Below are 47,694 nucleotides of genomic sequence, written 5' to 3'. Positions count from 1 at the left end.
TGCTTGACGACGTCGCCGTCGGCGTCCTGCCGGAACGCCGCGTCCTTGTACTGCCAGTCGGCGAGGCTGCGCTCGATGGTCCAGACTCCAGCGGAGTTCGCCTCCGTGGTCAGGTTGTGGCGGGCGTTGCTGGGGTCGAAGCCGGCCGGGTTGAAGGTCACGGTCGCGCCGGGGGTCGCCGTGCCGGTGAAGCGCTGCGGCCCTGGTGTGAACGTGCCCGCCTGGTGGGAGGTGAGCGTGAGGTCACGCGAAGCAGTGTCCTCGTCGGCGGTGAACGCGATGTTCCGCATCACCGACGTGCGGCCGTCGGCGGTGGTCTGGGTGAACGTCAGGTCGTACCCGGCCGTGCTGGTCAGGTCGGCGGAGGCCTTCCACGTCCCCACGCCGGAGCGCGCACCGGCGACCGGCGTCTTGAAGAGTTCACGGCCGCGCTGGTCGGTGGCGGTGATCGTCGCGCCGGCCTCGGCCGTGCCCTCGAACGCGCGAGCGCCGGGCGTGTACGTGTTCTCGTCCTTGACGCCGTCGACCTGCAGGAGACGGGGGAGGGCCACGCGCTCCGACAAGGAGGAGAACCCCTGCCCGTCGAACCCGACGTTGGCGATCTCGAGCTGCTTGCCGGTCTCCTGAGCACGGATGACGTAGCTCCAGATCTCCTTGCGCGGAATGCCGGCGATGACGCGGTCGCCGTCGAGGATCCAGAGCGCCGCGGCGCCGTCCGGTTCGCCGACGACCTGGACGCGGCCATCGGTGTGGACGTACACGGAGCTCAGCGTCGGCTTCGGCACCGAGGCGTCGGTGGGGAGCTGCGCCAGCGGGGCTGCGGTGCGGCTCGAGGGCGTGCCGTCGGCGGCCTTCGCGACGACGTAGACCGTCGATCCGAGGCGGTCCTGGGGGATCCGGGCGACGTAGCCGGTCTCCTCGAGCGTCGCGTCGGCGATCGTCGCGCCGGCCGTGTCCTGGACGGCGACCGAGGCGACCGAGTCGTCGTACTTGCCGGTCAGCACGAAGGAGCCGTCGAGCCGCCGTTCGGTCGTCTGCAGCGTGGGTGCAGTCGGCGCGTCCGATGCCGCCGGGGAGAACCGCACGTCGCGGAGCTCGTTCGTCCGGCCGTCGGTCGTCGTCTGCGTGAGGGTGATCACGTGGTCGGAGTCGGAGAGGTCGGCATCGGCGTTCCAGGTGCCGGTCCCGTTGCGTGCCCCGCTGACCTCGGTCGTGAACAGGGTGGCGCCCGACGTGGAGTCCTTCGCGACGACGGTGGCGCCGGCGGTTGCACTGCCGGAGAAGTGGGTGGTGCCTGGCGTGAACGTGTTCTGCTCCTGCAGCCCGTCGACACGGATCATCAGGGGCATGGCGATGCGCTCGGTGCGGGTCCGCGAGCCGTCCGCGGCGGTGTGGACACGGATGACCTCGAGCCCGAGGTCCTTGTGGCGGTCCTGCACGTTCAGGAAGAACGCGCCGCCCGCGGGTGAGTGGTCGAGGACCTCGTCGCCGGCGAGCAGCCAGACCGCGTCACGCCCGGCGTCACCGGCGACGATCCGTGCGCCGTGGAGCGTGCTCCAGTCCTGGAGGAAACGGGGCGCGCTCAGCCCCGGGTCCACCGTGATCGCGTCGAGGTCGTGGGCCGCGGCGGTCGAGGCATGCGTCGCGAGGGTGGACGGCGCAGCGGTCGCGGCGGCGGGCGTCAGCAAGCCGAAGCCGAGGGAGGCGGTGAGGACGCTGCAGACGACGGCAGCGCGACGGAACGGGGAGGGTGCCATGTGAGGACTCCTTTGACAGGGATTGACAGTCTATTGACATGTAACATTCCGCATCTGGCCACATATCGGGTGCGATCCTCACCGCGTCACGTCAGCCGCCGGGTACGCTGACGCGGTGCCAGACTTCGCCGACCTCTTCCGCCGACGCGACGACGACGCGCCCGACCTCATCGCGATCGACGGCACCGACCGCTTCCTCCTCGATGAAGCACCGCACGTGCACGGCGACGCGCTCCGCCAGCCCGGCGAGGTCGCTGTGGTCGACGATCGGTACGGGGTGCTGACGCTCGGTCTCATCACGCAGTACGGCGCGAGCGACATCCGGGTCGTGCAGGACTCCTTGGTGGGCGAGCGGGCGCTCGAGGCCAACGCCGGCACGTTCGGGCTGCGGGGGTTCCACCACCCTGACTCGTTCGAGGACGCCTTCCGCGACGTCCGGCTGGTGGTGCTCCGTTTGTCGAAGTCGCACGACCGACTGGACGAGATCGCCCGCGCCGTCGCCCGGTTCGCGGCGCCCGACGTGGTGCTGCTCTGCGGTGGCAACGTGAAGTTCATGCACGTGACGCAGAACGACGTGCTGCGGCGGTCGTTCGGCGAGGTCACGGCATCGCGTGGTCGGGGCAAGTCGCGCCTGCTCATCGCGCAGGACCCACTGCAGGCACAGGCCAACCGTGCCGCGACGACGAATCCCTGGCCCCGGTCGGTGCACGTCGACGACCTCGGCATGACCCTGGTCGCCCACGGCGGCGTGTTCGCCGGGACGTCGCTCGACCACGGCACCCGGGTGCTGCTCGAGGCGATGGACGCTGCGGTGCCGTCGGCGCGCACCGTGGTGGACCTCGGCTCCGGCAACGGGGTCATCGCGGCAGCGATCGCGCTGCGCCGCCCGAACGTCCGCGTGATCGCCACCGACGTCTCGCGCATCGCGGTCGAGTCGACGGGCGCCACCGCCGAGGCCAACGGTGTCGCCGACCGGGTGACGGCGGTCCGGACCGACGCCGGCGACGAGCTCGCGGCGGGGTCCGCACAACTGGTGCTGTGCAACCCGCCGTTCCACGCGGACACCACGGTGACCACGGACGCCGCCGAGGCAATGTTCCGGAACGCGGCCACGATCCTCCAGTCCGGCGGTGAACTGTGGTGCGTCTGGAACTCGCACCTGCGGTACCGGCCGTCCTTGGAGCGCGCGGTGGGACCGACGCGTCAGGTCCTCCGGACGGACCGGTTCACCGTGACTGCCTCGCGCCGCACGTAGCGGGCGGGGCTGCCCGGTCGGCGCTCACCCCACAATGCGCGTCGCGACCCCGTCGACCGTGCCCGCGACGACGTAGCCGAGCCCACTGGACCCGGCCGGAGCCCCGGGGCCGACCCGGACGAGCGGTGACCAACGGATCAGGGTGCCGGACGGCAGGTCGATCGCGACCGGATCCAGCGTGGCGGTGAGCACGGTGCCCGAGTCGTTCGTGGAGAGCCCTCCGAGGTCCAAGCGGGTCTCGGGCGTCCAGGAACCGTTCGGACGACGGATCTCGGCGATCAGGGTGGTCTGGCCGGGAGCGAAGGTCGTCGCGGACGGAGCGTTCAGGGTCACCGAAGCGCTGAGCTGTTCGATCGACCGCGTGGTCGCGAGTCGCGCTTCGACACGCGTGTCCACGCGGCGGGACAGCGCCACCGAGGCAGCCGCGCTCGGGACGATCGGATCAGCGGCCATCGGCTCGAAGCGACCGTCCGTGATCCGGTAGCGCTGCACCGTGGCGGCGTCCGCCGGCTGGAGCGCGCTGTCGGCCCACCGATCGAGGCGTGAGCGTGCTTCAGCGTGGCGCACCTCGAGTACCTGACCGTCCTCGTACGCCTGCGCGAAGCCGGACGCCAGGGCGTGGGCCGTCTCGTTGCCGCGGACCGACCACGTGCCGATCTGCTCCCGGCGGTCCGCGCTGCGGAGTGTGAAGCCGACGTACTCGTTGCCGCCCCACGAGGCGTGCGCGTTGTACGTCGTCCCGGCGAAGAGCCGCAGGACGCGCTCCCTCGGGTCCGTGACCAGACGCATGACGTTCCGCTCGGCGAGCCCGTCGAAGGAGAACATGTTCCCGGGGGTCACGGTGACCGGGCGGGTCAGGACCTCGCGGATGCCCAGGCTGTTCCGGAGCGCCACGAGCAGCGTTCCGGTCCCCGTCGCGGTTGCCGAGACGAGTTGCCCGGCGTACTCGGGCACGCCGTGGCCGTCCGTGTTCTGCAGGTCGGTGACCTCGGGTGTCTGGTCGAGGCGCTGTTGTCCCACCACGACCGACGGCTGGTCTCCGGTGATGCGGCCGACCGGGACGGCGTACGGGGCGAGGTCGTGGTCGAGGCGGTCCGTCGCCGACGTCCGGTTCTCCCAGATGTGGGTGGTGAGCGGCGGGAGCTCGGCGAGTGCGGCCGAGGTCTCCGCGGAGAGCGGGAATCCCCACTCGGCGAAGAACGGGCGGAGGTCGCGGTCGGCGATCGTCGCGGCCGTCCGCGCGAACAGCTGGTGCTTCGAGTCGCCGTTGTCCGGCGTGCTGACCTCGCCGAGCGCGAGGCCGGTCCGGAGGGCCTGGTTCAGCCGGGGGTAGAAGTGCTCGCCGAAGCTCCGACGGAGCTGGTCGAACGTGAGGATCTTCACCCAGCCGTCCTGGGAGTGGTAGGCCCGCTCGTCGAGCGGCTTCGCGAAGTACGCGGCGACCGCGGACGCGCTCTGGCGGTCGAGTCGGTTCTCGCCGCTGATCGCGTGCTGGACGTCGAGCACGGAGGTGTTGACGACGACCTCTCCCATGCCCGCCCAGTTGTACGCGGGCGTCTGGTACGTGTGGCCGACCTCGTGCCAGAAGCCCCACATGTCACCCGGTGCCGCTGCGAGCAACTCCGATGCGGCGCCGCTGCTCCGCGGCATCGTGATCCGGTCGTGCCCGGCGCTCGCGTAGGCACCACCGGTGTCGGGCATCGTGATGTGCAGGCGCTGCGGGGACTTGCGTGCGAGCCCGACGGCGTCGTCGAGGAGGCCGAAGTGCGCGTTGGTGAGTCCGACGACACGGTCCCAGAGCTCGACCCGGCCGGAGAGGTCTCGCGGAATCCGTGAGAACGCGCCGTTCGGTGGCTCCGAGAACGTCCGCGCACCGATGATCGTGACGAAGGCCGCGTCGTCGTTCTCGCCCATGTCGCTCGCGAACTCGTCGTCAGAGGTCGTGCCGAGGATGAAGGTGGGCAGCGCCGCTCCGCCCCGGACCGTCACCTCGTGCGAGCCGGACGGGGACCGGTCGATCAGGTACACGAGCCCGTCCACGGGGGCGGTCACCGTGGTGGTCCCCGCGGTGACCGGGAAGGTCTTGATGCCGACCGCCGAGCCCCCGTTGTGCGCGGCGTAGTTGCCGTACAGGCCGATGCCGACGTGCATCGCCGGCGCACCGGCAGGCAGGGTCACCTCGACCTCGGTGCCCTTCGGTGCGAAGCGGGAAGCGGGCTGCAGGTCGCTGTGCCGGTAGCTGCGGCCCTCGCGCCGGCGCTCCGTCTCGGCGTCGCCCTGGCCCCGGACCAGCACGGTCGTCGCGAGGTCGTCGTCCGTGTGCACGATCGAGGCCCTGCCTGCCGGGGCCGTCGAGGACGAGGAGGGTGTCGGAGCCGATGCTGCCCCGACGGCGGTGATCCCACCGCCGACGATCGTGCCCGCGACGACGAGGACAGTGGTGAGGACGCGTGAGGACAGGATCGAATAGCGCATGAAATAAGAATATCAAATACGGGCCGGCCGAAGCGCGAAAGAGGGCGGCCGCGCGCTGCGCGACCGCCCTCCGACGAACTCCTGACTACGCCGGCACGTAGTCGAACGTGTCGGGGTCCGGGCCGGTGCGGTGGCCCTTGTCGAGTGCGGTGATGTCCGTCATGTCCTCGTCGGAGAGCTCGAAGTCGAAGATCGCGAAGTTCTCCTCGACCCGGGCGCGGGTGACGGACTTCGGGAACACGATGTCGCCGCGCTGGATGTGCCAGCGGAGGACGACCTGCGCCGGAGACTTGCCGACCGACGCGGCGATGCGGGTGATGGTCTCGTCGTCGAGGACGAGGCCCTGCGCGATCGGGGACCACGCCTCGGTCGCGATGCCGAGCTCGCGGTTCACGGCGCGGAGGTCGTCCTGCACGAGGTACGGGTGCACCTCGATCTGGTTGACGGACGGCGGGACGTCGGTCTCGGCCCGCAGGCGGTGCAGGTGGTGTGCCTGGAAGTTCGAGACACCGATCGAGCGGGCGGTGCCGGCGTGGTACAGCTCCTCGAGGGCCTTCCACGTCGGGACGAAGTCCGACACGGTGGGCAGCGGCCAGTGGATGAGGAACAGGTCGGTGTAGCCGCCGAGCAGGTCGGCCGACTTCTTGCCGTTCTCCAGCGCAGCCTCGGGGTCGTGGAAGCCGTTGTTGAGCTTCGAGGTGACGAAGATCTCCTCGCGCGGGATGCCGGACGAAGCGATGGCCTCACCGACCTCCTTCTCGTTGCCGTACATCTCGGCGGTGTCGATGTGGCGGTAGCCGACCTCGAGCGCAGCCAGCGTGGCGGCCTTCGTCTCGGAGGGGTCGATCTGGAAGACACCGAAGCCGAGCTGCGGGATGGTCTTGCCGTCGTTCAGGGTGATGTTCGGAACGGTCATGGTGTCATGCAACCAAACGCCCCTCAGCGCCCATTCCGCCAACGCCCAGGAACGGCGACCCCGGGCGCGCCGTTCACGCGAGCGCTGCCGTGATGTACGCCTGCAGGGCCTGCCCGTACGCGATCGCCGGCACCTCGGACGCGAAGCTGCGGTCGGCCCCGCCGATCGTCGCCGTCACCGTGAAGACCACGCGGCCGCCGACCTGCACCCGCGTCAGGCCGATGAACGAGGGCCCGAGCAGTTCGCGCAGTTGGTCCTCGCGGGGCAGCCAGAGCGACTCGGTGGCGGTGACCGAGTCGAGCGCCCACTCGGTGGTCCCGTTGAAGCCGAGGATCGTGCCGGTGGGGGAGTCGTGCCGCTCGACGGTCATCTCGGACACCGTGTAGACGTCGTCGTCGATGCCCGGCTTGTCGATCACGAACCGGTCCCCGGTCTCGGGGTGCCAGCGGAGGCCGGCGTCGCGGAGGGACCGGGCGAGTTCGACGGTGATCACGTTCCCACCTTGCCCGCGTGACCCGCCCCTGTCACCACCTAGGTTGCCGAAAGCATCCCGTACTAGCATCGCCGAGCACCCCTCGCGCGAGCGCAACCCGTTCGCGCGCGCGACGTGACGACGCCCGGGCAACCGGCACCGCGCCTCCGGACCGTCAAGACCGGTCGTGGGGCGGGCCGCCGGCCGGCGTCCCGACCGAGGCTGACGGACACCCTGCCGCCGAAGAGAAGGACCCGCATGACCCTCGACCGCGAGGAACTCCGCGACGACTGGACCGTGACCATGGCCGGAGGGACCGGTGCACCGGACGGTGTCGCCGGCCGCACCATCCCGGCGACGGTGCCGGGCCAGGTGCACACCGACCTGGAGCGGGAGGGCCTGTTGCCGGACCCGACGTTCGACCGGAACGAGCAGGCCGCGAAGTGGGTCGGCCGTGCCGACTGGGCCTACCGGCGCACGGTCGACGTCGACCCGCGCGGCCACGAGCGCGTCGACCTGGTGTGCGACGGCCTGGACACCGTCGCGGAGCTCAGCCTGGACGGCGTCGTCGTGGGCACGACCCGCAACATGCACCGCCGGTACCGGTTCGACGCACGGGTACAGACCGGCTCGGGCGGCGCCACGAAGGACCTCGAGATCCTGTTCGAGTCGCCGTACCGCGAGGCCGGCCGGGTCGCCGCGAAGGCCGGCAGCATGCCCGGTCCGTACGACGAGCCGTTCCCGTACATCCGCAAGATGGCCTCGAACTTCGGGTGGGACTGGGGCCTCACGGCGGTCACGAGCGGTCCCTGGCGGCCGGTCGCGATCGAGCGCTGGTCGACCGCGCGCCTGCGCGAGGTCCGCCCGCTCGTCGACGTCGAGGCCGGCGAGGGCGTGCTCGACACGCACATCACCGTCGAGCGCTCGGGCATGAACGACCTGGACCAGGACGGCGAGGACGACGACCTCGTGCTCGTCGTCACCGTCAGCGGCGAGACCGAGGACGGCGGCACCACACGCCAGCGGTCCCGCGCGCAGCTGACCCCGAAGGACGACGAGACGGTCGTGACCGTGCGTGTCCCCGAAGCGCGGCGCTGGTGGCCGCGCGGGTACGGCGCGCAGGCGCAGTACGACGTCGTGGTCGAACTGCAGACCGTCGACGGCGAGGTGCTCGACCGCGACACGTTCCGTACCGGTTTCCGGTCCACGCGCATCGACACCCAGGTCGACGGCATCGGCCGTCCCTTCGCCGTCCACGTCAACGGCACCCTCGTCGACGTCCGCGGCGTCAACTGGATCCCGGACGACGTCATCGTCTCGCGCGTCGACCGTGCCCGGCTCGAGTCCCGGCTGGGCGCCGCTGCATCGCTGGGCACGAACCTCGTGCGTGTCTGGGGCGGCGGGGTGTACGAATCGCGCGACTTCTACGAGGTCTGCGACGAGCTCGGACTGCTCGTCTGGCAGGACTTCCCGTTCGCGTGCTCGGCCTACCCGGAGGTCGAGCCGATCCGCAGCGAGGTCATCGCCGAGGCGCGGGACAACGTCGCCCGGCTCGCCCGCCACCCTTCGCTGGTGGTGTGGAACGGCAACAACGAGAACATCTGGCTGCACGACGCCGACGGCTGGGGTGCGGAGCTGGGTGACCGGGGCTGGGGCCTCGACTACTACCTCGACCTGCTGCCGACCATCGTCGACGCGGTCGACCCGTCGCGCTTCTACACGGTGGCCTCGCCGTGGTCCGGCTCCGAGTCGCTCCCCGCGAACGAGGTCGACCACGAGACGCACCACTCGTGGGACGCCTGGAACCGGTTGCCCGACACCGCCTACCGCGAGTCGGTGCCGCGGTTCGTGTCCGAGTTCGGCTGGCAGGCGCCGCCCGCCTGGCGGACGCTGCGCGAGGCGGTCACGGACGCGCCCCTGCGGGTCGACTCGCCCGGTGTGGTCCACCACCAGAAGGCGGCCGACGGGATGGCCAAGCTGGCCCGCGGGCTGGAGCCGCGCTTCGGCACGGTCGACCCGGCCGCCTTCGACGCGTGGCACTACCTGACCCAGCTGCAGCAGGCGCGGGCGATCGCGACCGGCATCGAGCACTGGCGCACGCACTGGCCGCGCAACACCGGCGTCGTCGTGTGGCAGCTGAACGACCTGTGGCCGGTGGCGTCGTGGTCGGCGATCGACTCGGCGGGGCGGCTGAAGCCGCTCGCGCACGAGCTGCGCCGGCTGTACGACGACGTGCTGCTGACGATCCGTCCGGTGTCGTCGGTCTCGGTGACGCCGGGTGCGGCCGGTACCGCGGGTGCGTCGGGTGCGGAGCGGACTGGAGGCCCGGATCACCCGGGTGGGTCGGCTGCGGTCGGTGAGACGGCCGACCTGGGCGAGCTCGCGGACACGCTCTCGCTGGGTGTCTCGCCCGGCGCGTTCGGGTCCTCGCCCGTCGAGGTCGCCGTGCGGTCGACGCGCGGTGGGCACGACAGTGTCGTGCGGGTGCGCCGGATCACCACGGCCGGCACGATCCTGGCCGAGGTGTCGCTGCCGGTCCGGCTGTCGGCCGCCGGCGTCGCCGTGGTGGCCCTGCCCGAGTCGGTCGGTGTCGTCGACGACCCGACGAACGAGCTCATCGTCGCGGACATGGACTGGCGCCGCGCGGTCTGGACTCCTGGCCCTGACGCTGCGATCCGCTGGGAGCCCGCCCGCTACCGGACCTCGTTCGCGGTGGTCGACGGTGGCCTGGACCTGACGGTCGAAGCCGATTCGCTCGTGCGCGACCTGCTGGTGCAGCCGGACCGGGTCGCCGACGGCGGCACGGTCGATCGCGGGTTCATGACGCTGCTGCCCGGCGAGCGTGTGGTGTTCCGGCTCGGTGGCGTGACCGAAGCGGACATCCCGGCACTGCGAGCGGAGCCGGTCCTCTGGAGTCTGGACCGTGCCCTCGCCTGTTGATATGCAAAATAGTGAAGTGATATATTCGGTCTCGCGCCGCTCGTTGTCGTGACCTGAGCGACTCCGGCGTCCGATCGGCCTCCTCGTCGACCGGTCGACAGGAGGTCTCACATGTCGCTGGCCATGCGCCCACCCACCGGAGCGGTCCCGACCGTGCTGCACCCGACCGTTCTGCACCCGACCGCGCTCGTGTCTTCGCAGGCCGGGGCCACCGGGGCCACCGCGTCGCACCGGACGGTCGCTCCCGCGGGGGCGAGTCGAGGGTTCGTCCCCGCGGTCACGTTGCTCGACCTCCTGCTGCTGCTCGCCGCGTTCGTCATCGCCCACGTCGTGCGGTTCCCCTGGGAACTCGCATCCGTCCGACCGCGGTCGGGCTGGTTCGAGTTCGTCGTGGCCCCCGCCATCGTCGTGGTCTGGATGCTCCTGCTCTCGGTGTTCCGCACCCGCGACCCCCGGATCGCCGGCATCGGCGGCGACGAGTACCGCCGTCTGGTCACCGCGAGCCTCGTCGCGGTCGCAGGAGTCGCCGTCGTGGCCTACGCAGCCCAGCTTGACCTGGCTCGCGGGTACGTCGCGATCGCGTTCCCGTTGGGGCTCGCGTTCCTGGCGCTCGGCCGCAAGGGTGTCCGGACGGTACTCGCCCGGAGCCGTGCCAGAGGTGAGCACCTGCAGGACGTCCTGATCGTCGGTGACGCCGAGGACGTCCGGTACGTGGGCACACGGATCGCCTCGGCGCCGAGCGCCGGGTACCGAGTGCGGGCCGTCGTGACGGACTGTGCCCCGGTCGGGGCCGAGGTCGACCTGGGGGTGGCCACGGCTCCGGTCGTCGGCGGCATCGAGGACGTGCTCGCGCACGCTCGGATCGAGGGCGTTTCGGCCGTCGTCGTCGCGGGTGCCGTCCGCGGTGGGCACGCGCGCCTCCGTCGACTCGGGTGGCAGCTCGAGGAGCACGGCGTCGAGCTCGTGGTGTCCTCGCCCCTGGCCGACATCGCCGCCGGGCGGGTGCACGAGCGTCCCGTGGACGGGTTGCCGCTCATGCACGTCGAGACGCCCGACTACCGCCGCCGCGCGGGCAAGCGGACGCTCGACGTCGTCGGCGCCGCGCTCGGCCTGACGCTGCTCTCCCCCGTCCTCGCCGTGGTCGCGCTGGCGATCCGCGCCGACGACGGCGGGCCGGTCTTCTTCCGGCAGGTCCGCGTCGGTCGCGGTGGAGCGGAGTTCCCGATCCTGAAGTTCCGGACGATGTGTGTCGACGCCGAGGCGCGCATGGCTGCCCTGCAGTCCGAGAACGAGGGCGCCGGTCCGCTGTTCAAGATGAAGGACGACCCGCGGGTGACCCGGGTCGGAGCGTTCCTGCGACGCACCTCGCTCGACGAACTGCCGCAGCTGTGGAACGTGCTCACCGGTTCGATGAGCCTGGTCGGCCCACGGCCCGCCCTGCCGCGTGAGGTCGCGCTGTACGAGGACTTCGCGGACCGTCGACTCCTCGTCACCCCGGGGATCACCGGCCTGTGGCAGGTCAGCGGCCGTTCGGACCTCGACTGGGCCGAAGGGGTGCGCCTCGACCTGCACTACGTCGAGAACTGGTCGTTCCTGCACGACCTCGTGATCCTCGCCCGCACCGTCCCGTCGGTGCTGCGGTCCCGCGGCGCGTACTGAGCGCTGCAAATCCCTGTGCGAACGGTGTCCGTTCCGGGGCCCGGCCTGGGCATCCAGGGGCGGGGGAGTTACGATGGACGCACACGGACTTCCGCCGCGTGGGTCGACGACGATCACCGGACGGCGACCAGTTCCAGAACAAGGAGTCATGATGCTCGGAAACCTCGGCGGCATTCACCTGCTGATCATCCTCGGGATCGTCATCCTGCTGTTCGGCGCGACCAAGCTCCCGGCGCTCGCCAAGGGCCTCGGCCAGTCGATCAACATCTTCAAGAAGGAGATGTCCGACGACGAGAAGAAGGCCCAGGCCAACGGCACGGCGCCGGACGGCACGGTGCACAACAGCACCGTCCAGAACGCTCCCGCCGAGCCCACCGCCGGTCCGGTCCTGAACCCGGGGCCGAGCGCGCAGCCGAACACCGACTCCCAGCGTTAGGACACCCAGCCCCGTCCTGTCGGCAGCCCCCGCGACCACATCGGTCGCGGGGGCTTCGTCGTCCGGGATCGACCGCCGGGCACCCCGTGCCGCAGGATGAGCACATGACCGCTCCCGTTCCCGTTCCGGACCCCGTGCCGCACGGAGTCGCGCCGCTCCGGGACGACCGACGCATCGTGCTGGTGGTGGCGATCCTGGCGTCGTTCGTCGTCGGGCTCGACTCGAGCGTCGTGAACGTCGCACTCCCCGCGATCCGGCAGGAGCTCGGCGGCGGACTCGTCGTGCAGCAGTGGGTCGTCGACGCCTACCTCGTGACGCTCGGCTCGCTCATCCTGGTCGCCGGCAGCCTGTCCGACCTGTTCGGCCGGGTCCGGATCATCACGTGGGGGCTCGTGGTCTTCGGCATCGCCTCGGTGGCGTGCGCGATCGCCCCGACCGGCGAGGTGCTCATCGTCGCCCGGGCGCTGCAGGGCGTGGGTGGGGCGCTCGTCATGCCGAGTGCGCTCGCCCTGATCGTGGCGGCGTTCCGCGGGGCGGCGCAGGCGAAGGCGATCGGGACCTGGACGGCGTGGTCGAGCGCCGCGACCATCGTCGGGCCCGTGGTCGGCGGGTTGGTGGTGGACGGCATCGGGTGGCGATGGATCTTCGTGCTGACCGCGGTGCCGATCGCCGTGACGATCCCGTTGGTCCTGCGCATCACGGGCGACGTGCACCCCGCCGTCCGCCCGCGCATCGACGTGGTCGGTGCCGTACTCGCCGTCGGCGGGGTCGGCGGTGTCGTGCTCGGGCTGATCGAGCAGGAGCGGCTCGGGTGGGGCACACCGGTGGTGGTCGCCGCGCTCGTCCTCGGTGCCGCGGCGCTCGCAGCGTTCGTGCCGTGGGAGCTGCGGGTGACGCGGACGACGGGGTCGCCGCTGGTGCCGCTCGAACTGTTCCGGGAGCGGAACTTCACGGTCGGCAACCTGGCGACGCTGTCCATCTACGGTGCGCTCGGCATGGTGTTCTTCGTCGTCACCCTGTTCCTGCAGGAGGTCTGGCGGTTCCCGGCCTGGCTCGCCGGCCTCGCGACGCTGCCCCCGACGATCATGCTGCTCGCGCTCTCCACCGCAGTCGGGACGTTCGCCGGTCGGTTCGGCCCGCGGTGGTTCATGGCCGCCGGGCCGGCGGTCGGTGCCGTCGGTGCGCTCCTGCTGCTGCTCGCCGGCGACGACCCGAACGGGTACTGGTGGTCGGTGTTCCCCGGGCTGGTGCTGATCGGCGTGGGCATCGCGCTGATGGTCACGCCCCTGACGAGCGCGGTGCTCGGGTCGGTGCCGCAGTCCGAGGCCGGCGCTGGATCGGCCGTGAACAACGCGGTCGCGCGGATCGCCGGACTCGTCACGGTGGCACTGGCCGGCGTGGTGCTCGGCGGCGAGGTCAGCGTCGATGGGCTGCACCGGGCCATGGTGGTGATGGCGCTCCTGTTGCTGGCTGGTGCCGTCGTCTGCGCCGTCGGAATCCGGAATACGTCCGCGCGGACGTAAGTTGAGTGGAGTAGACTCAACTACAGGACCACCGCAACGAAAGGACGGAACGCATGGCGAACCTCCAGGGCGCTCCTGACTCCCAAGAACGACAGAAGACCGCCCTCGAGCAGTACGGCATCGACCTCACGGCGATCGCCCGCAGCGGCAAGCTCGACCCCGTGATCGGACGTGACTCCGAGATCCGGCGCGTCTCCCAGGTGCTCACGCGCCGCACCAAGAACAACCCCGTGCTCATCGGTGAGCCCGGCGTCGGCAAGACCGCCGTCGTCGAAGGGCTCGCGCAGCGCATCGTCGCCGGGGACGTCGCCGACTCCCTCAAGGACAAGCGGCTCATCTCGCTCGACATCTCCGCTCTGATCGCCGGCGCCAAGTACCGCGGCGAGTTCGAGGAGCGGCTCAAGTCCGTGCTCAAGGAGATCAACGACTCCGACGGCCAGGTCATCACCTTCATCGACGAGCTGCACACCCTGATGGGCGCCGGTGGTGGCGAGGGGTCCGTCGCGGCGTCGAACATGCTCAAGCCGATGCTCGCCCGCGGTGAGCTCCGGCTGATCGGCGCGACGACCCTCGACGAGTACCGCGAGTACATCGAGAAGGACGCCGCGCTCGAGCGACGCTTCCAGCAGGTCTACGTGGGTGAGCCCAGCGTCGAGGACGCCGTGGCGATCCTCCGCGGGCTCAAGGAGCGCTACGAGGCGCACCACAAGGTGACGATCAACGACTCCGCACTGGTCGCCGCCGCGAGTCTGTCGAACCGGTACATCTCCGGCCGCCAGCTGCCCGACAAGGCCATCGACCTGATCGACGAGGCCGCGAGCCGGCTCCGCATGGAGATCGACTCGAGCCCGGTCGAGATCGACGAGCTGAAGCGGAACGTCGACCGCCTGCGCGTCGAGGAGTTCGCGCTCAAGCAGGAGAAGGACGACGCTTCGAAGGCCCGCCTCGAGACCCTGCGCAACGAGCTGCACACGCGTGAGGAACGGCTGGCCGAGCTCGAGCAGCGCTGGCAGGCCGAGCGCGCGAGCCTGAACCGCATCGGTGAGCTCAAGCAGCAGCTGGACGACCTGAACATGCGGTCGCAGCGGGCCCAGCGCGAGGCCGACTACGAACTCGTCTCCCGGTTGGAGTACGGCGAGAAGCCCCGGATCGAGGCCGAGCTCGCCGCCGCCGAACAGGCCGAGAGTGCCGACCGGATGGTGAACGACAGCGTCACCGACGAGGACATCGCCGCCGTCATCGCGCAGTGGACGGGCATCCCGCTCGGCCGACTGCTGCAGGGCGAGACCGAGAAGCTGCTGCACCTGGAGAGCGAACTCGGCCGCCGGATCATCGGGCAGCGCACCGCCGTGACGACCGTTTCCGAGGCCGTCCGTCGTACCCGCGCCGGCATCTCCGACCCGGACCGTCCGACCGGTTCGTTCCTGTTCCTCGGCCCGACGGGCGTCGGCAAGACCGAGCTGGCCAAGGCGCTCGCCGAGTTCCTGTTCGACGACGAGAAGGCCCTCGTCCGCATCGACATGAGCGAGTACGGCGAGAAGCACTCCGTGGCCCGCCTGATCGGTGCCCCGCCCGGGTACGTCGGGTACGAGGCCGGTGGACAGCTGACCGAGGCCGTCCGCCGCCGCCCGTACTCGGTGATCCTGCTCGACGAGATCGAGAAGGCGCACCCCGAGGTCTTCGACGTGCTGCTCCAGGTGCTCGACGACGGCCGCCTGACCGACGGCCAGGGGCGCACGGTCGACTTCCGGAACACGATCCTCGTGCTGACGTCGAACCTCGGGTCGCAGTTCATGACGGACCTGTCCCTGAGCGATGCGCAGCGGGACGAGGCGGTCCGTGAGCTCGTGCAGCAGGCGTTCCGACCCGAGTTCATCAACCGGCTCGACGACATCGTGGTGTTCCAGGCCCTGACGGCCGACGACCTCGGGCAGATCGTGTCGCTCTACGTCGACCGGCTCGCCCGCCGCCTGACGGACCGTCGGCTCGAGCTCGCGGTCACGCCACAGGCACGCAGCTGGCTCGCGGAGCGCGGGTACGACCCGCTGTACGGCGCGCGGCCCCTGCGTCGTCTGATGCAGCGGCAGATCGACGACAAGCTGGCACGCGCGATCCTGTCGGGTGACGTCCGCGACGGCGACACCGTCCGCGTCGACGTCGCCGCAGACGGCGACGGCGACGGCCTGACGGTCGAGCCCTTCGAGCTGGCCGAGATCGTCGAGGAGTAGCCCACGACGACGGACGGGAGGCCCGTCACCGGTTCCTGGGACCGGTGACGGGCCCGTCGTCTAGCGTCCAGGGCATGCCAGAGATCCGCGCGATCCGTCGCCTCACCGACGCCGTCGAGCACGCGAGCGTGCTCGACAAGGCCGTCGACGTCGACCGTGCCGTCGTGAACGCCCTCGCCAAGCCGAAGGCCCTGCGCCAGCTGCTCCACGGTGTGCCGTTCGGCCACCCGATCCACCCGCTCATGGTCCAGGTGCCGCTCGGCGCCTGGATCTCCGCCGCGGTGCTCGACCTGCTCGGCGGGAAGGGCAACGCGAAGGCTGCCAAGACCCTGGTCGGCGTCGGGGTCGTCTCCGCGGGCAGCGCCTCGGTCGCCGGGTACGTCGACTGGTCCGAGCTGAACCGCGAGCAGCTCCGCACCGGATGGGTGCACCAGGCCGTGAACTGGACCGGCCTGTCGCTGTACGGCCTGTCGTGGCTGCAGCGGAAGCGGGGCAACCACGGCGCCGGCAAACTGCTCGGCTTCGCGGGTCTCGCCGTCGTCAGCATCGGCGGGTACCTCGGCGGGCACCTGTCCTACCGGCAGCGTGCCGGCGTGAGCGACCACGGCGAGGTCCCGTACGACGCGTGACCCCGCTCACAGCTTGCACAGAGGTACGTCACGTGTGATGTATCGGTGCGCGTACTCGTGGTGGACGACGAACGGTCCCTCGCCGACCTCATCGCGACGGGCCTGACCCGTCAGGACATGGCGGTGGACGTCGCCCACCGGGGCGACGACGCCAACGAGCTGCTCTGTGTGAACGACTACGACGTGGTCGTGCTGGACCGTGACGTGCCGGGTCTGCACGGCGACGAGGTCGCCCGGCGGCTCAACGCCCGCGGTGCGATGACCCGGGTCCTGATGCTGACGGCGGCGACGACCCTGGCGGATCGGGTCCACGGACTCGAACTCGGCGCGGACGACTACCTGACGAAGCCGTTCGAGTACCCCGAGCTCGTCGCCCGGGTCCGCGCGCTCGGCCGACGGAGTGTCGCGCCCGTCGCTCCCGTGCTCGAACGCGCGGGGCTCGTCGTCGACACGAACCGCCGGATGGCCATGCGCGACGGGCGGCCGCTCGACCTCACGTCGAAGGAGCTCGGGGTGCTCGAAGCACTACTCCGCGCCGACGGCCGCGTCGTGCCGGCGGAGGAGCTGCTCGAGAAGGTCTGGGACATGAACGTCGACCCGTTCACCGCGGCGGTCCGTGTCACGATGTCGAAGCTCCGGCGGAAGCTCGGGTGCCCCGACCCGATCCGGACGGTGCCCGGGCAGGGCTACGCGCTGTGAGCAGGTGGTCGCGCGGCTGGAGCATCCGGACCCGGACCGCCGTCACCTTCGCCGTCGCCGCGATGGCGCTGGCGACCGGGGTCGTCGTGTTCAGCAACGTGATGTCGCTGGCGGGTGTCGGTGCCGGCCTCGACAACGCAGCGGTCCGGCGGGCCGTCCCCTCGGAGGGCGGCGCCTCGGCCGTACCCCGGCCCGTCGCACCGGGCGACGGCACGGCCGTGGCGGTGATCCAGCTCGTCGCGGCGCAGCAGTGGCAGTGGTCGGCGGTCGGGATCGGCGGCGCAGGGCTGACAGCCGGGGGCATCGGGTGGCTCGTCAGCCGTCGGGTGCTCCGACCGATCGACCGGATCACGGCGACCGCGAACCGGATCTCGGCCTCGAACCTGCACGAGCGGATCGCGCTCGACGGCCCCGACGACGAGCTCCGGCGACTCGCACGCACCGTCGACGATCTGCTGGAGCGACTCGAGACCGCCTTCGAGAGTCAGCGGCGGTTCGTCGCGCAGGCGTCGCACGAACTCCGCACCCCGCTCGCCGTGCAGCGCGCCGCCGTGCAGATCGGGCTGCACGACGACGCCGACCGTCAGGACGTCCGGGCCGTCCGCGAGGAACTGCTCGAGCAGAACCGGCGGACCGAACGGCTGGTCGAGTCGCTGCTCGTGCTCGCCGAGGCGGATCGCGGGTTGGCGGGCACGACGCGGGCCGTCGATCTCGTGGAGGTGACCGACGCGCTGACGGCGGCGGTGTCCGGGACGGCGGCCGAGGCGGAGGTGACCGTGACCCACGAGCGCCGCGCCGGGCCTGGCGGTCTGGTCGTCACGGGAGAACCGACGCTGCTGCGCCAGCTGCTCGGCAACCTGGTCGGCAACGCCGTCGAGTACAACGAACCCGGCGGGTTCGTCCGCGTCACCACGTCGGCTGACGGGTTCGTCGTCGAGAACTCGGGGCCGATCGTGCCGGCGAGGGACGCGCCCCTGCTGGTCGAGCCGTTCCGCCGCGGCGCGTCCGCCACCGGTGCGGGGCGGCACAGCGGGCTCGGGCTGTCCATCGTCGCCGCGATCGTGCAGGCGCACGGATGGCGGCTGGTGATCACGGCGCGGCCGGTCGGCGGACTCGTCGTCCGGGTCGGTGTTTCGTCGGTGTGACCCGGCGGGCACGCGGCCCGAAACAGTCGGTGCGCTGTCCTGGGGACATGGACATCACGAAGACCATCCGACGGAACCGATCCCTGCTCGCCGTGGCCACCGCGGTCGTGCTCCTGCCCGCCGTGCTCACGGGGTGCTCGAGCGGTGGTCCGGGCGGCGGACCCACCGACACGACCGGCACCGCGGCGGCCGGCGTCACGCTCGCCGAGTGCATGCGCGACCGCGGGTACGACATGCCGGATCCCGGGAACGGCGGGCCCACCGTGCAGCTGAGCGCGCCGGACGGCGTCGACGAGGAGCAGTACCGCGATGACCTGACGGGGTGTCTCGACGACGCCGCGGGAGCGGGGGAAGCGGATGCTGCGAAGCCCGCGCCCGGGATGGCCGGGAAGGCACTCGAGGCCGCCGCCTGCATCCGGGAGCACGGGTTCTCCGACTACCCGGACGACGAGGAGGGCTGGATCGCCTACCAGCCCGAGGACGAGGCCGCCTTCGACGAGGTCGCCCGGTCCTGCGACGACCGGGTGTTCGGCTCGAGCGGCCAGGGCTCGAGCGGCCAGGGCTCGGGCTCGAGTGGAGAGGACGCTGACTCGTGACGACGAGTGTGCGGCGACGGGCGGTCCTCGCGGCCGTGACCGTGCTGACCGTGATCGCCGTCGGCACCGGTGTCTGGGCGGTCGTCGGTGTGTCGACCGGCGCCCCGGCCTCGGCGGACGCCAGCGCCGGTGCGTCCCCGGCGACGACGGCCACGGCGACCGTGACCGAGGGCGACCTCGTCGACTCGAAGGTCTTCGCGGGGACACTCGGGTACGGGGCGGCTGTCGGGGTGCCCGGCGCCGCGACCGGCACGCTCACCTGGCTGCCGCGGCCCGGTGCCGTGATCGAGCGTGACGGCTCCCTGTACGCGGTGGACGAGCGTGCCGTGCGCTCGATGTACGGCACGGTGCCGCTGTGGCGCACGCTCGAGCGCGGGCGGACGGGCACCGACGTGCGGCAGCTCAACGAGAACCTGGCAGCGCTCGGGTACGACGTCGCCGTCGACGATGCGTTCGGACCGCGGACGGAGCGCGCCGTACGGCAGTGGCAGGTGGACCGCGGGCACGAGACCACCGGGGTGCTGACGGCCGACGACGTCGTCTTCGTGGACGGCCCGGTTCGGGTGGCGGCGGTCGACGGACGGCTCGGGCAGACGGTCGGGGGCGGCGCGGGTGCGTCGGCCGGTGCGGTCGGGCAGCCGGCCGGCTCCGGCACGGGCGCAGCCGAGGACGTGCTGCAGGTCACGAGCACGAAGCGGATCGTGCGCGTCACGGTGTCCCAGCGCGACGCGGAACGACTGTCGGTCGGCACGGTGGTGGACGTGCGGGTCAACGGTGCGGGGGCATCGATGGCCGGCGAGGTCCTCGACGTGCAACCGGACACGGAGGACGACGGCGGCACGAAGGCCGACGTGTCGATCGGGTTCGAGGCGGGCGACCGGAGGCTGCCGGCGGCCGCGTCCGCGCAGGTGGACGCGAAGGGCGCCACCGAGCGGCACGTGCTCTCCGTCCCGGTCGCCGCACTCGTCGCCGGGGCCCGCGGGACCTACGCGGTCGACGTGGTGCAGCGCGACGGCACCACGAAGCGCGTTCGGGTCGAGCCCGGCTTCACGGCTGACGGCCGGGTGGCGATCACCGGTGCCGTCGCGGCGGGCGACCGGGTGGTGGTTCCCCGATGACCGAGGAGACCGGTGCCGATGCCGTGCTCTCGCTCCACGAGGTGACGAAGGTCCACGGCGACGTCCACGCCCTGCGCGGGGTGTCGCTCGAGGTCGGCGCCGGGGAACTCGTCGCCGTCGTCGGACCGTCGGGCTCGGGCAAGTCGACGATGCTCAACGTGATCGGCACGCTCGACCGGCCGACCTCGGGCACCGTCACGATCGCGGGCAACGACGTCGCCGCGATGTCGGACGACGCGCTCTCGCAGCTCCGGGCCGACCACATCGGCTTCGTCTTCCAGCACTTCCACCTGCAGGCCGGTGCGACCGCGGCCGAGAACGTCGCCGACGGCCTGCTGTACACGGGTGTGGCGCGACGCGAGCGGCACCGGCGCGCGGTCCGTGCGCTCACGAGCGTCGGGCTCGGTGAACGCGTCGACCACCGGCCGCACGAGCTGTCGGGCGGCGAGAAGCAACGGGTCGCCATCGCCCGAGCGATCGTCGGGGACCCCACGATCCTGCTCGCCGACGAGCCGACCGGGGCACTCGACACGGTGTCCGGCGCCGCGGTCGTGGAACTCCTGCGGGAGCGCAACGCAGCGGGCACGACGGTGGTCGTCATCACGCACGACCTGGACCTCGCCGCGTCGCTGCCCCGCCAGGTCCGTATGCGGGACGGCCGGATCGAGCACGAGGGCGCCCGGTGAGCCGGCGACGGTCCGTCGGCGCGGTCGACCTGCTCCGCCTCGGGGTGTTCGGGTTGCGGACCCGCCCGGGCCGCGTCGTGCTGTCGGCGCTGGGCATCGCGATCGGCATCGCCGCGATGATCGCGGTGGTCGGCATCTCGTCGTCCAGCAAGGCGAAGGTCGACCAGGTGCTCGACGCCCTCGGCACGAACGTGCTGACGGCGACCCCGGCGCAGGGCTTCGGGGAACCGGTCCCGTTGCCGTCCACCGCCCTCGAGTCGGTGCTGCGACAGGACGACGTCGAGTCGGCCGCTGCGGTCGGCACGGTGCCGGACACCGGGGTGTACCGGAACCCGTACGTCCCGGCGCCGCAGACGAAGGGCATCGGGGTGCTCGCCGCGTGGGGTGACCTCCCGGAGGTCCTCGGCGGTGAGCTCGCCGCTGGTCGGTGGATCGACGACGCGGTCGGGGCCCCGCCGCAGGTCGTGCTCGGGTCACAGGCTGCGGCGGTGCTCGGCACGGAGGACCTGCGGCCGGACAGCCGGGTCTGGATCGGTGGACAGTGGGTGCAGGTGGTCGGGGTGCTCGAGCCCGTCGCGCTCGCCGAGGACCTCGATTCGCGGGTCTTCGTCCCGCGCGGGTTCGCCGAGCGGCTCGGCTTCGACGGTGCGCCGACCGCGGTGTCCACCCGGGTCGACCCGGCGCACGTCGAACGGTCGCGGGACCGGCTCGCCGGGGCCATCCGTCCGGGTGCCCCGCAGGACGTCGGGGTGACGCGACCCTCGGACGCGTTGGCCGCGAAGAACGCGACCGACGACTCCTTCACCGGGCTGCTCGTCGGCATCGGTGGCGTGGCGCTGCTGGTCGGTGGGATCGGGGTGGCGAACACGATGGTGATCACCGTCCTGGAGCGTCGAGCCGAGGTCGGCGTCCGCCGTGCCCTCGGTGCCCGTCGTCGGAGCATCCGTGACCAGTTCCTGGTCGAGTCGTTGCTGCTGTCGTTCCTCGGCGGGGTGGCCGGCGTGGTGATCGGCGTCGGCGTGACGGTGGTGTTCGCGGTGACGCAGGGCTGGCCGGTCGCGTTGCCGGTGTGGGCCGTCCTCGGGGGACTCGGCGCGACGGTGGTGATCGGCGGGGTGTCCGGGCTCTACCCGGCGGCACGCGCGGCGCGGATCCCGCCGACGTCCGCCCTGGCGGCCGTCTGACGCGTGCGGTGAACGCGCGCACGGGAGGCCCGGTGCCGGCCCGGCGGACCGACACCGGGCCTCCAGGCGGTGGCTCGCATCCGCCGGACGCGAGTCGCAGATCATGCCTGGTCATGACCACCTGGTCAAGCATCTGCGTCGATCTGTTCGACATCCGTGATGCCCCGGAAACACGCGGATCGAAAGACGTCACAGGGACCGATCCAACGGTTGACAAGGTGCCCCCGAGGGTCTTCTATTGCCGAATACGCAACGTCCTTTCATAAAGGTCGGACCAAGGGAGTCATCGTGACACGCACGCGTTTCGCCGCACTCGGTGCGCTCGCCCTCGCAGGCGCGCTCACCCTCACTGGGTGCTCCGCCGGGAGCAACGCCGCTTCCGACGGCGGCACGAAGTCCATCGGCACGCCCGATGGCGAGGGCAAGACCATCACCGTCTGGATGATGAACGGCGACCTGAGCGACGAGGTGCTCGACGCCGCCGGCAAGCAGTTCACCGCCGACACCGGGGCGAAGGTGACGATCCAGACGCAGCAGTGGGACGGGATCACCACCAAGCTCACCACGGCGCTCGCGCAGAGCGACGCCCCCGACGTCGTCGACCTCGGCAACACGCAGGTGCCCGTCTACGCGGCCGCCGGTGGGCTGACCGACCTGACGCCGTACCGCGACGAGCTCAAGGACGGCCAGACCTGGCTCACCGGGCTCGAGGGGCCGGCCACCGTCGACGGCAAGCTCTACGGCGCACCGCTGTTCGCCGGCAACCGGGCCGTCATCTACGACAAGCAGGTCTGGAAGGACGCCGGTGTGACCGACGTGCCGACCACCTACGACGAGCTCACCGCCGACCTCGACAAGGTCAAGGCGGCCAACCCGGCGAGCGACTTCTCCGCCTTCTACATGCCCGGGCAGTACTGGTACGGCGGGCTGCAGTGGGTCTGGGACGCCGGCGGCGAGATCGCCACGGACAAGGGCGGCAAGTGGACCGGCACGCTCGACTCCGCGGACGCGGTGAAGGGGCTGACCGCTTGGAAGGACTTCCAGAACGCGTACTCGGCGAAGTCCACCCAGGACATCAACACCGACAAGCCCTCGCAGAGCGACGTCTTCGCGCAGGGGAACACCTCGGCGTTCCTCGGGTCTGCATGGGAGATCGGCTCGATCACCACGGCGAAGCCGGAGCTCGCCGACCGCATCGGCACGTTCCCGATGCCGTCGTCGACGGCGGGGAAGACGCAGCCGGTGTTCCTCGGCGGCTCGGACCTCGGCATCCCTGCGAAGGCGAAGAACCAGGAGCTCGCGCTCTACTACCTGAAGATCCTGACCTCGAAGGAGTTCCAGCAGGACCAGGTGTTCGGGGTCGACGGCTGGGAGCCGAACTCGACCGAGCTGCTCGATGCCGTTGCCGCCGACGTCGACGAGCTGCACAAGCCGTACTTCGAGGCGGCCGGCACGAGCCGACCGACCCCGGCCACCCCGGGCTGGGCCACCATCGAGGGCGATGCGTCGTTCCAGTCGATGTTCGCCGACGTCGCCACCGGTCGGAAGTCGCCGGAGCAGGCCGCCGAGGGCTTCTCGAAGCACCTCACGACCGCGCTGAACGCGCAGCCGTAGGCGATGACCTCGACTGCGGAGCCGGTGACCGACGCGGAGCAGTCCGCGCCGGTCACCGGCGGCCCGGTCCAGGGGCCGTCGCGGGGTTCCCGTCGGGGCGTTCGCGGCGCGGGTCGTCGGTCGCCGGTCGGGTCGCGGGCACCGCTCGTCCTGCTGGCGCCGGCGGCGCTGCTGCTCCTCGCCCTCGTCGTCTACCCGCTCGTCCGGCTCGTCGTCATCTCGTTCCAGGACTACGGGCTGCGGGCGATCTTCACCGGGGAGGCCGGGTTCACCGGGCTGACGAACTACACGGACGTGCTGACCGACGCGTCGTTCTGGCCGGTCATCCTGCGCACCGTGCTCGTGACGGGTGCGATGGTCCTCGGCACGATCGTGATCGGCATGGGGGTGGCGCAGCTGCTCACGCGACTCGGCGTCGCGATGCGCATGGTCGTCAGCGTCGTGCTCGTGTTGGCCTGGGCGATGCCGAACGTGGCCTCGAGCCTGGTCTGGCAGTGGCTCTTCCAGCCGTTCTACGGGGTGCTCAACTGGCTCATCACGCAGCTGCGGGTGTTCGGGGACCACACGCAGGACAACTGGGCGTCGCACCCGGGGCAGGCGTACACGATCGTGCTGACGCTCGTCATCTGGCAGGCCGTGCCGTTCGTGGCGCTGACGCTGTACGCGGCGCAGTCCCAGATCGCGCCGGAGTACTACGAGGCCGGTGCGCTCGACGGGGCGTCGGTGTGGACGATGTACCGCGCGATCACGCTGCCGGCCCTCGCGCCGACGCTGCTGCTCGTGTCGATCCTCTCGGTGATCTGGGACTTCAACGTCTTCAACCAGATCTGGCTGCTCACCCGCGGTGGGCCGGAAGAGGCCACGCTGACCCTCGGCATCTGGACCTTCGTGCAGTCGTTCGTGTCCAACGCCTACGGGCAGGGTGCCGCGATCGCCGTGATCTCGACCCTGATCCTCGGGGTGCTCACCAGCTACTACATCCGCCGGCTCGTCCGCAGCGGTGAGGAGGACCTGTGACGTCGACCACCACCCCCGGTGTGACCGGGGCGACCGCGTCCGGGAGGCGACCGGACGTGGCGGGCGCGAGCCGCGCCTCCAGGCCTGGTCGGCTCCGGACGCGCGGACGCAAGCCGCGTGTCGTCGCGAACACCATCGCCGTCGTGTTCTGCCTGGTCTGGGTGTTCCCGATCTACTGGATGGTGAACACGGCCTTCAAGCCCGCCGACGAGGTCACCACGATGACCCCGATCTGGGCGCCGCTGCACCCGACGCTCGACAACTTCACGCGGGCACTCACCCAGGAGGGTTTCCTGGTCTACCTGCGGAACTCCACGATCGTCGTGGTGGCGGCCGTGCTGCTGTCGATCGTCGTCGGGTTCCTCGCGTCGGCGGCGCTGTCGCGGTTCCGGTTCCGCGGGCGGCGGGCCGTCCTGGTCGCGATCCTGTTCGTGCAGATGATCCCGTCCGGTGCCCTGCTCATCCCGCTGTTCCTGTCGTTCCAGACCCTCGGGTTGCTCAACAGCTACGTGGGACTGATCCTGGCGTACGTCGCGAGTGTGCTGCCGTTCTCGATCTGGGTGATGCGCGGGTTCTTCGTGGCCGTCCCCGTCGAGATCGAGGAGGCGGCGAAGGTCGACGGTGCCGGCACGTTCCGGATCCTGTGGAGCGTCCTTTTCCCGCTCGTCATGCCCGGGGTGATCGCGACGAGCGTGTTCGCCTTCATCGCGGCGTGGAACGACTACCTGATCGCGTACGTGATGCTCAAGGACCAGGGGATGTACACGCTGCCGGTGTGGCTCGCCGGGTTCTCGACGAACAAGGGCACCGACTTCGGCGGGCTGATGGCGGCGAGCGTGCTGTTCTCGATCCCGGTCGTGGTGTTCTTCCTGATCGTGCAGCGCCGGCTGGTCAGCGGGATGACGGCGGGTGCCGTGAAGGGGTAGGACGCGGACGGCCGGCACCTGCGAGCGTGTTGGTTTCAGGGCGGAACGGTTGCGTTCCTGTGGGTTTCGGACGTACAGTGCTCGAAACCCAACGGAACGAAGGAGTTCGGGCATGTACGCAACCGAGCGGCACACCGCCATCGCCGCCGAGCTGCAGTCCGCCGGTCGCGTGTCGGTCGCCGGTCTGGCCGAGCACTTCGACGTCACCACCGAGACCGTGCGCCGTGACCTCGATGCGCTGGAGTCCGCCGGGGTCCTGCGCCGGGTGCACGGGGGAGCGGTCCCCGTCGGCAGGTCGAGCGTCGTCGAACTCAGCGTCGCCGAGCGCGAGGGTCAGCACGGCACCGCGAAGTCCTCGATCGCCCGTGCCGCGATGCGCCTCGTCCCGCCCACCTTCACCGGCTCCATCGCCCTCGACGCCGGCACCACCTGTGCCGCCGTCGCCTCCGAACTCGCCCGCTGGGAGCCCGAGACCACCGGCTCGACCATCACCGTCATCACGAACTCGGTGCCGATCGCCGCGACCCTGCAGCACAGCGACCACCTCGAGCTGCACCTGCTCGGCGGGCGGGTCCGCGGGGTCACGAGCGCCGCGGTCGGCACGGCCACCGTCGAGCAGATCGGCGCGCTCCGTCCCGACATCGCGTTCATCGGCACGAACGGCCTGTCCGCAGGCTTCGGTCTGAGCACCCCCGACGAGTACGAAGCCGCGGTGAAGGGCGCCTACGTCCTCGCCGCCCGCCGGGCCGTGGTGCTCGCCGACGCCGCCAAGCACGGCGTCGAGGCCCTGATGCGGTTCGCGCGCCTGGACGAGATCGACACGCTCGTCACGGACGAGCAGCCCCCGGCCGACCTCGCCGGTGCGCTCGCCGACGCCGACGTCGAGGTGGTCGTGGCATGACCCCCCGCACGGACCCCGGCGCCCGGATCGTCACCGTCACCCCGAACCCGTCGCTCGACCGCACCATCGAGCTCGCCGGCGAACTGCAGCGCGGCGCCGTCCAGCGCGCGACCCGGTCCACCGCGGAGCCCGGCGGCAAGGGCGTCAACGTCTCGCGCGTGGTGGTCGCGAGCGGCGGGGACACCGTCGCCGTCCTGCCCGGCGACGAGCTCGACCCCGTCCTCCTCGGCCTGGCCACGCGCGGCATCCCGACCGCCGCACTGCCCATCGGCGCCCCGCTCCGCTCGAACGTCACCGTGACCGAGCCGACCGGCACCACCACGAAGCTCAACGAACCCGGGCCCTCGCTCGCCGGCCGCCTCGACGACCTCGCCGCGCTGGTCGCGGACACCGCCGCCGCGACCGCCACCGGTCCCGCCGCCCGCTGGGTCGTGGTCGCCGGGTCGCTGCCGCCCGGTCTGCCCGACGACGCGCTCGCCGTGCTCGTCCGTGCCGTCCGTGCACGCCACGGTGCGGCCGTGCGGATCGCCGTGGACTCGTCGGGCGTGCCGTTCACCGCACTGCTGCAGTCCGGCGAACGGATCGACCTGGTCAAGCCGAACGCCGAGGAACTCGCCGAGGTCGTCGGCGGCGACCCCGAGGAGTACGAGCGCGACCTCGACGCCGCGGTGGCCGGGGCCCAACGACTCCGGCAGAAGAACGTCGGCACGGTCCTGCTCACCCTCGGCAGCGCCGGCGCCGTGCTGGTCTCGGACGAGGGGGCCTTCGTGGCCGCCGCGCCGACGATCGTGGCCCGCTCCACGGTCGGCGCGGGGGACTCCTCGCTCGCCGGCTACCTGCTCGCCGAGGTCGCGGGGGCATCGCCCGAGCAGCGCCTCGCCCAGGCCGTCGCCACCGGTGCCGCCGCCGCCGCACTCCCCGGCAGCGACGTCCCGGCACTCGACCACACCGACCCGACGGCGGTCTCCGTCCGGGTGCTCGCCACGCACCCGGCCCCGGGACCCGCCTGACCCACTCACCACACCCGATCACCCCACGAACACCTGCACCACCGCGCGATCAGCGCCATTGCGAAGGAGCAAGCACATGTCCGCAGACTCGAGTCCGCGCCTCATCAGCGCACAGCTCGTCGGCCTCGACGAGGACCTCGGTGCCACGTCCACCGACGTCATCCGGGTGCTCGCCGACCGCGTCGCCGCGACCGGCCGCGCCGCCGACGGTGCCGCGCTCGCCGACGACGCCATCAAGCGCGAGGCGAGCGTCGGTACCGGCGTCCCCGGCGGCATCGCGATCCCGCACGCCCGATCGGCGTCGGTGGCCGAGCCGACGCTGGCGTTCTCGCGTCTGGCCCGGAAGGTGCCGTTCGGTGCCCCGGACGGCGACGCCGACATCGTCTTCATGATCGCGGTGCCCGAGGGAGCGGACAAGGACCACCTGACGGTCCTCTCGACCCTGGCCCGGGCGCTCATCCGCGAGGACTTCACCGCCGCCCTCCGCGCTGCGGCCACCCCGGACGAGATCGTCCAGCTCGTCGACAACGAGGTGAGCGGCGAAGTGGCCGAGGCCGGCGTCGGGAAGGCGAGCAGTGCCTCCGCTTCGACGACGGCCGACGGCGCGACCGCCGCTGCCCCCGCACCCGACCGCAAGGTCTTCGTCGGCGTCACCGCCTGCCCGACCGGCATCGCGCACACGTACATGGCTGCCGACGCCCTCGTCGCCGCAGCCCAGCGCGCCGGTGCGGAGATGCACATCGAGACGCAGGGTTCCTCGCAGGTCGAGCCCCTCGACCCGGCACTCATCGCGCGCGCCGACGCCGTCGTGTTCGCGGTCGACGTCGACGTCCGCGACCGCGGTCGGTTCGCCGGCAAGCCGCTGGTGTCCGGGCCCGTCAAGCGCGGTGTCGACGAGCCCGACAAGATGATCGCCGAGGCCATCCGCGCCTCGGAGGACCCGCACGCCGCACGCGTGCAGGGTGGTGCCGCCGTCGAGGGCGAGTCCACGGCCAAGAACGAGCACTTCGGCCAGTCGCTCAAGCGCTGGCTCCTCACCGGCGTCAGCTACATGATCCCGTTCGTCGCCGGCGGCGGGCTCCTCATCGCGCTCGGCTTCCTGCTCTCCGGGTACGGCATCGCGCTGAACCACGGTGACTCGGGGATGAGCAACGCCGCCTACACGCTCACGAACTCCACGCTGCTGAACCTGCCGCCGGAGGGCCTCGGGTACTACCTCGGCGCCGCCGCGTTCCAGATCGGACAGGTGTCGCTCGGGTTCCTGGTCGCCGCACTGGCCGGGTACATCGCGTACGCCATCGCCGACCGGCCGGGCATCGCGCCGGGCTTCGTCGCCGGTTCCATCGCCGTCTTCATGAACGCCGGGTTCCTCGGTGGCCTGGTCGGCGGCCTCATCGCCGGTGCCGCCGCGTACTGGATCGGGCGCATCCCGACCTGGCGCTGGCTGCGCGGGCTGATGCCGGTCGTGATCATCCCGCTCTTCGCGTCGATCATCGCCTCGGGCCTCATGCTGCTCGTGCTCGGCGGTCCGATCGCCTGGCTGATGGTCCAGCTCACCGGGTTCCTCAACTCGCTGTCCGGCGCCTCCGCGGTGCTGCTCGGGATCATCCTCGGCCTGATGATGGCGTTCGACCTCGGCGGGCCGGTCAACAAGGTGGCGTACGCGTTCGCCGTCGCCGGGCTCGGTGCCGGGACCGCCACGAACGTGGTGCCGTTCGAGATCATGGCCGCCGTCATGGCGGCCGGCATGGTGCCGCCGCTCGCACTCGCGCTCGCCTCGACCGTGCTCTACCGCAAGGGCTTCACGAAGCCGGAGCGCGAGAACGGCAAGGCCGCCTGGCTCCTCGGTGCGTCCTTCATCTCCGAGGGTGCGATCCCGTTCGCCGCAGCCGACCCGCTGCGCGTCATCCCGGCGTCGATGGTCGGTGCCGCGATCACGGGTGCGATCTCGATGGCTGCCGGTGTGACCTCGCGAGCCCCGCACGGCGGGATCTTCGTCTTCTTCGCGATCGGTGACGTGCTGATGTTCGTCGTCGCGATCCTGGCGGGGACCGTGGTGTCCGCGCTGGTGCTCGTCGCCCTGAAGAAGTGGGTCCGTCGTCGCCCCGTCGACGAGGCCGCTGCGGGCAGCGAGGCTGCCGTGGCCGGCGACACGGTGGGCCAGCGCGCGCCGGTCGCCGCGTAGTCGACGCAGCACACGACGGACGGGAGGCCCGGTGCCAGCTGGCACCGGGCCTCCCGTCCGCTGTGTGGTCGCGACGCACCGCCGGCCGCGCGTCGGGCGGTCACGTCACGTCGCTGGCGTGGCGCCCACACGTCGGAACTGACCGCTCGGCGGAGCCGAGCGGGGTGTCGCGGACCGCTCGAGGTGCGCTACTCCGCGATGTTGGCGGTGACGGCGTCGATGTAGGCGGCACGCTCCTCGCGCGAGTGCGGGCGCCCCGGCACACCCGGTCGCTGCTCCCACGGGAACGGCCCGGCGTCGTGCCGGTACTCGATGCCCATCGCCTCGAGCCGCGCCGTGTGCTCGGCCAGGCGCCCGCGGAACTCGGCGAGGTCACGCGGCCCGGCCACGTCGGCCGACCACAGGGCCTCGGCGAGGGCGGCGACTCGGGGGAAGAGCTGGTAGTCGAGCCGCCGGGCGGTGTCGACGTGCTCCGTCCACATGTTGCCCTGGCCGCCGATGACGTGGGCGCGCTCGGCGTCGGTGAGCCCGGACGGCACCGGGTCGAAGGCGAAGACGTCGTCGACGGTGAGCACGATCGAGACCGGGATCGGCTCGGTCGGCAGGTCGCTCTGGCGGTAGTCGAGGTAGACCTGGTCGTCCGGCGACGAGATGACGTCGTGTCCGCGTCGGGCAGCGGTCCGCGCGCCGGTCAACCCGCGCCACGACACGACGGTGGCGGACGGGTCGAGCGTGCCGCCCTCGAGGACCTCGTCCCACCCGAACGCCCGCCGGCCGTGCGACTCGACGTGCGCGGCGAGCTGCCCGATGATCCAGCCCTGCAGCTGTTCCTCGTCCTGCAGCCCGAGCTCGCGGATGCGCTCCTGCGTGCGGGGGTCGGTCTCCCACTGCACCTTCGGGCACTCGTCACCGCCGATGCCGATGTAGGCGGAGGGGAACAGTGCGATCACCTCGTCGAGGACGTCCTTGAAGAAGTCGATCGTGGTGTCCTCGGCGTTGAGTACGTCGTCCGCGATGCCCCACTCCGTCCAGACCTCGACCGTGCGGTCCGGGTGCACGCCGAGTGCCGGGTACGCGGCCAGGGCTGCGCGGACGTGCCCCGGGGTCTCGATCTCGGGGACGACGGTCACGAACCGGTCGGCCGCGTACGCGACGATCTCGCGGATGTCGTCCTGCGTGTAGTACCCGCCGTGCGGGCGGCCGTCGAACCCGGCGACGACGAGCTCGCCGTCCGGCCCCGGGACGTGCGCCCCGACCTGGGACTCCCGGCGCCAGGACCCGACCTCGGTGAGGCGCGGGTACTTCCGGATCTCGATGCGCCACCCCTGGTCCTCGGTGAGGTGGAAGTGCAGGCGGTTGATCCGGTGCGCGGCGAGCTGATCCACCACCCGCATGACCTCGTGCTTGGTGCGGAAGTGGCGGGCGACGTCGAGCATCACGCCGCGCCAGGCGAAGGCGGGGGCGTCCTCGACGACCACGGCGGGGACGGACCACGGCCCGGTCCCGACGCGGCCGTGGCGGTACACGTCGGCGGGCAGCAGCTGCAGGAGCGCCTGCACGCCGTAGAACACCCCGGCGGGCGAGCCCCCGACGACGTCGATGCCGTCCGGGGTCACCGTGAGCCGGAAGGACTCGGCCCGGTCGCCCTTGGGCGTCGTCGGGCCCGCGGGCAGGGACGGGTCGTCGGCGACCCGCAGGGCGATCGCGCCGGTGCCCGGTGCCGTGTCGTCGAGGGCGTCGCGCACCGGCAGTCCGGTCGATCCCCGCAGGGTCTGCTGCAGGTACAGTCGGACCGGCTCGCTCGCCGGGTCGGCGGCGATCCGGGTCGACGGGGTGATCGCGAAGGCCCCGGCACCGGGAGCGGTGCGGCGCGGTCGTGGGACGAGCATGTCGGAGCCACCATTCCTCAATGATCTTTCGTAATGTGGAGGCTATGGCCGTGGAGCAGACCGTGTCAACGACGCCGAGTGGGATCGGGACGACCCCCGGGGTCCTGCGGCAGATGAACTCGCGGGCGATCCTCGACGAGCTCCTTCGCGACGACGTCTCCCGCACGGTCACCGAGCTCAGCCGCACGGTCGGACTCTCCCGCCCCACCGTCGAGGCGGCGCTGGCCGACCTCGTCGACGAGGGCTGGGTGGCCGAGGCCGAGGTGATCGCCACCCCGAACAAGGCCGGCCGACGGGCCAAGCGCTTCGCCGCCGACGCGTCGGCCGGGTCCGTGCTCGGCGTCGACCTCGGCCTGCACGGGATCGTCGGGGTGCGTGCGGACCTGCGCGGCGTCACGCTCGCCCGTGTCGAGGAGCGCTACGCCGACCTCGCCGACGCCGAACAGGCCTGGCTGAGCGTCCAGGACGTCGTCCGACGACTCACGTCGTCCGAGGGCGGCTCGGTCGGAGACGCAGTCGGTGGCACCGGCGGTCCTGCGGGTGGTGCGCCGGTGCTCGCTGCGACGTTCGGTGTCCCGGCGGTCGTGGACCGCGACGGCGCGATCGACTACACGGTCGCGGTGCCCGAGTGGGTCGAGCGCCGGGTACCCGGCCGCATCCAGGACCTCTTCCCCGGGATCGCGACCTTCTTCGACAACGACGCCAAGCTCGCCGCCACGGCCGAGGCCCGGTGGGGGTGGTTCCGCGGCGTGCAGGACGGCCTGTACCTCGTGATGGGCCGGCAGATCGGTGCCGCCATGGTGATCGACGGCTCGCTGGCGCGCGGGGCACACGGCGCGGCCGGCGAGATGGGCGGCATCGCCTCGACCGGCTGGCCCGCCGCGCCCGCCCGCCTGGAGGCCCGGATCCCGTCCGACACGGACCTCGAGTCCGTCCTCGCCGCGGCCGGGCACGGGTCGGAGCCGGCGGTCGAGACCGTCCGGGCGTTCGCGGCCGACGTGGCACCCGGCGTCGTCCAGCTCGTGACGACGATCGACCCCGAGGTCGTCGTCGTCGGTGGCGAGGTCCTGCCGGCCGCCGAGGTGTTCTGCGCCGCGCTCGACGAGATCGTGACGCCGCGGCTCCGGCACCCCGTGCGGTTCGTCCCGTCGACGGTCGGACGGGACGCCGTCGCCCGGGGTGCACTGGCCCGGTCGCTCGCCCACGTCCGGTCCGCCCACATGGGACTCGGCTGACACCCAGGTGGCGCGCCGGGTCCTGACAGGGCGTTCAGGGATGCTGGGGGGATGACGACTGCCGTGACCGCCCGTGCCATGACCGTCGCCAGTGGCGACTCCACCGCTCCGTCGGACCTCGGTGGGCTCTCCGGCCTGGTGCTGCAGCTGATCGACGCGCTGGGGGAGTGGGGCGTCGGGCTGATGCTCTTCGTCGAGACGGTGTTCCCGCCCATCCCGTCCGAGGTCATCCTGCCGCTGGCCGGGTTCCTGGCGGGAGCCGGTCAGATGAACCTCGTGCTGGTCCTGGTGCTGGCGACGATCGGTTCGTACCTCGGGGCGCTGGTGCTGTACTGGCTCGGCGCGAAGATCGGGTTCGAACGCACCACACGGTGGTTCGGCAAGCTGCCCCTCGTCGACGAGGACGACTTCCGCAAGGCGGCCGGCTGGTTCCACCGGCACGGCAAGAGCGCGGTGTTCTTCGGCCGGTTCGTCCCGATCGTCCGGAGCCTCATCTCGCTGCCGGCCGGCGCCGACCGTATGCACCTCGGCACGTTCTCGGTGTTCACGATCATCGCGAGCGGCATCTGGAACAGCGCACTCGTGCTGCTCGGTGCCGCGTTCGGCTCGCAGTACGACCAGGTCGAGGCGTACACGGAGTGGATCGACCGCGTGCTCTACGTCGCGATCGCGGTGGTCGTGGTGACCTTCGTCGTCCGCCGGATCCGTCGTGTCCGTGCCGAGCGGCGTGCTGGCGGCCGCGATGACCGCCGCGATGACCACGGCGACGACGCCGGCAGCCCTGCCGTGGGCGGTGCCCGGGGTCGTCGTCGCGCCGAGTCCGCCCGCGACTGACCCTCAGGCCTTCGTCAGTGCCGACTCCTTGTGAGCGGCCTGCTTGCCGCTCTTCTCCGACTCGACGATCCAGTACGGGTCGTCGTCGGTCGGCGTGAAGTGCTGCCCGTCGAACTCGAAGTCGCTCGTCCGCTTCCGCACGAGCCTGCCGGTCGTCTTCCCCTGCGAGGTGTTCCAGTGCACCTCGTCGCCCTTCGACAACGCCATGCTGTCCTCCTTGCGCGGTCTTCGTCCTGGTGGATGTCGGACTGTACCCCGCCGGATCCCCGGAAACTCAGGGAAGCAGGGCGGTCACGATGTCGTAACGACCATGCGGATCAACAGTCGGACGCGTACCGTTTCCCATGAGCCCCACACGCCGGCAGCGGCCGCGGAACCACGGAGCTCTGGACGGGACGACGGACACCATGACCCTGCTGGACAGCGCGCGGGCGGACACGGTCCTCTCTGCGCGGTACCGGCTCGTGAAGCTCATCGGCACCGGCGGCATGGGGTCCGTCTACGAAGCCCGTGACGAGCACACGTACCGGGCCGTGGCCGTGAAGCTCTTCGCGACCCCGGACAAGATGACCACGGCGGACCGCGTCCGTCAGGAGCGCGAGATCCGGTTGCTCAGCATGCTGTCGCACCCGGGCCTCATCCCGCTGTACGACGCCGGCACCCACGAGTTCGAGGACGGTCCGCACCGCTTCATCGTGATGGAGCTCATCGCCGACACGACGCTCCTCCGCCGTCTGTCCGAGGGGGCCCTGCACAACTACGAGGTGGCCGACCTCGGTGCGCAGCTCGCCGACGCCCTGGCGTACGTGCACTCGCGCGGCATCGTGCACCGCGACGTCAAGCCGGCCAACATCCTGATCAGCGACGAGGGCTCGTCCGGCTTCGCCCGCACGGTCAAGCTCACCGACTTCGGCGTCGCCCACTTCGTCGACGGCTCGCGCCTGACGAACGACGGCACGGTCATCGGCACCGCCGCCTACCTCAGCCCGGAGCAGGTCGCCGGTGAACCGATCAGCTTCGCGACGGACGTCTACTCGCTCGGCCTGGTGCTCCTCGAGGCGCTGACCGGCAAGCAGGAGTACTCGGGCACCCTGATCGAGGCCGCACTCGCCCGGCTCCGTCGCGACCCCGAGATCCCGGACGACGTCGCCGACGAGTGGCGCGAGCTGCTCAGCCGGATGACCGCCCGTGACCCGGAGCGCCGGCCCACCGCGGTGGCGATCGCCAACGCGCTGCGCGGCGGCTCCACCCAGATCACCGGCCCGGTGCCGCTCGGCCCGGAACGCGTGAAGCACCAGCGCGACCACCGCATGCACCGTGCCGCCCACCGGCACGCCCGCCGCGGCACGTTCTCGGCTGTCCGCCGCTGGCGTCGCCGGAACGTCCTGGTGGGCTCGTTCGCGGCCTTCGGGGTGACCGCAGCGTGCGTGGCGGCCTACGTCGCGGGCGCCCTGCACTGAGCCCGGAGCCCGGAGCCCGGAGCCCGGACGGCCCGCGTGTCCCGTTCGTCCGCGGTCCCTGGCAGGATGGACAGCATGACCGACCAGCGCTGGATCAAGATCTGCGGCCTGTCGACGCCCGACACCGTGGACGCCGCCATCGACGCGGGTGCCGACGCCGTCGGGTTCGTCTTCGCGGCCGGCAGCCCCCGGACCGTCACCGCCGACCTCGCGAAGGAACTGGTGGAGCGGGTGCCGGACGGCATCGACGCCGTCGGGGTCTTCCGTGACCAGAAGATCGACGAGATCGTCGGCATCGCGTCCGAGGTCGGGCTCACCACACTGCAGCTGCACGGCGGCGAGTCGGCGTCCGATTTCGCCCGCGCCCGCGACGCCGGCTTCTTCACGATCCGCGCCATCTCGGCCGAGGCCTACCTGCGCGAGACGCCCGAACAGCGCGCAGCGTTCGACCACGACCTGCTGCTGCTCGACGCCGCCGTGCCCGGCAGCGGCCGGCTCATCGACCCGGCCACGATCAGCGGCGTCGACGAGGCCTGGATCCTCGCCGGCGGCCTGACCCCCGCCAACGTGGTCGCCGCGGTCGAGGCACTCGACCCCGACGGCGTCGACGTCTCGAGCGGCGTCGAGTCGGAGCGTGGCGTCAAGGACCCCGCGAAGATCCGCGCCTTCGTCGAGGCCGTCCGCAGCCTGGGCTGACGCAGGCGGCTGCCGGACTGGAGGCGCGGTGCGGGCCCGCCACGGGCCTCCCGTCCGCCGTGCCGGCCGTCTCGGGCACGCAAGACGCTGGCGGGTTCGTTCGGCGCCGCCCTGCACGCGAGACGCCGCCGAATTCGGCGGCGTCTCGGCGTGACGCGGGCGTCTTGCCGCGGTCAGCGCAGGGTGGGGATGAGCTCCGTCAGGAACGCGTCGGTGTCCTCCCAGCCCTCGACCGCGTGGCAGGGCACGCCGAGCGCCTTCACCGGGTAGTCGTTGCCCTCGGGGTCGAGGCGGTCGCCGACGAAGAGCATGTCGTCGAGCGCGATGCCCGTGATCTCGGCGAGGCGCTGCATGCCGTACGCCTTGTCGATGCCCTTTCGGGTGATGTCGATGCTCGTGGAGCCGCCCGAACGGACCTCGAGGTCGGGGAGGTCGGCCTGCACCAGACGGCGCAGGTGGTCCTTCTTCTCGCCGGTCGGGTCCCACAGCTTCTTGACGTCGACCGGGGCCGACTGGCCGAGGGCCGAGAACGTGATCTGCGACCCGCGGTCCTCGAGGATGGCACCCCAGGTCTCGGGCTCCCAGTAGCCGGCTTCCTTCGCCCGGGCCTCGACCGCGGCGAGGGCGCGGTCCTTCTGCTCGTCGGTGAGGTCCTCGGCGTACTGCAGCGCCCAGTCCTGGTCTTCCCAGCGGTAGTACCGGGTGCCGCAGGTCGGCAGGAGGTGCAGGGCGTCGAGCGTCAGCCCGTCGCGCTGTCGCAGCGGGGTGACGAGCTGCTGCTCGAACTGCGCGAAGTTGCCGCCGGAGATGACCGCGACCGGCACGACCTCGAGCAGGGACGCGAAGGTCTCGAGCATGCGGGGGTCGAGGGAGGACTTCGACGGGGCGAGCGTGTCGTCCAGGTCGAAGGCGACGAGGCGGGGCGTGGTCATGCCCCTGATCCTGCCAGAGCCCGCCGATCACCTGCCGGGTGCGGGGATCTCCGAGCCACGGTGCTGCGCGATGTCTGCGGGGTCACGCGCGGTGCGTGGCGGGGACCCGGTCACGGGCGTAGGTGATGTCCGTGTAGCCGTGCGGGGCGGGGTTGCCGTCCTCGTCGAGGTTCACGAACACGACCTCGTCGATGGTCAGGATGCTGCGGTGTGTGAAGAGGTTGCGTGCCTCGGCCCGCATGGTGAGCGACGTCCGGCCGAACCGGGTGGCGACGAGGCCGATCTCGACGATGTCGCCCTCCTTCGCCGAGGACAGGAAGTTGATCTCCGACATGTACTTCGTGACGACCTTGCCGTTGCCGAGCTGGATGATCGCGTAGACGGCGGCTTCCTCGTCGATCCAGCGGAGCAGGCTGCCCCCGAACAGGGTGCCGTTGGCGTTGAGGTCCTCCGGCCGCACCCACTTGCGGGTGTAGAAGTTCATCTCCGGTGCGACGTCGTCCTGGTGCTGCTCCATGTCCCGTCATGGTACGCCGACGGCCGCGCCCCCGCAGGGACGCGGCCGTCGAACGATCGCGGGCGGCCCGGGGCCGGCGCGCCCCGGGGGCTGCGGTTGCTACTCCTTGACGAGGACGACCTCGTCGAGGGGGATGCGGGTACGCGGAGCGACCTCGCGCGCGGCGGCCTTGTCGTCGAGCTGCGACGGGTGCGCAACGGTGCCGATCGCGGTGACGGTGTACGGCACGAACCGCTCCGGCAGGTCGAACGCGGCACGGAGCCCGGCGGCGTCGATGCCCGCCATCTGGTGCACGTGGAGCCCCTCGGCGTGCGCCTGCACGGTCAGCGCGGCGAGCGACTGGCCGAGGTCGTACTGCGCGAAGGGGCGCTCGTCGCCGTCGGCGGTCACGGTCTCGAGCACGCCGACGACGAGGGCGCTGGCACGGAAGGCCCAGGCGGCGTTGAAGCCGAGCAGGTTCTCGTTGATCTTCCGGAACGTCTCGGTGCCGCGGCGGCCGGCGACGAAGCGGCGGGGCTGGAAGTTCATGGCCGACGGTGCCCAGCGCGCGGCCTCGAGGACGGCGTCGAGCTGCGCGTCCGAGATCGTCGCGGTCTCGTCGTAGGAACGGGGGCTCCACCGCTCCTCGAGCAGCGGCACCAGCGGCTGGCTGGAGTCGGTGGACCGGGTCAGGGTGTCGGCGTTCGTCGAGGTCATGGTGCCGTCAACGGTATTCGATGCGTACGCATTTCCGACCTGAGTGACGTCACATCCCGTCCCGCAGGTGCCAGGATGGACGCGATGGGTGGCGTGTTGACCGGCTTCGCGATCATCGGCGCGATCATCGCCGGTGGGTACGTCGTCGGGCGCATCGGACTACTGGGCCCGCACGCGCAGTTCGTGATGAGCCGGCTCGCGTTCTTCGTGCTGATGCCGTGCCTGCTGTTCCACACCATCGCCACCGCCGACATCGCGTCCCTGCTGTCATCGATGCTCTGGGTCTCCCTGCTGAGCGCCGCCGTGGTCGCTCTCGGTGCCGCCGCCGTGTTCCGCCTCGTGCTGCGCCGGCCAGTCGCCACGACGACCGTCGGGGCGCTGGCGTCGAGCTACGTCAACGCGAACAACATCGGGCTGCCGGTGGCCGTCTACGTGCTCGGCCAGGCGACCGCGGTCGTGCCGGTGATCCTGCTGCAGCTCGTCGTGATGGCGCCGATCGCGCTGACGATCCTGGACGCCGCGACCGCGGGTGGTGGCGGATGGGGCCGACGGATCGCCGGGCCGTTCCGGAACCCGATCATCATCGCCTCGCTCGTCGGGCTCGTGTGCTCGGCAACCGGGATCACGCTGCCCGACCCGGTGCTCGAGCCGTTCTCGCTCGTGGGTGCGGCCGCGGTACCCGTCGTGCTGCTGTCCTTCGGGATGAGCCTGCACGGTGCGACCCCGCTGCGGGACCCCGCGATCCGGACCGACGTCATCGTCGCGTCGTCGATCAAGCTCGTGGTGATGCCGGCCGTGGCGTTCGTCTTCGCTCGGTTCGCGTTCGGGCTCGGCGACCAGGAGGTCTTCGTGCTCACCACCCTCGGCGCCCTGCCGGCGGCGCAGAACGTCTTCAACTACGCGCAGCGGTACGGGGCAGCGGTGCCGGTGGCCCGCGACGTCGTGCTCATCTCGACGCTCGGCTCGGTGCCCGTGCTCGTCGCGATCGCCGCCCTGCTGCACCCGTAGCGCGCGCTGGACGCGCCGGCGTGTTGTCGAGACGCCTCGATGTCGCCGAGACGCCGCCGGATTCGGCGGCGTCTCGCGCGCGTGCGGGCGTCGTGCGGACACGCCGGCGTCTTCCGCGCCCTCGACGCGCGTCGGGACGGACGGGAGGCCCGTGGCGGGGGCGCACCGGGCCTCCCGTCCGGCTGTGGTGGCGGCCACCGCGGATGGTGAGCAGCAGGGGTCGGGTGGCGGTCGCGGACTCGACCATTCCTGCCTCACGGAGCGCGGACGGCGCGCGCGTACCCTGGCGGGCACGCGGGGCGGACCGCCCCGTGACCGATGACCACGACGAGGAGAGCTCCGATGGACACGATGGCGATGATGCAGAACATGTCGAAGACGGACATGCCCATGGAGATGGACATGGGCATGATGCAGGACACGATGATGGCGATGAACGCCGCGTCGATGGCCGCGACGATGTGCTCGGCTGCCGACATGCGCATGGGTGGCGAGATGGCCACGTGCGCCGCGATGTGCTCGAACACGGCGATGCTCGCCGACACCGGCATGCGGATGATGATGCGCCCGATGGGGATGGACATGCCCGCGATGCAGGCGATGCTCATGGCCGTCGTCGCGATGGGCACCGCCTGCGCTACCGAGTGCCGCAAGCACCAGGACATGGACGAGTCCTGCCGCTACTGCGCCATGGCCTGTGACGAGATGGTCGCGAAGTGCCAGGCGATGCTGGGCTCGATGACGGCCTGAACCGGTCCGCCCGCGTCACGCGACGCGCGCGGTGGTCTGCCGACCGCCGGCGCTGAGGATCTCCGCGACCGGGTGGTGGGCGACCGGCTCGCCGACCGACAGGACGCCGTCCGCGTCCGCCACCCGCAGCTGCGTGATGTCCCCGTCGAGGAACAGCACCACCGCGTCGGCGGTGCGGGTCTCGACGACGATGCCGTCGCGCCACGCGCCGGGGGCAGCGCTCGCCATGACGCGCTGGATGGGAAGGATCGTCGTGCGGGACATGGCTTCACCTGCTCTCGAAGGGGTTCGGTGCAGGAAACCTACGTCGGCGTGACGGACGGCTCAATCGCGGCGGACGCCGGGCGTAACAGAGCCGGACGGGTGCCGATCCGGGCCGGGCCGAGCCGGTGACCCGACTCCGATCAGAAGATCATCGGGCGGTCGTCGTCGAGCGACGTGTCCAGGTCGAGGTCGACCACCACGGGGACGTGGTCGCTCGGGGCGTCGCCCTTCCGCTCGTTCCGGTGGATCGAGGCGTCGGTGACGACGTCGGCGAAGGCCTGCGAGCCGAGCACGAAGTCGATGCGCATGCCCTCGTTGCGCGGGAACCGCAGCTGCTTGTAGTCCCAGTAGGTGTAGCCGTCGGGCACGATCGGGCGGACGACGTCCTGCAGGCCGCGGGCCTCGAACTCGCGGAACGCGGCGCGCTCGGGCTCGCTGACGTGGGTGGACCCCTCGAAGACCCGCATGTCCCAGACGTCCTGGTCGAGCGGTGCGACGTTCCAGTCGCCCATCAGCGCGAGCGGGGTCTCCGGGGACGCCTCGATCCACTCCGAGGTGCGGTCGGCCAGCTGGGCGAGCCAGTCGAGCTTGTACGTGTAGTGCGGGTCGCCGAGCTCGCGGCCGTTCGGGACGTAGAGGCTCCAGAGCCGCACACCGTCGACCGTGACGCCGATCGCGCGGGCCTCGACCGGCAGGTCCGGCCCCTCGTGACCCTTCAGGAACCCGGGCTGGCCGGGGAAGTCGCGGGTGACGTCCTCCATCGGCAGGCGGCTGGCGAACGCGACGCCGTTCCACTGGTTCAGGCCGTGCGCCTCGACGTGGTACCCCGCGGCCTCGAACTGCTCGACCGGGAACTGCTCCGGCTTGCACTTGATCTCCTGCATGCCGAGGACGTCGACGTCCTCACGCACCAGCCAGTCGACGATCCGACCCACTCGGGTGCGGACGGAGTTCACGTTCCAGGTCGCGACGCGCATGGAACAAGAACCTACCGGTGCCGACTGACGACCAGGTCGGCGTGGGCAGCGGTGCGAGCGAGCGGGACGTGTGCCGTCCGTGCGGCGTACGGGACGTGCGTCGTCCGGGACGTGCGTCGGCTGTGCGGCGTCCGGCACGATGGTGTTCGCTGGAGGCCAGCAATCGATCGCACGGAGGCAGCAATGGCATCGACGACGAACCGCGTCGACGGGACCACGACCGGGGCCACGCTCGGCACCGGGGCCGGGAGCACCCAGCCCGCCGGCACCACCACGACGCAGGTCACCGCCAAGGGCAGGACCATCATCGACGACACGGTCGTCGCGAAGGTCGCGGGCATCGCCGCCCGCGACGTCCCCGGCGTCTTCGCGCTCGGCGGCAACGCCTCCCGGGCGTTCGGCGCCATCCGCGACGCGATCGGGTCGAGCGCGCTCGGCCAGGGCGTCCGCGTCGAGGTCGGCGAAACCCAGGTCGCCGTCGACCTGACCATCGTCGTCGACTACCCGACGCCGATGATGGAGGTCGCCTCCGCGGTCCGTGCCGCCGTCACGAACGCCGTCACCGAACTCGTCGGCCTCGAGGTCACCGAGGTCAACATCGCCATCAACGACGTGAACATCCCGGCGCTCAACGGCGTCGCGGACGAGCTCGACACCCGGGACGGTCGGGTCCGGTGAACGCCACCGTCGTCGGGATGGGCACCGGGGCCCTGCTCGCCATCGTCGCCGTGACGCTCGGGTTCTGGGCGTTCGTCGTGGTCGCCGTCTGCATGGCCGTCGGCGCCCTGGTCGCCCGCATCGTCACGGGTGACGTCGACTTCCGTCGCCTGCTCGACGTGCTGCGCGGACGCCGGAGCTCGTCGTGAGCGACGCCGCCGTCGCCACGACCGGCGACAGCGGCGTCCGGCTCCGCGGCTCCGACCGCATCGGCACGTCGGCGTTGGTGCACACCGCCCAGGCGGTCGCCGCCGAAGCACTGCGCGTGGCCTTCCGGGAGGTCCGTGCCCGGGTCGCCGACGACGGTCGCGGCGCGCTGGCGGTCGAGATCACCGCCCCGCTCGCCCTGCCGGTGCTGGGCTCGCACGCACTGCCCGACGAACCCGTCGTCGCCACGGCGCACCGTGCCCGCGGCACGATCGCCGAGCGCTTCCGGACCATCACCGGCCGACAGGTCGCCCGGGTCACCGTGACCTTCGCGTCGTCGGTCGTGGAGACCCCGAGGAGGGTCCGGTGACCGCCTCACCCCTGGTCGGCGAGCCCGCTACCGACCACGTCGCCACGTACCGCCGACTGCTGCGCCGTGAGACCCACGTCTCCCGCTCGGCCGCTGTGGTCGTCGCGATGCTCATCGCCCTCGTGCTGGCCGCTGTCGCGATCTTCGCCGGTGCGCTCGTGCTGCTCGACCAGAACGTGCTCGGCGTCGACCCCCGTGCCGTCGTGGACGCCGTTCGTGCGGCACCGGACGGACTCGACACCACGATCGTCGTGGCCGCCGCCTCGCTCGTCGCGCTCGTCGGTCTCGTGCTCCTGCTGCAGGGGATCCTGCCCCAGCGCCGCCCGCGGCACGCGATGTCGTCGGACCGCCTCGCCGTGGTCGTCGACGACGAGGTCCTGGCCTCCGCTGCGGCCCGCGCCGCTCGATCCGCGACCCGACTCGGTGCCGACGCAGCGGTGGGCACCGTCGGCCGCCGCACGGTCGACGTCGTGCTCCGTCCGCCGGCGGGGGTGGACGTCCCCTCGGTCGCCGCCACCGAGGCCGTCGAGCGTGAGTTCGCCCACATCGACGCGCAGCCGCCGCTCACCGCCCGGGTGCGGGTGCAGCCGACCGGACGGGTGGACGGATGAACGCCACGAACCGTGGACTCGGCCGTGCGGCACTCGTCGTGCTCGGGCTCGTCCTGCTCGTCGCAGGGGTGGCCGCGATCCTGGTGCAGACCGCGCAGGGGCTGCCGGTCGTCGCGTCGTGGTGGCGCACGGCGGGCGGTGCGCTCGCCACACTCGGCACCGGGGCGCCACGTGACGACTCGGTGTTCGCGTGGACCTGCGTGCTCGGCGGTGGCGTCGTGCTCGGCGTGCTCGCACTCGTCGTGCTGACGACGCTCGGCGGTGGCCGCGAGGGCACCGTCGTGGACAGCGACGGTTCGGCCGACGGCGTCGCCGGCTCGGTGCGCATCGAGTCCACGGCCGTGCAGCACGCGCTCTCCTCGGCCATCGGCGACATGCCCCAGGTCGGCTCGCTCGCCGTCGACGTCTACCGGGTCCGTGGTGGTCGGGCGATCCGGGTGCGGGTCCGTCCGCGCCGGGGTGCCGCGCCGCGCGAGATCACCGAACGGGTCGAGGCCGTCGTCGCCGACCTCGACGCCCTGCTCGGTGAGCGCCTGCCCGTGCTGCTCGAGATCGCCCGTGGTGGGTCGGGATCGTCCCGGCCGGACCGCGTGCACTGAGCGTCGCCTGGTGCGCTCGATCGGTGGACTGCCCCGACCGGGCGAGACCGTCCCGGTGCCGCACGTCGTCGCCGAGGCCGCTCGGGGGCGTGAGGTCGCCCTCGTCTGGCACAACCAGATCGGCGGGACGACGTTCCGCATCGGGCCGGACGCGCACGCCGAGGAGTTCGTGAAGGTCCTGCCGCACGCCTACGGTTCGTGGATCGGCGGTGAGGTGGCACGGCTGACGTGGGCATCCCGGTACGCCCGGGTGCCGGAGGTCATCGGCCATGGCTCGGACGACGACGGCGTCTGGCTGCACACCCGCGCGGTGCCCGGCTGGAGCGCCGTCGACCCGCGCTGGCACGACGACCCCCGGACCGCCGTGGTCGCGGTGGGGGAGGGCCTGCGCGCACTGCACGACACCCTTCCTGTCGACGACTGCCCGTTCACGTGGTCGACCGCGGACCGGCTCGATCGAGCGCGCGGGGCTGCCGCCGACGCTGCCGCCGACGCGGTCCGCGGTCCGGGCGGTCTCGGTCCGGAGCCACCGGCTGACCGGAGCGTCGTCTGCCACGGTGACCCGTGCACGCCCAACACGCTCATCGGTGCGGACCGGCGGTGGAGCGGGCACGTCGACCTGGACGCGATGGGCGTCGCGGACCGGTGGGCGGACATCGCGGTGGCGACGATGGCCCTCGGATGGAACTACGGACCCGGGTGGGAGCCGCTGTTCCACCGGGCGTACGGGCTGCCGGACGACCCGGAGCGCACCGCCTGGTACCGGGCGCTCTGGAACGGGGACGTGGACGACCTGGGGCCTGCGGCGCGCTGAACCGGAGCCGTCGTGGTGCTCGATCCGATCAGATCTTCGGCGGGTTGATGATCGGGTCGTCCCACTGGGGGAAGTCCGGGTAGACGCCGGGGAGCGACCGGTCGGGGAACTTGACGGTCGAGCGTCCGTAGATGGCCGTCGAGAGAGCGCGTGCGTCGTTGGTCCAGAAGGGTTCGCTGTAGACCTCGAGCGTGTACCGGCCGTTCGTCTGCGCCGAGTAGATGAGCTGCCAGCCGTCACCGGTGGTGGCCCAGGCTTCGTGGTCGCCGGTGACCGTGCGTCGCTCGATGTCCCAGCCCTGTTCGGTGAAGTAGTCGATCATCGGTTGGAGGTCCCGCTGTTGGCCGGTGGCGCCAGGCGGGGACCAGAGCCGCCCGCTCCGCATGTCGTAGCTGTTCTTCGTGTCCGAACCCGGTAACGGGGCTACGCCGTCGCCGCCGATCTGCGGGATGTCGTCGCCGCTGTCCCATTCCCATTCGCCGTCGTGCACCTGGAGCTGCGCGTTCCGCAGGAGTTGCTGCATGTGTTCGTAGTGGTCGCGGTAGGCGTCGAACTCTTGGTGCAGGGACATCTCGGCGACGTCGTCCTGGGTCAGGCCGGCTGCGTCGGTGGGCATCTGGCTTCCTCCTGCCGCGCACCCCGACAGCAGCCCCAGGGTCAGGGCGGCAGTCGTGATGGCGCGAAGCATCGGGTCAGATCTTCGGCGGGTTGATGATCGGGTCGTCCCATTGGGGGAAGTCCGGATAGACGCCGGGGAGGGAACGATCAGGGAACTTCACGATCGAGCGTCCATAGACGGCCGTCGAGAGGGCGTTGGAGTCGTTGGTCCAGAAGGGTTCGCTGTACACGGTGAGGGGGTTGTCGCCGTTCTCCTGGGCGGTGTACTGGATCTGCCAGCCGTCGCCGGTGGTGGCCCAGACTTCTTCGTCGCCGGTGATGGTGCGATGTTCGATGGTCCAGCCCTGTTCGGTGAAGTAGTCGATCATCGGTTTGAGTGCGTGCTGTTGGTCGGTGCCGCTGGGCGGGGACCAGAGCCGGGTGGTGCTCATGTCGTAGCTGTTCTTCGTGTCGGAGCCGGGCAGGGGTGCGACGCCGTCTCCGCCGATGCCGGGGACGTCGTCGCCGCCGCCCCATTCCCATTCGCCGTCGTGGACGTGGAGTTGCGCGGCTTTCAGGAGTCGTTGCATGTGTTCGTAGTGGTCGCGGTAGGCGTCGAACTCTTGGTGCAGGGACATCTCGGCGACCTCGTCCTGGGTGAGGCCGGCTGCGTCGGTGGGCATCTGGCTTCCTCCTGCCGCGCACCCCGACAGCAGCCCCAGGGTCAGGGCAGCAGTGGTGATGGCACGGAGCATCAGATCTTGGGTGGGCTGACGATGGGGGATTCCCACGATGGGAACGCTGGGTAGACGCCCGGGAGCGATCGATCGGGGTAGGCCCCATCGTTCCGTCCTCCGACTGCCTCGGAGAGTGCATCTGCATCGTTCGTCCAGAAGGGTTCGCTGTAGACGGTGAGGGGGTTGTCGCCGTTCTCCTGGGCGGTGTACTGGATCTGCCAGCCGTCGCCGATGGTGGCCCAAATTTCTTCGTCGCCGGTGATGGTGCGGTGTTCGATGGTCCAGCCCTGTTCGGTGAAGTAGCCGATCATCGGTTGCAGGTCGCGTTCCTGGTCAAGGGCGCCGGGTGGGGACCAGAGCCGGGTGGTGCTCATGTCGTAGCTGTTCTTGGTGTCCGCGCCGGGCAGGGGTGCGACGCCGTCGCCTCCGATCAATGGGACACGGTCGCCACCGCCCCAATCCCATTCTCCGTCGTGGACCTGGAGTTGCGCGGCTTTCAGGAGCCGCTGCATTTGCTCGTAGTGGGCGCGGTAGGCGTCGAACTCTTGGTGCAGGGACATCTCGGCGACGTCGTCCTGGGTGAGGCCGGATGCGTCGGTGGGCGCTCGATTTCCTCCGGCGACGCAGCCGCTGAGGAGTCCCAACGCGAGGACCGCCGTGACGAGGGACCGGAGCATCGGTTCAGATTTTCGGAGGGTTGATGATGGGGTCGTCCCACTCGGGGAAGTCCGGGTAGACGCCGGGGAGGGACCGGTCGGGGAAGTCGGCGCGGGAGCGTCCTGCTACGGCTCGCCGGAGCTTGTGTGCGTCGTTGGTCCAGAAGGGTTCGCTGTAGACGGTGAGGGGGTTGTCGCCGTTCTCTTGGGCGGTGTACTGGATCTGCCAGCCGTCGCCGGTGGTGGCCCAGATTTCTTGGTCGCCGGTGATGGTGCGGTGTTCGATGGTCCAGCCCTGTTCGGTGAAGTAGTCGATCATCGGTTTGAGTGCGTGCTGTTGGTCGGTGCCGCTGGGCGGGGACCAGAGCCGGGTGGTGCTCATGTCGTAGCTGTTCTTCGTGTCGGAGCCGGGCAGGGGTGCGACGCCGTCTCCGCCGATGCCGGGGACGTCGTCGCCGCCGCCCCATTCCCATTCGCCGTCGTGGACGTGGAGTTGCGCGGCTTTCAGGAGTCGTTGCATGTGTTCGTAGTGGTCGCGGTAGGCGTCGAACTCTTGGTGCAGGGACATCTCGGCGACCTCGTCCTGGGTGAGGCCGGCTGCGTCGGTGGGCATCTGGGTTCCTCCTGCCGCGCACCCCGACAGCAGCCCGAGGGTCAGGGCGGCAGTCGTGATGGCACGGAGCATCGGTCGCATGGTCTTCATCATGGCTTCCCCGTCGCGATGATCTTCGCGATGGTCTGTTGTGCGGTGGCATCTCGGGACAGGTAGCCGACGCCGCTGTTCGGGAACATGTCGTGCCCGGTGACGGCGCTGCCGCCAGCAGAGTCGTCAGCGCCGAACGTGTCGACGTCCGGAAGGTCGCGTGGATCGGTGCGTCCGATCCGGCCGAGGATCGCTGTGTGGTCAGCGGACCCCTCGGTCGCGTACACATGGTCCACGTTGAGGTGCTCGGGAGTCGTGGTGTCGGTGAACCCGACGGACCCGTACGTGACGAGCGAGTCGACCCGGTACCGAGTCTGCGCGAGCGCTTCGGCCGCGGTGGTGGACCCGTAGGAGTGCCCGAGGACGGTCAGTGACCGCGGCGCGCTGCCCCGGCTGTCGTGGATGCCGTCGAGGAACGAGGCGAGGTTCGCCCCGCCCGCGGTCGCGCGCTCCTGGCGCGGGACCTCGAGGGGGCCGGGTGCGCGGTACCCGATCCAGGACACGACCGCGAACGATTCGGACCGGCGCTGTTTCCACGCCGTTGCCAGCAGGCCGTCCGCAGCACGGACCTTCTCGTCCATGCTGTCGACGGCAGACGTTGCACCGGGGACGTTGACCGTCACGTTCGACGCGGTGTCCAGATCGCCGAGGACGACTGCGGCGACGAGTGAGCCGTCCGACACGCCGAACCCGACGAGTTGTGCCACGGCCCTCGACGGTCGGGGGATGGTGCGCGCGAGATCGTCGGCGTCACGGAGGCCGTCCCGAAGTGCCACCACCTGCTTCCGGAACTCGTCGAGGCTGACCGCGCCGTAGGTGTACGGCAGCCCCATCAGCCGGTACAGCCGCTCCGGGTCTCGTACCGCGGCCGAGAGGACGGCCCGGGACGCGACGTCGCGCTGCGCTGCCGGAACGCCGTCGAGTCCTGCGAACTGCAGCTGCGTGGGCAGGGGCAACGCCCGGACGTCGGCGTCGGTGAAGCCGAGCGCGGCCCAGGCCGCTGCGACCTCCGCCGGGGTCAGGGACGGATCGAGCAGCCGCTGCAGCCCGAGTGGGAGTTTGGAGGTGCCGGCGACGTCGAGTGCAGCGTTCGCGAGGGAACCGCCTCCAGCGG

47 protein-coding genes (1 of these 47 cut by a window edge) are annotated in these 47,694 nt (G+C 71.3%); 31 read left to right on the top strand and 16 right to left on the bottom strand.

What is annotated here, in order from left to right; genetic code table 11:
• On the bottom strand, window positions 1–1,757 hold a 1,757-nt coding region (locus KK097_RS05140), incomplete at its 3' end, for a hypothetical protein (protein ID WP_214543920.1).
• 115 nt (window positions 1,758–1,872) lie between these two features.
• On the opposite strand from KK097_RS05140, the gene KK097_RS18600 reads away from it, so the two are divergent.
• Window positions 1,873–3,012, top strand: coding sequence for a class I SAM-dependent methyltransferase (locus KK097_RS18600; protein ID WP_214543919.1), 1,140 nt, complete (start codon window positions 1,873–1,875; stop codon window positions 3,010–3,012).
• A gap of 24 nt (window positions 3,013–3,036) precedes the next feature.
• On the opposite strand, the gene KK097_RS05130 is transcribed toward KK097_RS18600, so the two are convergent.
• The 3 genes from KK097_RS05130 to KK097_RS05120 all read right to left on the bottom strand — a co-directional run bounded on the left by KK097_RS05130 (window position 3,037) and on the right by KK097_RS05120 (window position 6,896).
• The gene (locus KK097_RS05130; RefSeq protein ID WP_214543918.1) at window positions 3,037–5,487 is read right to left on the bottom strand and encodes a M60 family metallopeptidase; all 2,451 of its coding nucleotides are present in this window, start codon (window positions 5,485–5,487) and stop codon (window positions 3,037–3,039) included.
• Window positions 5,488–5,572: 85 nt separating this feature from the next.
• Window positions 5,573–6,403 (bottom strand): aldo/keto reductase, encoded by an 831-nt coding sequence (locus KK097_RS05125; protein ID WP_214528808.1) that lies wholly within the window; start codon window positions 6,401–6,403, stop codon window positions 5,573–5,575.
• Window positions 6,404–6,476: 73 nt separating this feature from the next.
• The gene (locus KK097_RS05120) at window positions 6,477–6,896 is read right to left on the bottom strand and encodes a hypothetical protein (RefSeq protein ID WP_027464885.1); all 420 of its coding nucleotides are present in this window, start codon (window positions 6,894–6,896) and stop codon (window positions 6,477–6,479) included.
• A gap of 237 nt (window positions 6,897–7,133) precedes the next feature.
• Between KK097_RS05120 and KK097_RS05115 the strand changes: the two genes are divergently transcribed.
• The 18 genes from KK097_RS05115 (at window position 7,134) to KK097_RS05030 (ending at window position 29,371) form a co-directional block, all read left to right on the top strand.
• A complete protein-coding gene (locus KK097_RS05115; RefSeq protein ID WP_214543917.1) occupies window positions 7,134–9,815 on the top strand; it encodes a glycoside hydrolase family 2 protein in 2,682 nt (893 codons plus the stop codon).
• A gap of 111 nt (window positions 9,816–9,926) precedes the next feature.
• On the top strand, window positions 9,927–11,474 hold the full coding sequence (locus KK097_RS05110; RefSeq protein WP_214543916.1) for a sugar transferase: 1,548 nt from the start codon (window positions 9,927–9,929) through the stop codon (window positions 11,472–11,474).
• A 148-nt stretch (window positions 11,475–11,622) separates the two neighbouring features.
• Complete coding sequence (tatA, locus tag KK097_RS05105; protein WP_307858793.1) at window positions 11,623–11,910, top strand: twin-arginine translocase TatA/TatE family subunit; 288 nt, start codon at window positions 11,623–11,625, stop codon at window positions 11,908–11,910.
• Window positions 11,911–12,014: 104 nt separating this feature from the next.
• Window positions 12,015–13,433, top strand: a complete 1,419-nt coding sequence (locus KK097_RS05100; RefSeq protein WP_214543915.1) for an MFS transporter — start codon at window positions 12,015–12,017, stop codon at window positions 13,431–13,433.
• Between the two features lie 53 nt (window positions 13,434–13,486).
• Entirely contained in the window at window positions 13,487–15,661 is a 2,175-nt protein-coding gene (locus KK097_RS05095) for an ATP-dependent Clp protease ATP-binding subunit (RefSeq protein WP_214543914.1), read from the top strand.
• A 74-nt stretch (window positions 15,662–15,735) separates the two neighbouring features.
• Window positions 15,736–16,290: a DUF2231 domain-containing protein gene (locus KK097_RS05090; RefSeq protein ID WP_214543913.1), complete on the top strand. Its 555-nt coding sequence runs from the start codon at window positions 15,736–15,738 to the stop codon at window positions 16,288–16,290.
• Window positions 16,291–16,335: 45 nt separating this feature from the next.
• The gene (locus KK097_RS05085) at window positions 16,336–16,989 is read left to right on the top strand and encodes a response regulator transcription factor (RefSeq protein ID WP_214543912.1); all 654 of its coding nucleotides are present in this window, start codon (window positions 16,336–16,338) and stop codon (window positions 16,987–16,989) included.
• Complete coding sequence (locus KK097_RS05080; protein ID WP_214543911.1) at window positions 16,986–18,134, top strand: sensor histidine kinase; 1,149 nt, start codon at window positions 16,986–16,988, stop codon at window positions 18,132–18,134. The genes KK097_RS05085 and KK097_RS05080 overlap by 4 nt, the downstream gene beginning before the upstream one ends.
• 47 nt (window positions 18,135–18,181) lie before the next feature.
• Window positions 18,182–18,730 (top strand): hypothetical protein, encoded by a 549-nt coding sequence (locus tag KK097_RS05075; protein WP_214543910.1) that lies wholly within the window; start codon window positions 18,182–18,184, stop codon window positions 18,728–18,730.
• Complete coding sequence (locus tag KK097_RS05070) at window positions 18,727–19,848, top strand: peptidoglycan-binding protein (RefSeq protein ID WP_214543909.1); 1,122 nt, start codon at window positions 18,727–18,729, stop codon at window positions 19,846–19,848. Before KK097_RS05075 ends, KK097_RS05070 begins: the two co-directional genes overlap by 4 nt.
• Entirely contained in the window at window positions 19,845–20,534 is a 690-nt protein-coding gene (locus KK097_RS05065) for an ABC transporter ATP-binding protein (protein WP_214543908.1), read from the top strand. Before KK097_RS05070 ends, KK097_RS05065 begins: the two co-directional genes overlap by 4 nt.
• A complete protein-coding gene (locus KK097_RS05060; protein WP_214528820.1) occupies window positions 20,531–21,718 on the top strand; it encodes an ABC transporter permease in 1,188 nt (395 codons plus the stop codon). Before KK097_RS05065 ends, KK097_RS05060 begins: the two co-directional genes overlap by 4 nt.
• Window positions 21,719–22,006: 288 nt before the next feature.
• Window positions 22,007–23,332, top strand: a complete 1,326-nt coding sequence (locus KK097_RS05055; protein ID WP_214543907.1) for a sugar ABC transporter substrate-binding protein — start codon at window positions 22,007–22,009, stop codon at window positions 23,330–23,332.
• A 3-nt stretch (window positions 23,333–23,335) separates the two neighbouring features.
• Window positions 23,336–24,349, top strand: coding sequence for a carbohydrate ABC transporter permease (locus KK097_RS05050; protein ID WP_214543906.1), 1,014 nt, complete (start codon window positions 23,336–23,338; stop codon window positions 24,347–24,349).
• Window positions 24,346–25,275 carry a carbohydrate ABC transporter permease gene (locus KK097_RS05045; RefSeq protein ID WP_307858331.1) on the top strand — a complete coding sequence of 310 codons (930 nt, stop codon included), beginning with the start codon at window positions 24,346–24,348 and terminating at the stop codon, window positions 25,273–25,275. Before KK097_RS05050 ends, KK097_RS05045 begins: the two co-directional genes overlap by 4 nt.
• Window positions 25,276–25,387: 112 nt before the next feature.
• Window positions 25,388–26,176 carry a DeoR/GlpR family DNA-binding transcription regulator gene (locus tag KK097_RS05040; RefSeq protein ID WP_214528823.1) on the top strand — a complete coding sequence of 263 codons (789 nt, stop codon included), beginning with the start codon at window positions 25,388–25,390 and terminating at the stop codon, window positions 26,174–26,176.
• On the top strand, window positions 26,173–27,186 hold the full coding sequence (locus KK097_RS05035) for a 1-phosphofructokinase family hexose kinase (RefSeq protein WP_214543905.1): 1,014 nt from the start codon (window positions 26,173–26,175) through the stop codon (window positions 27,184–27,186). Before KK097_RS05040 ends, KK097_RS05035 begins: the two co-directional genes overlap by 4 nt.
• 76 nt (window positions 27,187–27,262) lie before the next feature.
• Complete coding sequence (locus KK097_RS05030; protein ID WP_214543904.1) at window positions 27,263–29,371, top strand: PTS fructose transporter subunit IIABC; 2,109 nt, start codon at window positions 27,263–27,265, stop codon at window positions 29,369–29,371.
• Between the two features lie 188 nt (window positions 29,372–29,559).
• Here KK097_RS05030 and KK097_RS05025 read toward each other — a convergent pair whose 3' ends face one another.
• Window positions 29,560–31,260: a beta-N-acetylhexosaminidase gene (locus tag KK097_RS05025; RefSeq protein ID WP_214543903.1), complete on the bottom strand. Its 1,701-nt coding sequence runs from the start codon at window positions 31,258–31,260 to the stop codon at window positions 29,560–29,562.
• Between the two features lie 50 nt (window positions 31,261–31,310).
• Here KK097_RS05025 and KK097_RS05020 point away from each other — a divergent pair, with 50 nt between their 5' ends.
• Window positions 31,311–32,495 carry an ROK family transcriptional regulator gene (locus tag KK097_RS05020; protein ID WP_214543902.1) on the top strand — a complete coding sequence of 395 codons (1,185 nt, stop codon included), beginning with the start codon at window positions 31,311–31,313 and terminating at the stop codon, window positions 32,493–32,495.
• Between the two features lie 51 nt (window positions 32,496–32,546).
• Window positions 32,547–33,329 (top strand): DedA family protein, encoded by a 783-nt coding sequence (locus KK097_RS05015; protein WP_250896450.1) that lies wholly within the window; start codon window positions 32,547–32,549, stop codon window positions 33,327–33,329.
• 3 nt (window positions 33,330–33,332) lie between these two features.
• Here the strand turns inward: KK097_RS05015 and KK097_RS05010 are convergent, their stop codons facing one another.
• Window positions 33,333–33,536, bottom strand: a complete 204-nt coding sequence (locus KK097_RS05010; protein WP_214528828.1) for a hypervirulence associated TUDOR domain-containing protein — start codon at window positions 33,534–33,536, stop codon at window positions 33,333–33,335.
• Between the two features lie 200 nt (window positions 33,537–33,736).
• On the opposite strand from KK097_RS05010, the gene KK097_RS05005 reads away from it, so the two are divergent.
• Together KK097_RS05005 and KK097_RS05000 are read left to right on the top strand one after the other, a co-directional pair.
• Entirely contained in the window at window positions 33,737–34,789 is a 1,053-nt protein-coding gene (locus KK097_RS05005; RefSeq protein WP_111224826.1) for a serine/threonine-protein kinase, read from the top strand.
• Window positions 34,790–34,864: 75 nt separating this feature from the next.
• The gene (locus KK097_RS05000; protein WP_214528829.1) at window positions 34,865–35,485 is read left to right on the top strand and encodes a phosphoribosylanthranilate isomerase; all 621 of its coding nucleotides are present in this window, start codon (window positions 34,865–34,867) and stop codon (window positions 35,483–35,485) included.
• Between the two features lie 173 nt (window positions 35,486–35,658).
• On the opposite strand, the gene KK097_RS04995 is transcribed toward KK097_RS05000, so the two are convergent.
• The 3 genes from KK097_RS04995 to KK097_RS04985 form a co-directional block, all read right to left on the bottom strand.
• Window positions 35,659–36,417: an HAD-IIB family hydrolase gene (locus KK097_RS04995; protein ID WP_214543901.1), complete on the bottom strand. Its 759-nt coding sequence runs from the start codon at window positions 36,415–36,417 to the stop codon at window positions 35,659–35,661.
• 82 nt (window positions 36,418–36,499) lie between these two features.
• Window positions 36,500–36,934: an acyl-CoA thioesterase gene (locus KK097_RS04990; RefSeq protein WP_214528831.1), complete on the bottom strand. Its 435-nt coding sequence runs from the start codon at window positions 36,932–36,934 to the stop codon at window positions 36,500–36,502.
• A gap of 99 nt (window positions 36,935–37,033) precedes the next feature.
• Window positions 37,034–37,630 (bottom strand): nitroreductase family protein, encoded by a 597-nt coding sequence (locus KK097_RS04985; RefSeq protein WP_214543900.1) that lies wholly within the window; start codon window positions 37,628–37,630, stop codon window positions 37,034–37,036.
• Window positions 37,631–37,714: 84 nt separating this feature from the next.
• Between KK097_RS04985 and KK097_RS04980 the strand changes: the two genes are divergently transcribed.
• A complete protein-coding gene (locus tag KK097_RS04980) occupies window positions 37,715–38,638 on the top strand; it encodes an AEC family transporter (RefSeq protein ID WP_214543899.1) in 924 nt (307 codons plus the stop codon).
• Window positions 38,639–38,980: 342 nt separating this feature from the next.
• A complete protein-coding gene (locus KK097_RS04975; RefSeq protein WP_214543898.1) occupies window positions 38,981–39,388 on the top strand; it encodes a four-helix bundle copper-binding protein in 408 nt (135 codons plus the stop codon).
• A gap of 15 nt (window positions 39,389–39,403) precedes the next feature.
• Here the strand turns inward: KK097_RS04975 and KK097_RS04970 are convergent, their stop codons facing one another.
• Both KK097_RS04970 and KK097_RS04965 read right to left on the bottom strand, forming a co-directional pair.
• The gene (locus KK097_RS04970) at window positions 39,404–39,652 is read right to left on the bottom strand and encodes a nuclease (RefSeq protein WP_214528834.1); all 249 of its coding nucleotides are present in this window, start codon (window positions 39,650–39,652) and stop codon (window positions 39,404–39,406) included.
• Between the two features lie 140 nt (window positions 39,653–39,792).
• Window positions 39,793–40,629, bottom strand: a complete 837-nt coding sequence (locus KK097_RS04965; RefSeq protein WP_110864246.1) for an exodeoxyribonuclease III — start codon at window positions 40,627–40,629, stop codon at window positions 39,793–39,795.
• Between the two features lie 183 nt (window positions 40,630–40,812).
• Between KK097_RS04965 and KK097_RS04960 the strand changes: the two genes are divergently transcribed.
• The 6 genes from KK097_RS04960 to KK097_RS04935 are packed head-to-tail and all read left to right on the top strand — an operon-like array spanning window position 40,813 to window position 43,887.
• Complete coding sequence (locus KK097_RS04960) at window positions 40,813–41,307, top strand: Asp23/Gls24 family envelope stress response protein (RefSeq protein WP_110858766.1); 495 nt, start codon at window positions 40,813–40,815, stop codon at window positions 41,305–41,307.
• On the top strand, window positions 41,304–41,495 hold the full coding sequence (locus tag KK097_RS04955) for a DUF2273 domain-containing protein (protein ID WP_027464859.1): 192 nt from the start codon (window positions 41,304–41,306) through the stop codon (window positions 41,493–41,495). The genes KK097_RS04960 and KK097_RS04955 overlap by 4 nt, the downstream gene beginning before the upstream one ends.
• Window positions 41,492–41,863, top strand: coding sequence for a hypothetical protein (locus KK097_RS04950; protein WP_214528836.1), 372 nt, complete (start codon window positions 41,492–41,494; stop codon window positions 41,861–41,863). Before KK097_RS04955 ends, KK097_RS04950 begins: the two co-directional genes overlap by 4 nt.
• Window positions 41,860–42,474, top strand: coding sequence for a hypothetical protein (locus KK097_RS04945; RefSeq protein WP_214543897.1), 615 nt, complete (start codon window positions 41,860–41,862; stop codon window positions 42,472–42,474). Before KK097_RS04950 ends, KK097_RS04945 begins: the two co-directional genes overlap by 4 nt.
• Entirely contained in the window at window positions 42,471–43,073 is a 603-nt protein-coding gene (locus tag KK097_RS04940; protein WP_214543896.1) for a hypothetical protein, read from the top strand. Before KK097_RS04945 ends, KK097_RS04940 begins: the two co-directional genes overlap by 4 nt.
• A 10-nt stretch (window positions 43,074–43,083) precedes the next feature.
• Entirely contained in the window at window positions 43,084–43,887 is an 804-nt protein-coding gene (locus KK097_RS04935; RefSeq protein WP_307858332.1) for a phosphotransferase, read from the top strand.
• 28 nt (window positions 43,888–43,915) lie between these two features.
• Here the strand turns inward: KK097_RS04935 and KK097_RS04930 are convergent, their stop codons facing one another.
• From KK097_RS04930 to KK097_RS04910, 5 genes are all read right to left on the bottom strand, one after another.
• Window positions 43,916–44,503, bottom strand: a complete 588-nt coding sequence (locus tag KK097_RS04930) for a hypothetical protein (protein ID WP_214543895.1) — start codon at window positions 44,501–44,503, stop codon at window positions 43,916–43,918.
• A gap of 76 nt (window positions 44,504–44,579) precedes the next feature.
• On the bottom strand, window positions 44,580–45,167 hold the full coding sequence (locus tag KK097_RS04925) for a hypothetical protein (protein ID WP_214543894.1): 588 nt from the start codon (window positions 45,165–45,167) through the stop codon (window positions 44,580–44,582).
• Window positions 45,168–45,238: 71 nt separating this feature from the next.
• A complete protein-coding gene (locus KK097_RS04920) occupies window positions 45,239–45,865 on the bottom strand; it encodes a hypothetical protein (RefSeq protein ID WP_214543893.1) in 627 nt (208 codons plus the stop codon).
• Window positions 45,866–45,902: 37 nt separating this feature from the next.
• Window positions 45,903–46,583, bottom strand: a complete 681-nt coding sequence (locus tag KK097_RS04915; protein WP_214543892.1) for a hypothetical protein — start codon at window positions 46,581–46,583, stop codon at window positions 45,903–45,905.
• A protein-coding gene (locus KK097_RS04910; RefSeq protein ID WP_214543891.1) for an alpha/beta hydrolase crosses the window boundary here: on the bottom strand, window positions 46,580–47,694 show its 3' portion. It continues 637 nt past the right edge of the window; the window shows 1,115 of its 1,752 coding nt (coding positions 638–1,752); its start codon lies off the right edge, out of view; the stop codon is at window positions 46,580–46,582. Before KK097_RS04910 ends, KK097_RS04915 begins: the two co-directional genes overlap by 4 nt.

Origin of the sequence: Curtobacterium flaccumfaciens (assembly GCF_018598405.1) — a bacterium.
GTDB classification, from domain to species: domain Bacteria; phylum Actinomycetota; class Actinomycetes; order Actinomycetales; family Microbacteriaceae; genus Curtobacterium; species Curtobacterium aurantiacum.
Note: the sequence above shows the minus strand (reverse complement) of the source record. Positions and strands in the feature narration are given on the sequence as shown.

Bases quoted from the DNA above. Each gene is read 5' to 3' on its own strand.
- KK097_RS05115 (WP_214543917.1), top strand. From the start codon at position 7,134: ATGACCCTCGACCGCGAGGAACTCCGCGACGACTGGACCGTGACCATG.
- KK097_RS04960 (WP_110858766.1), top strand. From the start codon at position 40,813: ATGGCATCGACGACGAACCGCGTCGACGGGACCACGACCGGGGCCACG.
- KK097_RS05075 (WP_214543910.1), top strand. From the start codon at position 18,182: ATGGACATCACGAAGACCATCCGACGGAACCGATCCCTGCTCGCCGTG.
- KK097_RS05065 (WP_214543908.1), top strand. From the start codon at position 19,845: ATGACCGAGGAGACCGGTGCCGATGCCGTGCTCTCGCTCCACGAGGTG.
- KK097_RS05095 (WP_214543914.1), top strand. From the start codon at position 13,487: ATGGCGAACCTCCAGGGCGCTCCTGACTCCCAAGAACGACAGAAGACC.
- KK097_RS04915 (WP_214543892.1), bottom strand. From the start codon at position 46,583: ATGATGAAGACCATGCGACCGATGCTCCGTGCCATCACGACTGCCGCC.
- KK097_RS04990 (WP_214528831.1), bottom strand. From the start codon at position 36,934: ATGGAGCAGCACCAGGACGACGTCGCACCGGAGATGAACTTCTACACC.
- KK097_RS04965 (WP_110864246.1), bottom strand. From the start codon at position 40,629: ATGCGCGTCGCGACCTGGAACGTGAACTCCGTCCGCACCCGAGTGGGT.
- KK097_RS04975 (WP_214543898.1), top strand. From the start codon at position 38,981: ATGGACACGATGGCGATGATGCAGAACATGTCGAAGACGGACATGCCC.
- KK097_RS04980 (WP_214543899.1), top strand. From the start codon at position 37,715: ATGGGTGGCGTGTTGACCGGCTTCGCGATCATCGGCGCGATCATCGCC.
- KK097_RS05050 (WP_214543906.1), top strand. From the start codon at position 23,336: ATGACCTCGACTGCGGAGCCGGTGACCGACGCGGAGCAGTCCGCGCCG.
- KK097_RS05130 (WP_214543918.1), bottom strand. From the start codon at position 5,487: ATGCGCTATTCGATCCTGTCCTCACGCGTCCTCACCACTGTCCTCGTC.
- KK097_RS05015 (WP_250896450.1), top strand. From the start codon at position 32,547: ATGACGACTGCCGTGACCGCCCGTGCCATGACCGTCGCCAGTGGCGAC.
- KK097_RS05035 (WP_214543905.1), top strand. From the start codon at position 26,173: ATGACCCCCCGCACGGACCCCGGCGCCCGGATCGTCACCGTCACCCCG.
- KK097_RS05090 (WP_214543913.1), top strand. From the start codon at position 15,736: ATGCCAGAGATCCGCGCGATCCGTCGCCTCACCGACGCCGTCGAGCAC.
- KK097_RS04985 (WP_214543900.1), bottom strand. From the start codon at position 37,630: ATGACCTCGACGAACGCCGACACCCTGACCCGGTCCACCGACTCCAGC.
- KK097_RS04970 (WP_214528834.1), bottom strand. From the start codon at position 39,652: ATGTCCCGCACGACGATCCTTCCCATCCAGCGCGTCATGGCGAGCGCT.
- KK097_RS04925 (WP_214543894.1), bottom strand. From the start codon at position 45,167: ATGCCCACCGACGCAGCCGGCCTCACCCAGGACGAGGTCGCCGAGATG.
- KK097_RS05040 (WP_214528823.1), top strand. From the start codon at position 25,388: ATGTACGCAACCGAGCGGCACACCGCCATCGCCGCCGAGCTGCAGTCC.
- KK097_RS04940 (WP_214543896.1), top strand. From the start codon at position 42,471: ATGAACGCCACGAACCGTGGACTCGGCCGTGCGGCACTCGTCGTGCTC.
- KK097_RS04930 (WP_214543895.1), bottom strand. From the start codon at position 44,503: ATGCCCACCGACGCAGCCGGCCTGACCCAGGACGACGTCGCCGAGATG.
- KK097_RS05000 (WP_214528829.1), top strand. From the start codon at position 34,865: ATGACCGACCAGCGCTGGATCAAGATCTGCGGCCTGTCGACGCCCGAC.
- tatA (WP_307858793.1), top strand. From the start codon at position 11,623: ATGATGCTCGGAAACCTCGGCGGCATTCACCTGCTGATCATCCTCGGG.
- KK097_RS05010 (WP_214528828.1), bottom strand. From the start codon at position 33,536: ATGGCGTTGTCGAAGGGCGACGAGGTGCACTGGAACACCTCGCAGGGG.
- KK097_RS04995 (WP_214543901.1), bottom strand. From the start codon at position 36,417: ATGACCACGCCCCGCCTCGTCGCCTTCGACCTGGACGACACGCTCGCC.
- KK097_RS05030 (WP_214543904.1), top strand. From the start codon at position 27,263: ATGTCCGCAGACTCGAGTCCGCGCCTCATCAGCGCACAGCTCGTCGGC.
- KK097_RS05110 (WP_214543916.1), top strand. From the start codon at position 9,927: ATGTCGCTGGCCATGCGCCCACCCACCGGAGCGGTCCCGACCGTGCTG.
- KK097_RS05005 (WP_111224826.1), top strand. From the start codon at position 33,737: ATGACCCTGCTGGACAGCGCGCGGGCGGACACGGTCCTCTCTGCGCGG.
- KK097_RS05125 (WP_214528808.1), bottom strand. From the start codon at position 6,403: ATGACCGTTCCGAACATCACCCTGAACGACGGCAAGACCATCCCGCAG.
- KK097_RS05025 (WP_214543903.1), bottom strand. From the start codon at position 31,260: ATGCTCGTCCCACGACCGCGCCGCACCGCTCCCGGTGCCGGGGCCTTC.
- KK097_RS05100 (WP_214543915.1), top strand. From the start codon at position 12,015: ATGACCGCTCCCGTTCCCGTTCCGGACCCCGTGCCGCACGGAGTCGCG.